Here is a 57,671-nt window from a genome sequence, read left to right as displayed (position 1 = left end):
TCGATGTCGAACAGCGACGGTTCGATCTTGTCGTCCACCGGGTCTGCGCCCAGCAGCATAAACAGTTCGCTGTCCGCAAGTCGTTCGTAAAACCTCAGGCGCAGCGCGTCGTCATCCGGCGCAGCTTCCATCGCTGCGTGAGCAGTATCCAGATCGGTCATGTCAGCACCTCTTGCACGCGGGCCCGCAAACCGGGCAGCACATCCTGTTCGAACCAGGGGTTCTTGTTCAGCCATCCCGTATTGCGCCACGAAGGGTGAGGCAAGGGAAAGACCGCAGGTGCATAGTCCGCCCATCTTTTGCAACGTTCAGTCACGTTCATCTTGCCGCCAAGGTGCCAATTCTGGGCATAGCCACCGATTAGCAGGGTTAGCTTGACCTGTCCGACATATTGCAGTGCCTTGTCCCGCCACGTCGCCGCGCAGATGCGGGGTGGTGGCAAGTCAGATCCGTTTTTGTCGTAGCCCGGAAAGCAGAACGCCATCGGCACAATCGCCACACGGCTGCGGTCATAGAATGTATCCTTGTCGATCCCCAGCCAGTCGCGCAGCCGATCCCCCGAGCGGTCCCAGAATGGCGTCATCGCTTCGTGTACCCGCATGCCGGGGGCCTGGCTGGCTATCAGGATGCGGGCGGTGTCGCGAAACCAGACCACCGGGCGCGGATCATGGGCCGTGTGCGTATCGGCAAATCGGTCCGCGCAAAGCCGGCAGGCGGCGATATCTTGCAAAAGGGCTGTCATCGCGTTGGGACATAGCGCCTCTGGCGGTTGGTTTCCCCCTATTTTTGCCGTAATGTTGGTAAATAACGTACGAAATGCAGCCCGTCAGGGCCTATTAACCTATTGTGGTAAACAATAGCACAGCCCATGAGGGGTTTGAGTAGCGGGACCCGATGCTGGAATTTGAGAACGTCAGCAAGTCTTTTTGGACAGGAACACAGCGTAAGGTAATCCTTGAAAAGGTTTCCTTTCAGGTGGAGCTTGGCAATTCGCTTGGCATTCTGGCCCCGAACGGCACAGGCAAGACAACGCTGATCAACATGATGGCAGGCCTGGAAAAGCCCGACGAAGGCAAGATTTATCGCGGTTGCCGCATTTCTTTTCCGCTTGGGTTCATGGGCGGTGTCGTGCCACGCCACACGGCGCGCGAAAACAGCCGCTATATCGCCCGTCTTTACGGCCTTGATCCAGACTATGTCGAAGCATTCTGCCGCTGGCTTTGCGGGATCGAAGAGTATTTCGACCGCCCCATCGGCACCTACAGCCAGGGTATGCGCAGCCGCTTTACCTTTTCGCTGATGTTGGCGCTTGATTTCGACATGTACCTTATCGACGAAGGGATGCCCCAGACCACGGATGTGGAATTCAACCGCAAGGCAGGCGAAATCCTGCGCGAGCGGCTGGAAAATACCACAGTCGTGATCGTTTCCCACCAGCCAGCCACATTAGAACGGTTTGCACGCTCTGCGGCTGTGCTAAGAGACGGGCACCTGCATATGTTTGACACCTTGGAAGAAGCGAAACAGCTGTATGACTATGAAACCCAAGGCTAAGAAATTCCGCATCCGACGCGGGGAATCGATGGGCAACAGCCCAACGAAGCCGCAAGGCACCGGCACGGACGGTCAAGCCAGTGCGCCTGATCCCGTCACACCGGCGCAAAGCGTGGATATCGACACGATTCGCCGTGAGGGCCTGACCGGTCGTCAACTGCGCATGGCCCGCCGCGTCGCACAAAAGAATGGCCTTGCCGTCACCTCTGATTTTGATGCCGTGCGCCAGTTGCGCGCCAAGGGGATCGATCCGTTCCAGCGCAATACCATTCTGGAACTTGTCGCCCCTGAGGGTGGCACAACGGCACCCGGCGCGGCCCAGCAGCAGCCCGACTCCCAGCAGCAACCAAACAAGCGGGTCCAACTGCCCCAGACGGTCCCGCAAGGACAGACCCTGCCATCGACAGAACGGGTCAGCCCTTCTGACCAGCGTGCGTCAGATATTATGCGCATCCAGCGCGACATCGCCAGGCGTCGCCGTCGCCGCTTGCTGTTGCTTGCGACGCGGCTGTCATTCTTTGTGATGTTGCCGACGTTCATTGTCGGTTGGTATTTCGCCGTGATTGCCACGCCGATGTATGCGACCAATTCCGAATTCGTCATTCAACAGGCAGAGTCTTCGGGTGGCGCGGCAGGTGGCTTGGGTGGCATGTTCCAAGGCACGTCAATGGCGACCCAACAGGATAGCATCACGGTGCAGTCCTATCTTGCCTCACGAGAGGCGATGTTGCGTCTGGACAGCGATCACGACTTCAAGGCCCATTTCAGTGACCCCAAGATCGACCAGATCCAGCGGCTTGCCCCCGATGCCACGAGCGAGAATGCGTTCGACCTGTACCAAAAGCACGTCAAGATCAGCTATGATCCGACCGAAGGCATCCTGCGGATGGAAGTCATCGCCGCCTCTCCCGAGAAGAGCCAGGAATTCGCCGATGCTCTGATCACCTATGCGGAAGAACAGGTCGACCAGATGACCCAACGCCCGCGTGATGCGGCGATGGCCGGTGCATTGCAAAGCTATCAAGAAGCCGAGGCGCGGCGATCCGAAGCGCTTGCTGAACTTCTGCGAATTCAGGAAGAGCTGGAAATTGTCGGTGGCGAGGCCCAGACACAGTTGATCCTGCAGCAGATTTCCCAGCGCGAACTGGAACGCCAACAGCTTGAACTGACACTGGCCGAACGTCTGTCGGTCAGCCGCCCAAATGAAGCGCAGGTAGACCAGTTGCGCAGTCGCATCGCGAACCTGAACGACCTTATCGCAGACCTGAATGCGCAGTTGACCAGCGCGTCGACAACCAACGGATCGCTGGCGTCGCGCAATACCCAGTTGCGTCTGGCCGAAGAAAACTATGCCTTTCAGTCGTTGCAGGTGCAGACCGCCCTGACCAATATGGAAGCGGCCCGGATCGAGGCGAACAAGCAGGTCCGCTATATCTCTGTCGGTGTGGCCCCGATCGCCCCGGACGAGGCGACCTATCCGCGCGCGTTTGAAAACACGGTTCTTGCCTTCCTCGTCTTCGCGGGCATTTACCTGATGATTTCACTCACGGCCTCTATCCTGCGTGAACAGGTTGTATCCTGATGATTGATGTCCAGATCGGCGGATTGACCGTCAGCAATGACCGCCCCCTTTTGGTGATCGCAGGCCCTTGCCAGTTGGAAGGTACGGATCATGCGCTGATGATCGCCAGCCAGATGGCCGAAGCCTGCAAGGCCGCCGGTGCGCAGTTCGTTTTCAAGGGCAGTTTCGACAAGGCGAACCGTACGTCCATGGCCGGCAAGCGCGGTCTTGGTATCGACGAGGGGTTGAAGGTCATGCAGACCGTCAAAGACCAGATCGGTTGCCCTGTCCTGACCGATATTCATACAGCGGATCAATGCGCCACTGTCGCAGAAGTCTGCGATATCATGCAAATCCCGGCGTTTCTGTGTCGCCAGACCGATCTGTTGCTGGCGGCCGGTGAAACCGGTGCCGTCATCAACGTCAAAAAAGGCCAATTTCTTGCGCCATGGGATATGCCAAATGTCGTCGCCAAGATCGAAAGCACGGGTAACACGCGGATCATGTTGACTGAACGCGGGGCCTCTTTCGGCTACAATACACTGGTCGCGGATATGCGATCTTTGCCGACGATGGCCAAGACAGGCTATCCGGTCGTCATGGACGCGACCCATTCCGTACAGCAACCCGGCGGACAGGGCGGATCATCCGGCGGACAGCGCGAATTTGCGCCCGTCTTGGCCCGCGCGGCTGTCTCTCTGGGGATTGCCGCCGTCTTTATCGAAACGCATGAAGACCCCGACAGTGCGCCAAGTGACGGGCCGAACATGATCCCGCTGGATCAGATGCCTGCGCTGGTCAAAAGCCTTATGGCCTTCGACGCGCTTGCAAAAGCGGACCCGTTACGCGTTTAGGGGCTTTGCCCTTAACGTCATCCCGCCTACAGTCGGCGAAATACAATCGTTGACCGGGTTTCATGCGTTTTCTCCTCCTCATTCCGTTACTTTTGACACTTGCCATGCCCGCCCTGGCGCAAGAGGCAAATGGCCCCATCGGCACAGAAAACACCGAGCAGATGGACGCCGATATCGCAACACGTATCCGCGAAATCGTCCGAGAGCTTGGCAACTACGAGGACGTGACCGTTTCCGTCAGCGAAGGCATTGTGACGATGCGCGGTACGGCCAATTCCGCCCTTGAGGCAGCGGAACTGACATCGCTTGCCAACCGGATCGAAGGTGTCGTCGCTGTCAAGAACGAGGTCACGGAAACCACTGACGTGGCGCGCAGGCTGGATCCCGCAATTGACAGGTTTCAGGCGCGGCTTGACCAGGTCGTCGTGATCCTCCCGCTGATGTTGATTGCCCTTGCGGCGTTCATTGTGGTTGTTTTGGTCGGCTTTGCGCTGGCGCGGTTGAAACGGCCCTGGGATCGGATCGCACCCAACGCCTTTGTCGCCGACATCTATCGCCAGCTTGTCCGACTGGCATTCGTTATCTTTGGGATCGTCATTGCGCTCGATATCATGAACGCAACTGCCCTGCTGTCGACCATTCTGGGAGCCGCCGGGATCATCGGTCTGGCCATTGGTTTTGCGGTCAGGGACACCGTGGAAAATTTCATCGCGTCGGTCATGCTGTCGTTTCGCCAACCGTTCCGCCCCAATGATACCGTTGAGATCAACGGGGATCAGGGCAAGGTCATCCGCCTGACAAGCCGCGCCACCATCCTGCTGTCATTCGACGGCAATCACATCCGTATTCCGAACGCGACCGTCTTCAAGAGCCGGATCATCAACTTCACGCAGAACGCTGAACGTCGATTCATGTTCAATATCCTGATTGCGCGCGGCACCGATTTGCAGAACGTCCGACAACTGATGGAAGAGACAGTGCAATCCCTGCCATTTGTGTTGGATACCCCTGCGGCCTCTGTCTGGATCGAAACACTTGAACCGGCAGGGACCACACTTGTCGTCACTGGCTGGATCAACCAGAACGAAACGTCGATCACCATGGCCAAAGGTGAGGCTATTCGTCAGGTCAAGCTGGCTGTACAAAATGCAGGTGTCGTCATTGCCGACAGCAGTCAGGTCGTGGTCCTTGAACGTGGTGACGACGACGCCGTGAGCGAACCGCAGGACGCAACTGAAACGACCGATGTCATTGGCGTCGACGCCGCTGAAGACATGGCTTTGGAGGACATCATCCAGGCAGAGCGCCAGCAGGATGCCAGCGAAGACCTGCTGCGTGATGACGCCCTGAAGGAATAGTCTTTTTCTGCGAAAACAGGGCTTGAACCGATCAAGGCCTTGTCGTATTCAGCCCCTCGCTGCTGGGATGTAGCCAAGTGGTAAGGCAACTGTTTTTGGTACAGTGTACCGTAGGTTCGAATCCTACCATCCCAGCCAGCCATTCCACCCGATCTAGACGGTGCAAGTTTACGTTGCTTTAGTGTCGCAAGTTCAAACGCTTGTGCATTAGTTCAGACTGCGCAGACACCTTCAAGCCGCCAGATAGGCCCAGTTTCAAGACAAAGTCTGCGCTCGCCTATTGCGCGGTAGCAGTTTGCAGGGCTGCTTTGTGAACTTTGGGAGGTGTGATTGCTTTCAAAGACCGCGCCGCGTGTTCAGATTGACGGTCCGAACGACCTGATCCTTTTGATTGGAAGCTCTATTGAAGAGATTGCAGAAGCGCCCGTTGGTCATTCCAATCGCTAGGCAAACGGTGTTGCTTGCACCAATCGGATGTGAAGCCAGTTGGCTGCTTGCCCTCCAGAACCTCCCGAACAATGTCCGGCGCTAGGAATGCGAGATCGATCATCTGCTGAACACGGCGCTTGGATGTCTTCTCCGCATCTGCAATCTGAGCAAACGTTTTGCCCGTCTTCATCTGTTCGAACCAACTGTGAGCTTTGGCAATGTTGCAGATCAGGACGTCGTCTTGTCCAGTTGGCATATCTGCGAAGATCAGCTTGGTCTCAACACCGCGCTTTCTGATCTGGAACACGCTGCTAATCTTGAGTTCGCATTCATTCAAGGTGTCGGCACCAGCATCCAGAATGTCTGCCAGTTGGTTCTGATCGATCTGAACCGTGAGCTGGCCCGGTTCAATCGTGATCCACTTCGCAATACGAAGGAGATCAGCTTGGGTTGCTGCGCCCAACCACTTCGACAGAGAAGCCTGCGCGTTACCGATGTAATCTGACAAGGCGCCGTCCATCAATCGCGGTGCTGCGGCGGGGGTTGCCAAGGTCATTCGGATCAGAGCAGCAACTTGGGCTTCCAGCTCCGGCGCGGGCAACCTCCAACCATCAAGGTTCTTCTCGCCGCTTTTCACGATCAAGCGATGCGAGACGTAATAGCGCAAGCGTTTGCCTGATCTCGTTTTGGTGTGAGACGGCGTCAGCCTGTCGCCCGTCTCATCAAACAGCTTTCCGCAGAGCAGTGAGAACTGGGCCTTGGAACTTGTGCGGCGATCCTTTGCTGCACCGTCCTGGAGCATCCCCTGTATGCGATCCCACCGTTCCGCATCAATCAGTGCGGGTTGGTGAGAATGTGATGGATGTGCCCGCGCGCTAATGCGCCTCCGCCTCTGACGGTTCCATCCGAGCCTGACCTGCACTTTGTTGTCAACTTCAAGCGATCGGCATGTTCTTTGACAGCCCGGACCGTTTGATGAGTCTCGTAGAGATCATAGAGTGTCCGAACTGTCGCCGCTTCGGCCTTATTGATACTCAGAGTCCTTCCATCTGCATCGTACCCGATGGGCACCAGCCCGCCCATCCATAGGCCCTTGCGTTTCGATGCCGCGATCTTGTCTCTGATCCGCTCCGCCGTGACCTCTCGCTCGAACTGCGCAAAGCTCAGCAGCATGTTGAGGGTCAGCCGCCCCATACTCGTCGCTGTGTTGAACGATTGGGTGACGGAGACGAAGGACGCCCCTGCCGCATCCAGCACATCAACGATCTTCGAGAAGTCCGCCAAGGACCGGGTCAGGCGGTCGATCTTGTAGACGATGATCTGATCTATGTGCCCGTCGCGCATGTCCTGCATCAAGCGTTGCAGCGCGGGCCTCTCCAGCGACCCGCCAGAGAGGCCACCATCATCGTAGGCAGTTGGCAGCAACACCCAACCCTCATGCTTTTGGCTGGCCACGTACGAGGCACAAGCTTCCCGCTGTGCATCCAGCGAGTTGAACTCCTGCTCAAGTCCGTCATCAGAGCTCTTGCGAGTATAGATTGCGCAGCGGGTCTTCTTCATGCGGCTGTGCTCCGGACTTTGGTGAGGCCAAAAAATCTTGGGCCAGACCACGTGGTGCCTGTGATTTGTTTGGCGATGGCGGAGAGCGAGGGCCATATCCGCACATCCATCTCATAACCACCGTTAACCACCGCAACTTGATAAGTCCGCCCGTTCCACTCTCGGACGTAGTGGGTCCCGACTTTGTTTGGGTTCATCGGTACGTCCTTGACCGATTTACCAGAGGCGATCTGCTGCAACGCCCTGCAGGTTTGAGCAGACATCCCTCCTGCCCGCTTGCACTGCGCCTGATAGGCCAGCGCCTTGCTCATGAACGGGATCGACAGGTAAGGCGGCGGTGCTTGTCCAAACGCCGCCACCCATTGCTCAAGCAGGTCTGCTCGGCTTACGGCGGTATCACTTGCCATCGGTGGCGTCTGCCGCAGCTGGCGCTTTGGGGGAACTCACAATCCGATACCGTATTGGACTACCGGAGCCGGTGTTCTCTTTGGCAACGTCAAAGCCAGCCTTACGCAGCCCAGACAAGGCCGCGCGTGTTGTGTGCGGTTGCCAGCCGAACTTCTCGCTGATCGATACAACATCGGCTCTTGATTTTCGCGACAACAGCTTGATGAGTTGTGTCTTCTTAGACAGAACCTTTGGGCGAGCGGATCGCGATTTTGCCACCTGCACTGCTTCGGTATCAGGCAATTGATAGGTCATATGTGTCTCCTGCTATTGTCACAGGAACTAGATCGGTCCTGCTACTGAGCAGAGCCCGGCGATCCAGGCGCACACCGCGAATGCAATCGATGCGTGTGGACACTACCTCTTCCCAGGCGCGTGAAGTCCAGTCGATTTGTCAGAATATTGCGAGGTTACGCAAATGCTGCAATACGTTACGAAGGGCTCAAACCGGACATTCGCCGCGCTGAACGTAAGCGTTGGCTTTGACCGTGACTACGTTCCGCCCTGTCCGTTCCAGTCAATTTTGCCGAGTAGCTGGCCTATTATCTCGAGAACCGTCTCGACTTGCAACTTTTCCTCTTGCAGCTGGGCGACGCGCGCAGGTTTGCGCTCTTGTTTAAGCATCTCTTCCACCTCGCAAAGTTCTTCTTTGAAGACCTGTTGCCGCCCGCGCCATAATTCAACCTGAGCGAGTTGCTCCTTTGTTGCTGGCCCTTCAATGTGAACTAGCCCAGTATTCATATCGATCTTGACTTGATCGGGATGGGGGAGTGGCGACGGCAAATTTGTAATTCCGAGCATTTCGCGTCGGTGCAATTCACGTTCCCATTCCACCTTGTATTCCATTGCCGTGTTCAACCAATCGTCTGCGAGTTGCTTATTCTGTCGCTCGGTGCTGGACAGCATTTCGGCAAAGAGCCGTTGCGCGCGATGTTGTCCCTTCGCGGCATTCACGGCCATCGAGCGCACAACCGCTTGCGCCATTGGGATCGACACATTCCGATCGCCGTCGCGCACCGTAATATTGCGATAGGCCTCTTCAAGAACGATGTCCTTTAGACGTTCCTCATTTAGCGCTGGCCGCTTGTTTTTTGCGCCGCGTGGGCGCCCTTTGAGATTGCCGGAACGACCTGGCTTGAACCGTGTCTCTGTAGGTGGTTTTGCGTAACCTACTTCATAGGTCGTATCGGCTTTTGCTGCCGGACCAACAAGCTTCGGTGCCTTCATTCAGCCGCCTCCAACGATTGCTTTTTTTGAAACGGCGACCAACCAAACAAGAGCTGCTCGGCCTCGTCTTTGGCATAAGCCTCCCACCGAGAGATGATACGATCACAATACGTCTCATCCAGCTCACACATGTGCGCGCGGCGACCAGTCTTGTCCGCCGCGATCAGCGTCGACCCTGATCCGCCAAAAATATCCAGCACAATGTCACCTCGTCCAGAGACGTCGCGGATGGCATCCGCGATCATCTGTACAGGTTTCACAGTGGGATGCAGTGCAAGCTCCTCCATGCGCCCCGCCCGCATGGTATTGACGCCGCGATACTCCCAGACATTCGTGCGGTATCTGCCGTGCTGACCCAGTTCAAAGTTATTTAGGTGTGAAGCGCTACCACTCTTGAACGCAAAGATCAGCTCGTGCCGCGACCGATAAAAGGTCCCCATGCCACCATTGTCCTTTGCCCAAACAAGTAGGTTCTTGAGTTCAGTATAGGTTCCCTGCCCTGCGTTCAGAATCTCGGACATGTGCCGCCAGTCCATGCAGATAAAGTGTATTGAACCATCTACGCTATGTTTGACGAGATGCGCGCTCCAGGAAGCTTGTGAACTCCAGGGCTGACATTTCACCGGATGCCATGGCAAACTCGCGATGCTGTATCTTGCCTGAGTTGCCGACGTGACCATCAATCGGCACGTTATAGGGCGGATCAGTAAAGACCATCACGGCTTCTTCACCGTGCATGAGGTCAGCGACAATCCGAACGTCCAGGGCGTCGCCACAGATCAGTCGGTGCTGACCCAATGCCCAGATATCCCCCGCGCGCACTCGGGCAAGGGTTTCGCAAGGCAAGATGTCGTCCGCGGGACTGCCGTCATCCTCCGGAACCACGGTGTCCATCAGGTATCGATCTCGGGGATTGAGAAGCCGGTCACGCCGATATCAAAGTCCAGATCACTACTCAACAACGCTCGAAGTTCTGCTGCGAGTAAGTCTTCATCCCACCCCGCATTCAACGCCAGCTTATTATCGGCCAGAACGTAGGCCCGTTTCTCCGCTTCGGTCATGTAGTCCAAACGAAGACATGGCACATTAAGCATTCCAAGCAATTTGGCACCTGCGACCCTTCCGTGCCCCGCAAGAATGGATCGATGTTCATCGATCAAAACGGGATTGGTAAAGCCAAACTGCGCGATGCTGTCTGCAATCTGTTTGATCTGCTTTCTTGAATGCGTCCGCGCATTTTTGGTCCAAGGTTTCAAATCCTGCACTGCGATTTGCTCAATATTTGACTGGGCCATTTCGGCTCCTCTTTCTGCGCGGCGGGATTCACCACCGACTATGTCGTTAGATATATCTAACTCATTGACAGTCGTCAATTGCAAGAGCACTGTCCCGTACGACATATCGTACGGAGGGAAGACATGAGCCTTGGAGATCGACTATTCAGCTTGCGTCAAAAGAGCGGAGAGTCTTTGCAGGACGTCGCCGACGAGGTCGGAGTCTCGAAACCGCATATCTGGGATCTCGAAAAAGGGCGCAGCAAGAACCCATCGTTTGAGTTGGTGCGCAAACTCGCAGAGCATTACGGCGTGACGATCGATGTGTTGACGGGCGACGTAAATGAACCAGACGCTGACGACCTGCAAATCGAACGGATTCATCGCGGATTGGACAAACTAGAGACCAGAGATCGCGAGATTGTCGAGGAGATGATCAAGAAGATGAAGCAATCATCACCTGAGAACAGTTGACCGACCGTGCAGCTGGATCGCATTGAGCTCGCAGACATTCACCACCCAGTTGTTCTTGCCAAGACAATTCACACGCTGTTGGGCAAGATAGAGCATGCAGTGCCGATCACGGAGATCGCCCGCGGATTGGACATTGAAGATGTCCGGGTCGACCACTTCGGTGGGTTTGAAGGTATGTTGCTGACAGATAAAGCCCGCAGCACGGGATGCATCCTCGCCAACTCATCAAAAGGCAATCGGCGCGTGCGCTTCACGGTTGCGCATGAGCTTGGCCACTTCTTGATGTAGCGGCACCAGCTGTCAGATGGCAACGGGTTCAAATGTACGGCCCAGGATATTCGTGAGAGCCGCGAAGGGCAGATGCATAGGCTGCAGGAGACACAGGCCAATCAATTTGCGATTGAACTCCTAGCACCAGAATACCTGATGAATTCATCGCTCCAAACCGATCCAAATCTGCGTGACGCGCAGCGCCTTCGCGATCATCTCGATCTCAGCCTGGAGGCATGCATCAGGCGAATGATATCGTTGCGCTATGAAAGCTTGGCGGCCGTTTGGTCGCATAAAGGAAAAATACGCTACTTCTTGAAGAACAATGGCTTCCCGTTTGTTACCTTGCACAAAAATGATCATCTTCCAAAGACTACAATTGCCTACCGGGCAACGGCCAACGGAAGCCAGGGCTTCACTGAGATGGATGAAACTGACCCATATGTTTGGACTGGCAGGTCAACCGGAGAACTCTTCGAGCAAACAAGAGTCGCATCCAATGGACACGCAGTTACTTTGCTTTGGGCGGAGCTACCGGAGGAAGATGATGGCGGTGGGCACCAAGAACTAGGCACGCCAAGCTTCCGCTAAGCGATTTTCAACCGCGTGAAATTCTAGGAACGCGTTGCTTTTTTTTTGAGCGATGGCTTCCCTGATACGTTACGTCTTTTTCCTGATCGAACGAGCGGATTTCCCTGTTACTTGATATCAGGGAAATCGCAGACAACACGCTGTGAAGTGGCCAAAAATTCGGGCGCGGCGACCCACTTCGTACCTTTCTGACAGAGAAACAAGCCGGTTTCCCTGTATTTTCCCTGTAACAGGCGTCTTTATCGTCAGACTGGCTAGCTCGAGACTGCGTCCACAGCCAGCAAATCCCAACAAGATAATTTTTCCTGCCGGCAGCACGTCGCCGGTGCGCATGTGCACCTGATGTTTTCCGTTTGCCAGAATCGCGATCAGGTCTAGCTTTTCCCTAAAGCGCGTTCGGTCGCGCCGGGAATGCCGCGTTCCGTCACGCGGGAGACTGCACAACACACAATGATTTCAAACAGGGAGTTTTTCTTATGGATGGCCAAACGCCGAAGCAACGCCTGACCGCTGCTAATTTCGACCAGGAACTTCTGGACCTTTATGATTACTATGCTCACGGCAAGATTTCGAAACGCGAATTCCTTGACCGTGCCGGGAAATGGGCTGTCGGTGGTTTGACTGCCGCTGCCATTCTGGGCACGCTTGCCCCGAATTACGCGCTGGCCCAGCAGGTGGCCGAAGATGATGACTCTATTCAAGGTGAGGATATCACCTATCAAAGTCCGAACGGTACTGGCGAAATCACAGCCTATCTGGTGCGTCCAGCGGATATCGACCCTGACAATCCGCCAGCCGCCGTTCTGGTCGTCCACGAAAACCGGGGCCTGAACCCGTATATCCGCGACGTCACCCGCCGCCTTGCCAAGGCCGGTTTCATCGCCATGGGGCCGGATGGCCTGTCGTCACTCGGCGGATATCCGGGCAACGATGACGAAGGTCGCGAAATGCAGCGCAGCCTTGATGGCGCAGCCCTGTTGAACGATTTCTTCGCCGGGTTCGAATACTTGCAGTCGCTGGAGGGTACGAACGGCAAGGTCGGCGCGACCGGTTTTTGTTACGGCGGTGGCGTCGTGAACAAGCTGGCGGTCGCCTATCCTGAAATGGCAGCCGGTGTGCCTTTCTATGGTGCGTCACCCGATAGCGGACAGGTCGCCCAGATCGAAGCTCCGTTGATGATCCAACTTGCCGCGCTGGACCAACGGATCAACGCCATGTGGCCAGATTTCCAGAAAGCGCTGGAACAAGGCGACAAGCGATACGAGGCGCACATCTATCCCGGCGTGAATCACGGTTTCCACAACGACACGACCCCGCGCTATGACGAGCAAGCTGCACGACTTGCCGAAGAACGCATGGTCGCGTGGTTCCGCACCTATCTGGCTGGTTAATGCGGGATGCAGGCGCGACAGAGTGGCTTGCACGCACGGTGATTTGATTGCCTGATAGTGGCAACGCCGCTGCGCTTTGCTACATTGACCGGTGTAAGGAACGCTCTCGGATGAACCCGTTGGCGTTCTTGAATGCAACGGACAGAGGAACAGGACATGGCGATTTCGAACCCGACGCGCCGGACATTGGTTTCCACAGGCGGGGCCGCATTACTTGTCGGCGGTCTTGGTCTGATCACACCTGCACGCGCGCAATCCCTTGCTCCGACGCCCACGATGCGCGGCGGATCCAACAATTATCGCCCCGGTGCGCCCGTCGTGGACAAGATCGGTGGCGGTGGTTTCTGGATGACCGGCACGGTGCGACGCGCGGGCGATGGTGCCCCCCTGCCGGGGCGGCGTATTCAGGTCTGGGCGCATACGACCGAAGGGCACGAGCGGGATGAACGGTCACATGGCGCGACCCTGACGGATGCCGACGGTGTTTTCCGCATCGAGATGCCGCAGATCGTGCCGGCTTTCGGTCAACCCCACGGCCACCTCGCCTATGATGCCGATTATGATGACGGCCCCTTTGAAACCGTGTTTCTGCGTCCCGTTATGGCCAGCGCATCTGACACGACCCTTGACGTTGCCTTTGTGTTGAACCCCGTCTGATGCAATTTCGCGGTGGCGTTGTGTGGGCAGCAGTGGTGATTGCCATTGCGCCCCCATTGATCGTCGCCGCACGCAGCCCGCTTCTGGAATGGCGTGACCCAGTCTATGTCCTTGCCGGATTTGCGGGGATTGTCGGGCTTTCGCTTTTGCTGGTGCAACCGTTGTTGATTGCCGGTTCGCTGACGCGTGGTCCGGCACGGCGTATCCACGCCTTGACCGGCGCGGGGCTGGTGTTTGCTGTCGTTGTCCATGTCGTCGGTCTGTGGATCACCAGTCCGCCAGATGTCGTGGATGTGTTACTGTTCCGTTCCCCGACCCCGTTTTCGATCTGGGGTGCCGTTGCGATGTGGGCTGTCTTTGCCGCTGCCCTGTTGGCAGTATTGCGCAAAAAGATTGGACTGCGCCTCTGGCGTCTTGGGCATAGCCTTGCAGTCGGTATCGTACTGGTCACAACCGTGGTGCACGCGTGGCGCATCGAAGGAACGATGGGCGAGGTGTCCAAAGCCGTGCTGTGCCTACTGGTTTTGGCAGCGGGTGCGTGGGCCTTCTGGCAGAGACGGGCATGGCGTGTGTTGCGCTGAACGCCACGGTCAGACCGGGCGGGCAAATGACTGCAAAATCTGATACGTTGGCATTGAAGACGACGCCACAAGGGACCCCAGAACGCATGGCTTTCGCAGAATTCATTACCTCCCCCAATTTGCCGTCATCATTTCCATGACAAACTGCCATTGGACATGTCGCTGCGGTGTAGTGCGGCTTTCGGTCGAGGTGGATAAAGGCACACGTGTTGTCTGCTATTGCGACAGTTGTCGTGGATTTGTCACACGCTTGGGTGCCGCGAAAATTCTCGATGAATGGGGCGGGAGCGATCTTTTTCAGGTGGCATCTGAAAACGCGCGCTTTGTCAAAGGTCAAGACAAGGTCGCTTGGACAAAAATGACAGACAAAGGGCCAGCCCGCTGGTTCACCACCTGTTGCAACACGCCACTGGGCAACACGTTGCAGACCCGCGCCATCCCATTTCTTACGCTGCAGGCGGCATTTCTGGATGCCAAAGACAGCCTTGGACCGGTCGAGATTCGCGTGTTCCGCAAGATGGCCAACGGGCGAGTGCCAGACACGAAAAGCGGTCAGGGCAGGCTTTTGCGCGAATTTGCAGTGCGTGCGCTGAAGTCGCGACTGTCCGGTGGCTGGCGAACGCACCCGATGTTCAATGATACGGGTCAACCGATCGCGAAAAGGGTGCCATTGGCGGATTGCGGGACTGCAAGTTAATTGGACGGCCGATTTGTCGGGCCTCTCTGCGCGCTGCTTGATAACTCATCCCCTCGATTTTGACAGGACAAGAAATGCGCAGATGCGCACAAGTCTCATTTTCGGCTTGACGGAACGCACATCCCAGACGATGCAGGCGCAGGACTGTCGCACAACAAGCAGAAAGCGTCGGATACATGACATCAAAGCCTGATCCTGTGTTTTCCGTCACTTCTACTGTTCCGATCAGACTTGCGGCCGCTATCAATGCCCACGGCCCGCTGGTTGCGTTCCGCGACGATGCGACCAGCATGACCTATGCCGCACTTGCCGTCTGCATCGACCGGATTTCAGCGCTGCTGCCTGTCACAAAACCGGTCGCCGTATATGGCACACCATCGGTTGTTTTCGGAGCCGCGACCACAGCGTGTGTCGTGCTTGGCCGCCCCTTCGTGCATCTGGATCCGGCGATGCCCGTATCCGTTCTGGAAAACATACTAAACGCGCTTGAGATCGACACGGTGCTGACCTGCCAGACGCCGAAGGCAGGGCAGCTTGACAACGGGCCGACGCTGATCGACGTCGTGCCACTTTGCACGAACGATAGTAGGGCGGTCCCCACGGTAGAAGCAGGCAACGTTGCTGCGGATGATGCGATCTATATCGTGGCGACCTCTGGCACGACGGGGAAGCCAAAATGTATTCCTGTCACGCACCAGTCCGCGCATTTGTCCTACGAATGGCGCGATACCTACACACCCTATGCGCCGGGTTACGTCGTCGGTGCATATATCTTTTCCATTTGGGAACACTTCCGCCCTTTGCGCGATGGCGCGACGGTCTGTTTTCCAAGCTTCAAGACGCTGATGACGCCGAAAGACCTTGCAGGTTTCCTGCGCGACGCTCGCATTGACGAAATGCTGTTCACACCGTCCGCGCTTGAAAAATCGCTACAAAGCCTAGGCGCGGCGGACCTGGCTGACGTTCCACTTTCGCGGATCATCCTGAACGGTGAAGTCGTCAGCGATGATCTGATCGCGGCCGTGCAAGAGAAGTTACCGCATGCAACGCTCTGGAACCTCTACAGTATTTGCGAAACGCATGACGTGTCGATGACAGAGATTTCACAAACCCAAAAGACGGGCACGGCCGTGTCGGTTGGCGTGCCGATGCCGTTTTTGAAAGCCGTCGTACTTGATGATTTCGACCAGCCCTGCCCACAGGGCACGCCGGGCCTGTTGTATTTCGAAGGGCCGCAGATGCTCGGCCCCGGTTACGTCAACCGCCCCGAAGACACTGCATTGCGGTTTCGCACACTGACGATCGAGGGCCGCAAAGCACGGCTGTATGACACCGGCGATCAGGCCTATATCGCCGCTGACGGGGCGATTCATATCACCGGACGCATCGCCCATATGCTCAAGCTGCGCGGCCATTCCATCCAGACCCGCGAAATGACCGCGACTATGCAGGACCACATGCAGTTCTTACAGGCAATTCCTTGGGTTCAGGGCAAGGCCGGCGAACGGCAGACGCTTGTGTTGTATTACAAGGCAAGCGACGCGCAGGTTGAAACCAACCGCGCCGCATGGGGGCTTGAGCCGGGAGAGCGCAAGATACCGGCCGCCCTGTCACAAGCCCTTTCCGCCGTCTTGCCGGGCTATTGCATCCCGTCTTATCTGGTCGGACTGAACGAAATCCCGATCAATGCGGTGTCCGGCAAATGCGACTACAGGGCGTTGCCCCCAATCAGGGAACGCGCGGCTGTGTCCGACGCTGGTTCAGATGCGCTGCCAACGTTGATCCACGCGGCAGCAGTGATTGATTGCGATCTGGCTGATCTAAGTGCTGCGCGGTCTTTCCACGACCAAGGCGGCGACTCTCTGATGGCCGTGAACTTCCTGCTTGCACTCGAAGCCGCGTATCAAACCCATGTCGATTTTGATCTTGCCCTGACTGTTCCGCTGGGGCGACTGCATGCGTTGTTGTCAGAAGCAAAGGCCCGCCCGAAAGCGGTCGGCGGGTTCGATCGCCCCGGCATTCTACTGACGGGTGCCACCGGTTTCCTTGGCAGCCGTGTCATGGCTGCTGCGATCACATCTCTGCCACAGGATCACGTGATCTATTGCGTCGTGCGCCCGAAACGACGCGACCCGCTCGAACGCCTGCAGGCGATTGCACGCGAAAACGGCGTGCCGACTGATCGGATCGTGCTGGTGCCAGCAGCCATTGAAGACGCGCAATTCGGCCTTTTGCTCGATGACTACACCGCGCTAGGCGCACACGTCACATCAGTTGTCCATTGTGCGGCGATGGTGAACCTTGCCGTGGACCGGGCACATATGGAGAACTGGTCGCAGGCCGGCATCGCCAATATACTGACCTTCTGTCGCGATGCCCATGCCGATCTGCGGTTTTCATCCTCGACTGCTGTGTTTCCCGAACAGGGTGGTCCCTTCCCCGAAACGGAAACGGAAGTATTTTCCGGCTGTTCAGGGTACGGCGCAGCAAAGATCGCGGCCGAGAAACAGATCATCGCATCAGGCGTGCCTGCTGCCATTGTGCGGCTGCCGTCGCTTTATGATCTGACCCGCCCCAACACCAAGGATATTTATGAAACAATCATGACTGCCTGCGCGAACCTCGGGGCCGTGCCCGAAGGTCTGACGTTTCGCATGATCAACGTCGCCGCCGCTGCCCGATTTCTGGTGGAAGTCGCTGTGTCTGACCGGGCGCGGATCTACAACATGACGCCGGACACGCTGGTCGACTTGGATTGCGGCATTCTGCCAGCCCTGCCCGTACGGCACTGGATCGACACCGCGCCGCTGTCAGAGGCAGAGCGAACGCTGATCCGCGCAGACACCCGCGTATTAAAGGCGGACGTCACGATGGTGCATGATGCTGCGTCCGCGATGTGGCAAAAGATTGCCGGGCAATCGCTGGAATCGATCACCAATCCGCAAGCAGTGTGCCGCGCCCGTCTGTTGCGTCAGGCGGCGGCTGCTGAATAGCAGCTACCAAAGCGATCCCGCGTTAACCTGAATGTCTTCCATCGTGATCGCACGCCCTGCATCGCTGGTTAGAAAGGCGATCAGGTCGGCGATTTCGTCTGGTTGGACAAGCGCGCCTTGCGGATTCGAAGCTTCGTATTTCGCCTGAATAACCGCGCGGGGCTCGCCGCTCTCTGCGGTTTCCATATCAACGAACCGCTTGAGCATTTCGGTTTCGACCCATGTCGGGCTGATACTGACACATGTGACACCATGCGGCGCACCTTCAAGGCTGACGCATCGACCAAGCCCCAGCAACCCCGCCTTGGACGCGCAATAGGCCGCGTTGTTCGGCATCCCGTTATGTGCAGCGACGGACGCCAGATTGACGATCCGCCCCCATTTTCGCGCGACCATTCCGGGCATCACGGCGCGGATCATCTTGAAGGTGCCGGTCAGGTTCGTATCAATGTGATCATCCCAGATCTTGTCAGGGTGGTCGATAACCGCGGCCTCTTCATAGACGCCAGCGGTGTTCACCAGAATATCCACCGATCCGTGATCGGCGATGACCCGGTCGACGAAGCCCGCCACGCTGTCGCTGTCGCGCACATCAAGCACTGCGATTTCAATGGCAGCACCAACATCCGCATGCAGCGTCTTAATGGCATCCGGGTCGCCGCCGCGCCGGGCACCAACGACAACGGTCATCCCGTCGCGATGCAGACGTTTCACGGTGGCAAGTCCCATGCCGGAAAGCCCACCAGTTACGATTGCGGTTTTCTGAGAAGTCATCACCATCGCCCTGTTCGAAATGTGTCGCACCGGTCTATGACGGATCAGCGCAGCAAGGTCCAACATGCAATCAGGCAGTGTATCGCGATTTAGGGCAGTGTGCCCCCCAAAGCATGGGTCAGCTCAGCCCCGGCCGATTTAACATGCGTCGCCAGATCTTCGGTCAGTTCCACCCGCACGCGGCTGGTCGGGCCAGAGACAGAAATGCCAGCAACCGCTTCGCCAAAAACATCGAAGATCGGCACGGCGATACACCGCATGCCAAGGTTCTTTTCCTCGGCATCGATGGAATAGCCACGGGCGCGGATGTGCGTCAGATCGGATTCAAGATCACTGCGATTGGCACATGTAAATTGCGTGAACTGGGTCAGTTCGGTGCCGTCCAGCAAGCGGTCGCGCTGATCCTGCGGCATATATGCCAAAAGCGCCTTGCCGATCCCTGACGCGTGCATCGGAGACATCGTACCCGGCGGAAAAAAGGCCCGTATCGTCGCATGGGTTTCGACCTGACTGACAAAAAGCACATAACCTTCTCGCCTGATCCCGAGGTTGGCGGTTTCACCTGTCTGTTCCATCAAGCGGCGCAGCACGGGACGTGCGCGTTCCACAAGCGATGTGCGGCGCAGGAACCGTGACCCGATCAGATAGGCGGTAGGTCCAACGTGCCAGATCTGGCCGTCCGTCTCATACCCGACGATCCCGCGCCCTTGAAGCGTAACAAGCACGCGGTAGATGCTCGCCGGTGCCTGACCCAAATCGCTGGCCAGTTGCGACAGGGTCGCACTTTCCAGTTCCGACAGGCGTTCAAGGACCACCATCGCGCGATCCAGAGACTTGATCGTGTTCTGTTCGGTATTGTCTGTCCAGCCGCGCGGACGCCCCCGCGCACGTGTGTTCTGGTCGGGAGAATCGCTCATTTTCTGCACTGCCGCAATAATTTGAAAATCTATTTCACAATATGAAAAATGCAAGCCTCTGACAAGTTTGCATTTTCTGGCGGGATGCCATTTTGAAAAACAATTTCAAAAAAATTGTGCTGCACCGCCAATCGGTCATAGACCTAGCGTCAATCGCAACCAAGGAGACGGCCATGAGTTTTCAGAACCCGGTATTCATCCCCGGCCCGACCAATATGCCAGAAGATATTCGCAAGGCCTGCGACATGCCGACGATTGACCACCGTTCGCCCCTGTTCGGGCAGATCCTGCACCCTGCCCGTGCCGGCGTGCAAAAGGTGTTGAAAAGCGATTATGCCGAAATCTTCATCTTTCCGTCCACCGGGACCGGCGGCTGGGAAACCGCGATTACCAACACGCTGTCGCACGGTGACAAGGTTCTGATCGCGCGCAACGGGATGTTCAGCCACAAGTGGATCGACATGTGTCAGCGCCACAAGCTGGAGGTCGAAATTGTCGAAGTACCATGGGGCCAAGGCATTCCGGCTGATCGTTATGGCGACATTCTCGCCGCTGATACAAATCACGAAATCCGGGCGGTTCTGGCGACACACAATGAAACCGCGACAGGTGTGAAATCGGATATTGCCGCCATTCGCGCTGTGATGGACGCCTGCGATCACCCTGCCCTGCTGCTGGTTGATGGCGTCAGTTCAATTGGGTCGATGGATTTCCGGTTCGACGAATGGAAAGTCGATGTGGCTGTTACCGGATCACAAAAAGGTTTCATGTTGCCTGCCGGTCTGGCCATCGTCGGATTCAGCCCGAAAGCCATGGGGGCGACGAAAACGGCCCGCCTCCCGCGCACGTTCTTTGATGTACACGACATGGCCAAAGGCTATGACAATAATGCTTATCCCTACACACCTGCCGTGGGACTGATGAACGGCCTCAAGCTGGCGTGCGACAAGCTGCTGGCAGAAGGACTCGACAATGTCTTTGCGCGCCACCACCGTATCGCATCGGGTGTCAGGGCGGCTGTGGATGCTTGGGGATTGGACCTATGCGCGGTGGATGCTTCCGTCTACTCTGATAGCGTCAGCGCAATCGTTACACCGGGCGGCTTCAACGCCTCCGATATCGTAACGCTGGCTGCTGAAAAATACGGTGTCGCCTTTGGCACCGGTCTGGGGGAGGTTGCAGGCAAGGTGTTCCGCATCGGCCATCTGGGCAGCCTGACGGACGTCATGGCATTGTCCGGTATCGCCACCGCCGAAATGTGCATGGTCGATCTGGGCCTTGATATCACGCTGGGGTCCGGCGTCGCTGCCGCACAGGAATACTATCGGGGGAACGCGGTGAAATCGCTGCGCGAGGCTGCATGATGAAGGATGTTGCAGACATGATCATACCGACACTTGACGATATGCTCGCCGCGCACGAGCGCATCAAGCCGCATATCCATCGCACGCCTGTGCTGACCTCGTCCTATTTCAATGACCTAAGCGGGGCAGAGCTGTTCTTTAAGTGCGAGAACTTTCAGAAGGCAGGTGCCTTCAAGGTGCGCGGTGCGTCCAATGCCGTTTTCGGGCTGAGCGAAGAAGACGCCGACAAGGGGGTTTGCACCCATTCGTCCGGCAATCACGCGCTATCCCTGTCCTATGCAGCCGGACGCCGGGGCATTCCTTGTAACGTGGTCATGCCCCGAACGGCACCGCAGGCCAAAAAGGACGCGGTGCGCGGCTATGGCGGAACCATTACTGAATGCGAACCCTCTACAACATCACGTGAAGCCGTTTTTGCCGAGGTGCAGGCCGCAACCGGCGGCAATTTCGTGCACCCCTACAATGACCCGCGCGTGATCGCGGGCCAAGGCACCTGCAGCAGGGAATTGATGGAACAGACAGACGGGCTCGACATGGTCATCGCCCCGATTGGTGGCGGCGGCATGATCTCTGGCACTTGCCTGACCCTGTCCAATATCGCACCCGAGGTGAAGATCATCGCAGCGGAACCCGAGCAAGCCGACGACGCCTATCGCAGTTTCAAGGCGGGCCACATCATCGCCGATGATGCACCCAACACGATTGCCGATGGGCTGAAGGTTCCGTTGAAAGACCTGACTTGGCATTTCGTCAGCAACCATGTCACCGACATTCTGACAGCAAGCGAGGACGAGATCATCGCGGCAATGAAACTGACGTGGCAGCGCATGAAGATCGTGATCGAAGCAAGCTGCGCTGTGCCACTGGCGACCATCTTGAAGAACAAGGACACCTTCGCAGGCAAGCGCGTCGGCGTCATCATCACCGGCGGCAATGTCGATATGGACACGCTGCCCTGGATCAAAGGTTAAGGGAGAAAGCTTATGAACAAGCAAACATCATTCGAGGGCCTCGAAGTCGGCTACGACGTGCCTGCCCTGCCCGGCATGGACGCGAAAGATATTCAAACGCCATCCCTTGTGCTGGACCTTGATGCGCTGGAGCGCAACATCAAGAAAATGGGCGACTTCGCGAAATCCCACGGCATGCGCCACCGGGTCCACGGCAAGATGCACAAGTCCGTCGATGTCGCTCTGCTGCAGGAAAAGCTGGGCGGGTCGTGCGGTGTCTGTTGCCAGAAGGTGTCAGAAGCCGAAGTTTTCGCGCGCGGCGGCATCAAGGACGTGCTCGTCTCGAACCAGGTCCGCCAGCCTGAAAAGATTGACCGACTGGCCCGTATCCCGAAACTGGGCGCGCGCGCGATCTGTTGTGTGGATGATATTGCAAACGTTGCAGACCTGTCAGAAGCGGCTGTCCGCCATGGCACACAGATCGAATGTCTGGTGGAAATAGACGTCGGTGCCGGGCGCTGCGGCGTGCAATATGGCCAACCTGTCGTCAAACTAGCCAAGGCGATTGATGCCGCAGACGGTCTGAAATTTGCAGGCATCCAAGCTTATCAAGGCGCGATGCAACACCTTGATTCGTATGAAGAACGCCAGGCCAAAACCCAGATCGCAATAGGTCAGGTGAAAGAAAGCGTTGACCTGTTGAAGGCGGCCGGACTTGAGTGTGACATCGTCGGCGGTGGGGGCACAGGGTCTTACTATTTTGAAAGCGCATCAGGTGTTTTCAACGAACTACAATGCGGATCATATGCCTTCATGGATGCAGACTATGGCCGCATCCTCGACAAGGATGGGAACCGCATTGATCAGGGTGAATGGGAAAACGCACTGTTCATCCTCACCTCTGTCATGAGCCATGCCAAGGCGGACAAGGCCATCGTTGATGCGGGACTGAAAGCACAATCCGTCGACAGCGGCTTGCCCACGATCTATGGCCGCGATGACGTGACCTATGTGAAGTGTTCTGACGAGCATGGCGTTGTGTCTGATCCGAAGGGCGCGTTGAAGGTCAACGACAAGCTGCATCTGGTTCCTGGCCACTGCGACCCGACCTGCAACGTCCATGACTGGTATGTCGGCGTACGCAACGGGAAGGTTGAAACGCTGTGGCCCGTATCTGCACGTGGCAAAGCTTACTGAGTGCGGACCCTCCGGGGAAAGTTTGATTGGACAAAGAAAAACAATGGGGCGGTCTTGATGACCGGCCCGTCTCATGAGGATGACAGATGATTATTGTGCCAGAGAAAGAAATCGCGGGCCTGATGACGCGCGAGGCTGCTTTCGATGCAGTTGAAGCGGTTTTTGCCGCCATGTCCAAGGGTTCGGCCTATAACTTTCCGGTCATCCGCGAGGCCATCGGACATGCTGATGCGCTATATGGATTCAAGTCGGGCTTTGACCGCGAAAGTCTGGCGCTTGGGCTGAAATCAGGTGGGTTCTGGCCGGGAAATGACGCCAAGGGGCTGACGAACCATCAATCCACGATCTTCTTGTTTGACGCCGACACCGGCCAGTGCCGCGCGCTTGTCGGTGGCAACCTGCTGACGGCCTTGCGCACGGCGGCCGCGTCATCAGTGTCGATCAAGCACTTGGCTCGCGCGGATGCGAAGGTTCTGGGGATGATCGGTGCTGGCCATCAATCAACATTCCAGATGCGTGCAGCGCTGGAGCAACGAGATTTCGAGAAGGTCATCGGCTGGAACTACCACCCCGACATGCTGTCGCGCCTCTCCGATCTGGCGGACGAGCTTGGCATTCCTTTCGAGGCTGTCGATCTGGAACGTATGGGCCAGGAAGCAGATGTCATCATCTCGATCACCTCTGCCTTTGCGCCATCATTGATGGATGCGCACATCAGCCACGGCACGCATATCGCCTGCATGGGAACGGACACAAAGGGCAAGCAAGAGGTTGAAACTGCGCTTTTGGGGCGGGCAAAAGTCTTTACTGATGAAATCGCGCAGTCTGTCAGTATCGGCGAGGCGCAGCATGCGATTGCGGCCGGGTTGCTAACGGCGGACCAGATTACGGAAATCGGTTCTGTCATCAACGGAGATTCGCCCGGACGCACAAGCGCAGACGATATCACCCTGTTTGACGGTACAGGCGTTGGCCTGCAGGATCTTGCGGTTGCATCAACCGTCGTCGATCTTGCCGTGGCGCAGGGTGTCGCGATCGAGATTGAATTCTAGAACTTGGCAATCACGTTTACAAAGGCCCCCTGATCGTCCTGTGTCAGGTCCGTCAGGTCGTCCGAGAAGCTGCCGAAGTTGTAGCCGACGCCAACCTTTACGTTGTTGTTGATGTGTTTGTAGACCGCGCCAAGGAAACTGGTTTCGGAGGTTTCGGCCTGCACGAGGTTCAGCTGTCGTACCTCTAGCAAGGCGTCCCAATCATGTACAAGATGATAGCGCGCATTCGCGACCGCCAGCCAGGCGTCATTCTGCGCGAAATCACTGTCGGAATCGATAGCTGTTTCCGCGCTGCGATAGCCAAGCTTGCCACCGATCGTCCATTGCGGGTTCAGGTCGTAAGACGCATCGACGCTGACGACTTGCGAACGCTGGCGCGGGCCGTCCTCTTCCGCGTCCCGCAGGCCTTGTGTATCGGACAGGAAACGGTAGCGCGCGAGGATGTTCAGCCGGTCATCTTCGATGGGGCGATAGGCATAGCCCAGCACGACATCAGCGTAGTCGCCTTCGATCAGATTGCTTTGTTCGGTTTTCGTGCGGGCAATGTCAGCCGAGAAAACAAGGCGTTGGACTTCGTCGAACTTGTAGGCGGCATTGGCCGAGACTAGCAGCGTATCCGCCGTAACGTCATTGCCCGCGTTCAACCCGTCTTCGGTGCGGTATTCGACGCGACCCGACGCATCAAGCTGCGCATCACTGTAGATCATGCCAAGTGACAGTGCACGGCGATCCAGATCATACTGGTCGCCATCGTCCACCCGCCCGATTTCAAGCGCACCCGTGAAGCTGAGTGTATCGGTCGGCGTGTATGTCAGCCCGTAGGCGCTGATCAGTGAGTCGTGGACACCAAAAAGGTCATAGGTATTTTCACCAAAGACATCGATCGTGCTGCTGATCCGTTGCGATCCGCCAGCAACAAAGCGCCCGCGATCGCGCCCCGACAGATTTATTCCGTCAAGTTCGCGATCAGGATCAACCTCGTAACTAACATAACGAGTATTCCCGTTGCCATCCGCGTAGGCCGCAGTGACACGCCCGCCGATGCCGAGCGAGCCGTCCGAGACTTCGCCGCCGACCTGCCAGCCATTGCCGAACGCATAAGACCCGCCCACGCCGAAGCGGTCATTTGCTGGCAGCGTGTCACGGTCAAGCGTTGTCTGCCCGAAGACGTAAGCGGCAATGGCGTCGTCCGGCGTGTAGGTCAGCCGCGCTGCAAGGTCTGTCCGGCTTCCCGGACGGGTACCGCCGGTGTTATCCTGCGTTTCCAACCCGATGGCATAATTCAGTTGCGCTGTCGCCTGATAGCTTGCCGCGACTGTGCCCGTTGTATCGGTTTCGCCTGCATCGTTTTCGTATGCGTCATACCCCACGCCCAGTGTCCACTGATCGCTCACCTTTACGTCTGCGGCGAGTCCCCAGAACAGCTCGTCGCCCGTTGCGGCTGTCACCTGAGTATCAAGCGAGGCGAACCCCTCGCTGCGCCGTTCGAAATAGGCCCCGATGGCCCCGTCGGCAGCCACGCCCAGATCGGACAGGTTCAACTTGCCTTCCAGCTTGAACGCTTCGCCACTGCTGCCCGTCGCCGTGATGGTATCGACGATCAGACCGCCATCTGCTGAAAACGTGCTGTCAAAACCCGTGCCTTCGCTTTCGGCGTAGTCGAGCCGCAGGAAACTGTCATCCGAGATCTGATACATCACGTCCAAACCGACCACCTGATGATCGGTATCGCCGGTTTCGTCCAGCATGCCACTGACGCCTACCCGGATGTTATCTGTCAGCCAGCCCTCGGCACGCGCGCCATAGGCAAAACCGTCAACATCGCTCGCGCTCGGCGTATGTTCATAGGCCGCCACCAGCACCACGTCATGCTTGCTCGCACTGCCGATATCAAAAAGGCCTTCACTTGCCGAGGCCTGCAGCGGTTGCGAGAGGGTCACAATACCTTGGATATAATTGATCTGGTAATCCTGCCCGGCTACCAGTTGCCGCGTTTGAGTAACTCGCCCCGTGTCAGGGTCACGCAACTGGATGCTGATCGTTTCAGAGGCCTGCGCGATGTCTTGTTTTTCTAGAAAGAAAACCGATCCGCCAGTGCCAAGAAACACATCCCGATGCGGGCTGCGTTCGGGTTGCGCTGCATAGAATGCAAACCGCCCCATCGCATCGCCCCGCGACGTCGCCGCGCGGGTTTCGACACCTGCCGAAAGCCCGTAGAGGCTGCGTTCATTCCGCACGAAGGCATTGTCGGACAGGTCGCCCTTGAAGTTGCCCCATTGCACGAAATTCCGGTCCTTTTCGATCCGAAGAAAGATGCGGCCCTCTGTTGGTGTCAGATCTTCGCTTGTGCTGTCATCGCCGTAGGTTGGGTAAAGATCATCCGGGTCCACCCGCAAGAGCAGCTGTCTTGGATCGCGCTTATCGAGGTCACGGAAGATGTCCTCCAGATCGCCTTCACCCGTGTCGAGCGACCCGATGATCCGCACGCCCTCTGCTGTTTTGCCATTTACAAAGCCCGCGAACCGCCCGGTTGTATAAGTCTCGCGCCCGTCAAAGCTATCGCCTTCGCGAATCCCATAGGTCAGGTCTGCTGTCGCCACATAGAACCATTCGGCGCGTGGGATCGTGATGTCCCGCGTCAGGTCGACGTTCTGACCGCCACCCTGCACCCTTACGTCCACGCCGTAATCTCCTGCAGACAGGATGCGCTGGATGATAAATCCGCCGTCGCGGTCGGTCGAGATGCGTTCACCCAATGCCGTGACTGTCGCCCCCGGTGCCACATCGCTGCCGCGGACCGTTACGGCACCGCCGGTCACATCAATATTGCGCACTACGGCGCTATCGGCACCGTCTTCGACGCCGTCGATACGTCTGCGCGCGTCATCAACTGTCAGCCGCAAAGGCGCTGTCTCATCGAAACGACCATCAGTGCCGTAAACCCGGTGCACGACGATCAGATCGTTCCCTTCAGGCAGCGGGATCGACAGCTGTCCATTCGGCGACATGTCGTAGACGCCGATTGTGCGCGGCCCGCCTGTTGCGGCGCGGTCGATAATGCGCATTTCTGCCCGGCTGACGAAGGCCGGATAGTTCGTTGCGGATTGCAGGGTCAGTTGCTCGCCCGCGCGGCGCGGAGCGTCACCGACGATTTCTACGTCAAGCCGCGGATCCGCACCAAGGCCGTCGAAGGTGACCTGCACATCGGCGTTGGCAAGCTGCACATCCGTACGCCGCACCACATCCTGCACGGCCCGATCACCAAGGATGGCATCTCCATTGACCGAGATGACGAAACCCTCGGGGGAAAAGGTCGGGGTCGGTGCCTCGGTATTGGCACCGACCGGAATTGTCGTAACATCCTGTGCAAGGGCGACAGGTGCCCAAAAGCTGATCGCGGTTGCACCCAGTAGGCGGGAGAGGGTTCCTGTTTTCATTATCACCTTCTCCCCTTACTGCAGTTGCCGGATGGTGCGTTCGATCAGCAGACGATACTGCCCTTCTTGTGCCCACCGTTCGCGTATCAGGTCTTCGACGGCATCAAGACGCGCGCGCGCGACATCGCGACCTTCGCCGTTCATGTAGTAGTTGAGCCGCAGAACCGACGGCACATTGCGCAATTGCCCCACAAGCTGGTCGACGCCAGCCGTCAGCCCCGCTGTTGGTGCGATAGTGCCGGACTGGAACGCGGCTGCCATCAGGTCGATATCGACGACATTCGCGATAGACGCACCAAAGTTCAGCTTGGCCACCGTGCCCGCCGTCAGCCGTACGACACGCGGGTTTTCTGTGGTGACGCGATAACCGGTCGGAAGCGACCGTTCATCCAATTTCAGCGTAAAGTTCGATCCGATAGCCGCAGGCAATGCCGCGCAAGGCACGCTGAACCGGCCGTATTCATCTGTCGTGATGATCGTCCCGTCCACTGTTGCCAGACGCACATTTGCCAAACCAGGTTCATAATCCGGTGCAGTGACGATCGGAGCTGCGCCCTTACCGCCATCATAGGTCTGATCGGTGATCAGGCTGCGGTCGGGTTCCTGAACACCGTCCTGATAGCCATTCATGTTGCGGTCATCAAAGACCTTGCCGATCACATCGCCGCAATCGAATACAGGTTCAGGTCGGCGCGTGATCGTTGCCGTCGCAATATTCGAAACGATGTTTCCGTCAGCGTCGAGCACATAGGCCCGGTTCGTGATCTCACCCAATTCACCGACGACGCGGGCTTGCAGCGTGATCGTCACCAATTCAAGCGGCGCAAGTGTCACATTGGACCAACGTAGGCTGCGACCCGTCAAGGTCGGTACAGGTGTATCCGCACCATTGAACAGCGCCGTTCCCGGTGTGTAGACGATGCCCGCAGGAAGATCGTCGACGATGGTCAGGTTCGACTCCGCTGTTGTCAGCAGGTTTTCGAAGGTCAGCGTATAGGTCACAGTGCTACCGATCAGCGCATCATCCGGCGTGACGGACTTGGTTGCGAAGATGTCGGGTTCTGCGCTGGCTTCGACCTCTGCATTCGCGGTGACCGGAACGATGATCCGGTCGGACAGCACAGCGATTGTATTGGCCTGCGCCGGGAACCCGTCTGCCACATCATAAACGACAGTGATCTGGATCGTACCGGTGGTTTCTGGAGCCAGTTCAACATCTGCCGTAACGAGATTGGTGTCGGTCGTTCCGTTAAAGCCTGCGTTCGCCCCACCTGCCCCGGCAAAACCGTCAACGACCGGCACCGTCGTCGAGATCAGCGTGGCAGGGGCGACGAAGGCCGCCAAATCATCCGTAATAACAAGATCGCGCTGCGTGACGTTACCGGTGTTGCTGACTGTCATGTCAAAAGTCACTTCGAAACGATTACCGGACAGCCGGACCGGTATGCTTGCTTCTTTCGTGGCCTCCATGGACGAAACCGGATCGATGACAAGGACGGTCGGATCGTCCGTTGTGTTGCCGTCCGTGTCGTCGCCATTGTCGGACACATCTGTCAACGGCAAACCACCAGGTGTCACAACATCCGCCGTTGCGATATTCTGAACCCCACCACTGTCGATATCCGCCTGCGTCAGCGTGTAAAGCACGGTGTAGACATTCGCAGCACCGGTCGCAATTTCCGTTTCGCTGTCGCCGCTGGCAAGCGATACACTGTCCGGCGTCAGCGCGTCGCCGTCAAAATTGGTGAGCGTATCCGTCAGGACCAGATCGGTCAGGGTCACATTGCCATTGTTGCTGACTGTGATCGTAAAGGACACAACGTCGCCCACAAACAGCGGCGCGTCTGGGTCATCACGTGTGTCAACGGTTTTGACCACCTCGAAATCCGGATCGGGTGCGATGACCAGAACGGTATCATCATCGGTCGTATTGCCGTCACCGTCATCGCCATTGTCCGAAATATCACTGACCGGACGGCCTGTCGGCGGATTGGCTGTCGCTGTCGCGCTGTTGGTCAGTCCACCGGCGTCGACATCATCCTGTGTAAGCGTATAGGCGACGTTGTAGATCCATGTTTCACCGGGTGCGAAGGTGGCAGGAGCCGTCGCAGGATCGACAAGCCCCGCAGCACCAACATCGGCTGACAGGTCCGTGCCGTCGTTGCGACGCAACGTGTCAGCAATCACCACATCGCGCAGGGTGACATCGCCACTGTTCGTGACCGCGATGGCAAAAACGACTTCGTCACCGGCATCGGATCCCCCAGTCAGCACGGTTTTCACCACATCAAGCGCTGGCCCGGGTACGATGATGAATTCTGTCGGGTCGCTTTCACTGTCGCCATCACCATCATTTCCGTCGTCAGACACATCGGAGACAGGCGTGTCGAAGGGATCGGTCGCGGTGATTGTCACAAAGTTGTCAAAGCCACCACCGTCGATATCAACCTGCGTGATCTGGCGTCGCCCCGTGTAAGTCCAGACTTCGGTAACATCGAGAAGACCGTCATCGTCCGTATCGCCAGCCAAGTAGCTGAACGGATCATCCAGCGAAATCTCTGTCTCTTCCGGATCGCGCCGCGTCATGACGTCGGTGATCGCATCGGGCGGAACAGTCAGGCTGACATCGCCCGTGTTGCGCACCGTAAGCGTGTAATCGACGAAGGCGCCAAGAACGATAGAGCTACTGGATACGGTTTTTGTCGCCTCAATCCCCGGCATGGCAGGTTCGGACGGTGTCGTGATCTCGTCAGAGGCATCGACCTCTGTGCCGCGCGGATCTGTCGCTGCGGCAAAAGCTGTATTCGTGATCTCGCCGCGATCCTTGTCGTCCTGTGTGATGGCGACAGTCAGGGTACAGAAATCATCTGACGCCAACGGGGTCAATCTTGGGATCACGCATGTATAGTCTGGATCGGCATCCGGATCGGTGATCGTGACGTCGAACAAGGTCACGTTCCCTTCGTTCACCGCTTCGAAAACATATGTGATGCTGCTGCCGACAGGGCCGAACGGATCAGGCGTCGCCGTTTTGTTCAGCGCCAGCGCTGGCGTTGCATCGGGTCCGTCAACCGTCAGTTCGGTCTCACTTTCGACGGCATCGCCGCGCGGATCGACACCGCTGACCGAGGCCGTGTTCAGCACAAATCCGTCGTCGATGTCGTCCTGCGTGACCTGATAGGTGTCAGAGCACATTTCGACGGCACCCGGTGCCATATCGCCAATATCGCACGACAGGCCGGGCAAGAGCGGGTCGGTCGCGACGACATCGGTCAGCGTCTGGTTACCGTCATTGGCAATCGTGAGCGTATAGGTCAGCACCTGATCCACCGCCGTGAGCGGCAGGGTCGCCACAGACTTGGAAATATCAAGCGACGGATCAGCAGCTGCGAGGGTTGTTTCCGTCACCGGTTCTGACACGACGGGGCGTAGGTCAGCGCCGTAGATCGTTTCGGCGAATGCCTCGTTTACAACTTCGCCCGCATCCAGGTCGTTCTGCGTGATTTCGTATGTCGCCTCGCAGGTGACAGTCTCTCCCGCGCGTAAGTCAGGGTCATCATCCGAGGATTCAAAGCAAAGGATCGGGTCGTCAATGAGCGTATCCTGCAAGTTCACGTCTGCAACAAAGGCAACCGCGCCCGTGTTGGTCACGCTAAACGTATAGGTGAGGACGTCACCGACTTCATCGAATGTCAGGTCGGGCGCATCGCTGTCATCAGGATTGGTAACGGCTGTAAGTTCCTTGACAGTTTCAAGCGCCGGTTCACCGTCGGCAGGGACGGTTTCGGATACAAGCGGTGACTCGGTCTCTCCTGACGTGGCCGATGCGATGTTCGTCACCGATGTCAGGAATACATCGTCTGTCGTGACTGTATAGATGCCTTCACAGACCAGCGCATCATCCGGTGCCAGCCCACCTGCTGGCAAGGCCGGACAGGTCACATCGTCGATCAGGTTGTCGCTGACGGTGACCGCATCGGTCAACGTCACATTGCCTGTGTTCGTGACAGTGAATTCGTAAGTGACGATCGCGTCAGTGACAAACCGTTCAGAAGCAATATCAGTAAAGACATCGCCCTCGACTTCGATGGATACGGCTTCCTTGACTGTTTCAAGGGCAGGCAGTTGCAGGGCGGGAACGGTCTCTTCCGCTTCGGGGCTTGACACATTGCCATCGGTCGCCCTTGCGGTGTTCAGCACCTCGCCTGCGTCGAGATCATCTTGCGTCACTGCATAGGTGCCTTCGCATGTGATGCTGTCATCAGGCGCAATCGGTCCCGCGTCGCAAGTGATGATGCCGCCTGCATCCGTGATCAGCGGATCATCAATCGTGATCGGATCGGTGATTGTCACATTCCCGCTGTTCGTCACGGTAAAGGTATAGGTCAGCGCGTCGCCCACCGCATCGAACGTCGGCCCGCCCGCTGTCAGTTCCTTGCGCAAAGCCAGTGACGGGTCAGAAGGAATAGCAAGGATTGTCGGGTCGTTGGTCGTGTTGCCATCACCATCGTCGCCATCATCGGTCACATCACGCACAGGGCTGCCGACCGGCGGTTCGCCCGAGACGACAGCCCGGTTCGAAAGGCCGCCTGCGTCGACATCATCCTGCGTCAGCACATAGGAGGCGCGATAGATCGCCGTCTCATCGACTTGCAGCGTGCCAGCACCTGACCCGTCGGTGGACCGGAAGAATGTCGGCCCCGAAGACAGTGTGAGCGACGTGCCGTCGGCGCGTTCAAGCGTATCCGACGCGACCAGCACATCCGTCAGCGTCACGTTGCCCGTGTTGGTGATGGCGATTTCGAAACGGACGACCCCATCCACCGCAGTTGTGGTCGACGTGATGGTTTTCACGCCATTGATGCCGGGCATGGGCGGGATCGTCAGTTGCGTTGGCGACGACCCTGTCCCGGTACCGTTATCGGACACATCGGTGACCGTCGCGTCAAACGGGTCTGTCCCGAACGCGCGGGCCGAGTTGCTAAGCCCGCCCGCATCAATGTCGTCTTGCGTCAGCGTGTGCGTAACAAGGAAGGTCCATATCTCGCCCACGTCCAGCACGTCCGCGACGCCCACATCACCGCTGTCATAGATCGCAACAGGGGCCGGTGAGACGATGGACGCGTCGTTGCGTGTCAGCGTGTCGACAATCCGGACATCATCAAGTGAGACATTGCCCGTGTTCTCTACCGTGACTGTAAACACGACGTCCTCGCCGGGCTCCAGGACAGCGGGTGGCGTGACTGTCTTGATCGCCTCGATTGACGGATCGGGCGCATCCACGGTGACGGCTTCTTCTGCCGTTTCGGGTGGCAGCGGTGTCATCCCCGTCGGCAGATCGACGGACACGGTCGCAACGTTCGTCAGATCGTTGCCCGCGTCGATATCGGCCTGCGTGACAGTATAGGTCGATGTGCGGGTCACCGTTTCACCCGGTGCGATCGTGCCGATTGCCGCTCCGCCGATGATGGAGAGGTTCGTCGTACCCGCCGAACTTTCGTGCGCATCACTCAGCGTGACATTGAACAGGCGCACGTTGCCGGTATTTTCAACTCTGTAAGTATAGGTGATGACGTCACCTTCCATCACGTCGGTGTCGTCGCTGGCCAGTTTGGTCACAGTGAAGTCGCCGTCGCGCACGCCGTTTGTCGTGACGCTGTCCGTTGCCGTCAGCGTGTCACCCGGATCAAGCGGATTTTCAACGGCGACGCTTGCAACATTGGTAACGAACCCTGCATCGACATCGTCTTGGGTCACCGTGTAAGTGCCGCTGCAAGTGATGAAACCGGATGGGGGCAAACCGCCCGATGGCAATGCCTCGCAGGTCACGTCGTCGATCTTGTCATCGTCGATTTCAGGCACATCGGTGATCGTGATGTTCCCGGTATTCGCGACGGTAAATTCATAAGCGATCTGGTCGCCGTCTTCGTCAAACGACGCAGTCAGCGCCGATTTGAGCAACGCAACCGATGGTTCACGATCAGGGCCACCGCGCGAAATGGCATCGCTGTCTTCCACGATCTCGGCACCCGGTGCAGCAGATGTGGATCGAGCGGTTGCTTCGTTGTCGATCACGCCGCGATCAACGTCTTCCTGTGTTACCTCATAGACGAACTGACAGCTATCGTCGGACTCGCCCGGGGCCAGCGGCCCGATCAGACATTCTTCGCCCGGAAACAGAATGTCGGTCACCGTTGTCGCGGACAGGGTAACGTTGCCGTCGTTGGTGACCGTAACCGTATAGGTCAGCATCTCGCCAACTGCGGCAAAGGAATCGCCGGGTTCGCCAACGTTCACTTCTTTCAGCACATCGACAGAAGGATCATCTTCCGCAAGGGTCTGGGCGACATCATCGCTGCCCGAAACCGGTGTGCCATGTGGGGTGGTGCCTGACGCGGTCGCTGTGTTCACCAGTTCCTGCGCATCGATATCGGCCTGCGTGACGATGTATTCGCCCGTGCAGACGGCGACCTCTTCGGGCGCAAGACGCAGGATCGCCGGGTCTGTGATCCCGCCGGCTTCACAAGACAGGATGTCAATCAGCGGATCGGTCACCAGAATGCCCGAAACTGTCACGTTGCCATCGTTCGTGACGGTAATTTCATAGGTGATCACGTCATCAACTTCGGCCTCGGTGATGCTGGACGTGATAGACTTTTCGACAGTCAACGCGGGCTCAGATTCACCAAACACCGTAACCATCACCGGCGCAGAAATCACCGAAAGCACACCCGGGTAATCCGTCTGTCCAAACGCATTATTCGTGACAAAACCTGTGCTGACGCCTGCCTGCACTGCATCAAGGTCTTCTTGCGTGATGCTATAGGTGCCGGTTTCGGAACAGGTGATCGTTTCGCCCGGCGCAATGTCGGGATCGTCATCGCTCGTGCGGAAGCAGACAACCGGGTCCGCAAGTTTGTCGTCGATGATGTCGATCGGCCGCGCCAATGCGGGTGGCGGCGATGGTGGTATTCCGACTGGATCACCACGGCTCGTGTTCGTGACGGTATAGGTATAGGTGATGGTCTGATCGACAGCGTTAAATGTCGAAAGGTCCGCAACTTTCGTGATGCTGATGGCCGGATCGGCGGCAGCAGGGATCGTTGCCGAAGCGGGATCACTTTCGATCACGTCGCCGTCTTGGGTTGTGCCAGACCCGATGGCAAGGTTCGTCACGCTGCCCAAGAGCACATCGTCAACAGTCACGGTATAGCTACCGGTGCATTCCAGCGATTCTCCGGGAAGCAGATCACCAAGTTCGCAGGTGACAACGGGGATCAGGTTATCCGCGACCTCGATTGGTCCAAAAATCGTTTCATTGCCGGTGTTCTGAACCAGATAGGTGAAATCCGCCGTCGCGCCCGTCTGGAAGATCGGCAGCGATCCAAGGTCCAGCGTTTTCGTTACGGTCAATTCCGGCGTCTGTATCGCGTTCGCTGTGGCCGTTGCCGTTTCTGGGGTCGCAATCGTACCGCCATTGAACACGGTCGATGCATCCGCCGCATTCGTAAAGCTGCCGTCGTCGATGTTTCCTTGTGCAGGACTCCACGTTGTTTCGCACGAAATTGTATCGCCCGGTGCGACGGGATCTGATTCACAGACAAAATTCGCACCAATCTGCGGATCGTCGATCACAATATCGTCTGTCGTCGTGACGTTACCAGTATTTGTCACCAGAAATTCAAAGGTAATGACGTCGCTTGTCGCGCCATAGATCGTTGGCGTGCCGGGCTTGATCCGCTTTTCAATTGCGAGGGCGGGAAGTTGCGTCGCATTGACCGTGGCAGTGCCGGGCACAGCGGTCGTGATTTCTGCCAGTCCGTCTTCGAAATCGGGATCGGCGTCATTGGGAACAATCGGCTGATTGATGCTTGCGGTCGCGGTGTTCGTAACAAAGCCCCGGTCAAGGTCCTCCTGCGTGACGGCATAGGTCGCCGTGCAGGTCAGGGTCGCAAGCGGTGCCAGCCCGCCAGATGGTAGCGGCGGACAGGTCGCGGGCGTCGTGTCATCATCGACCGTGATGTCCGAGGTCAGCGTGATATTGCCTTCGTTACGCACCGCATAGCTGTAGGTCAGCACATCGCCGACAGCTGAAAATGGTGGCGATGTCGTGGACTTCACAATTGAAAGGGCCGGAATCTGGTCTGGGCCGATGAGCGACAGTGTATCGCTTGCCTGAACGGTAGTACCCTGATCTGTTGTGCCCGTGACCGTAACCTCGTTCAGGATCGTACCGGCATCCACGTCTGCCTGCTGGATTGTGTAGGCGGTCTCGAAGTTCGGGCCACCGTCGCAGGCGATTGCATTGGCACCGGGCAAAAGATCGACGACAGGACAGGACAGCCCGATCATCGGATCGTCGATAACAAGGTCGCGCACGGTGACATTGCTATCGTTGAAAATCTGAAAGCTGAAACTCTCGGTGCTGAGTGCATCCTCGAACGCGCTGTCGCCATCCGTTTCGGTTTTTTCAACGCGCAGGGCGATGATTTCATCCGGACCGTCGGACGTCGCTGTCGCTGTATCGGGGATCGGCCCGCCGAACGGCGGTGACGCCGTAATGTCGGCGGTGTTCGTGACCTCACCGCGATCAATGTCGGCCTGACGGACATTGTAGGTAAACGAACATGTCTCGGTCTCGCCCGGTTCCAGGTCGGCGGGTGCGCAGCTGAAAGTCGTCGGGGCGATCTGAGGTGACGTGTCGCTGATCGCGATTGAATCAAGCGTGACGTTGCCCGTATTTGTGACCGATAGCGTATAGGTCAGAACATCGCCCACGGCAGCGAAATCTCCGCTGACCGATTTCGCAAAGGTGTACGAAGGGTCCGCCGCCGGACCAGTAGCGGTTTCCGCATCAGTGACACTGGGCGCGCCCGTCGCTGTCGCAGTCGCGCTGTTTGTAAAACTTCCCGCGTCGATATCTGACTGCGTGATCTCATATGTCACAGAACAGGTCGTGGCATCCGTTTCGCCGGGCGCGAGCGATGGAACAAGGCAACTGTAACCCAGCTGCGTGTCGTTCACAGTCAAATCGGTCAAGGTAATGTTGCCGGTATTCTCGAACGCGAATGAATAGGAAATCTCATCACCGACAGCCGCAAAGGTATCCGTCGATGCGACCTTGTCGAAAGTAAACAACGGGTTGGCAGCACCGGGTGCAAGCGTCAGTGTCGCATTGTCGGTCGCTGTTGCTGTCGCTCCCGTTGGTGAGGTGCCAAGGGCTGTCGCGATGTTCAGAACCGATCCGCTGTCCAGATCGTCTTGTGTGACGATATAGGTTCCCGAGCAGGTTTGCGGGCTGCCCTGAGCGACGTTCGTCAACGTACAGTCCAGCGTGGGGATCATCGGGTCCGTCACCACGACTTCTGCCAGCGTCTGGATCGTGTCGTTCGTCACGCGGAATGTGAATGTGATCTCCTCATCCACCGCCGCGTATGTGGCAGGTGTCGGCGCGATCTTTTCAAGCGTAAAGGCAGGCGTGATATCCGCAAAGATCGTCGCGGTCGCATCGGGTGATTCAACCGGCGATCCACCGGCAACAAACGAAACCGTTGCGGTGTTCGTCACAAATCCAGCGTCGATATCAGCCTGCGTCACACCCGTGCGGAAGCCGGTGCATTCATAGCTGGATGGGGTACCGACCCCTTGCACGAACAGGTTTTCAGGCTGCTGCGCCGCACAATTATCGCTGGTCAAAAGTGGATCGTTCAGTGTGATCGGCTGCGTTGTACTGTTGATCACCGTCGTGCCGGTGTTTGTGATCGTAAAACGGTAATAAAGCGTTTCGGTCAACGCATCGAAGGACACCATCGGGTCTTCGACAAATGCTGAATCGGTCGCAATTTTTGCAAGTCCGATCGCCGGGGCACCCCCTTGCGGCACGCTTTCACTGTCCGTGGGTGACGTAACCGTCCCGGCCGTGACCGACGCGATATTGGTCACAAAACCCGCAGCCTGATCAGTATCCGTGATCGTGTAGATGGCGGTGCAGGTCAGCGTCTCGGTCGGGTCAAGCGGTCCGGGCGGGCAGCTGATCGGATCGACGAACTTGTTGTCGTTAACCTCGAACGGGCCATCGATAGTCGTGTTGCCGTCGTTCGTCACAAGATAGGAATAGGTGATCTCTTCGCCTTCGAAGAATTCCGCTGGCGTAATCGGACTGGCGGACTTGTCGATTGACAGGGATGGCGATTGGTCGACGGGGACGACAAGGGTATCCGTCGCATCATCCACAGTGCTGCCGGCAGCGGTGGTGGATGTTGCAGTGGCTACGTTGGTGACTTCACCAGCGTTGATGTCGTCTTGGGTGACGATATAGGTTCCGGACGTGCACGTGATCTGACCGGTAGCCGGAATTGTCGTACTGGGGCACGTCACACTGACCTTGTCATCGCTCAGGTCAACATTTGCGAGCGCGACATTACCCTCGTTGCGCAGGATGTATTCATAGACCAGTTCATCGTCTGCTGCGGTTATCGGGTTTGGACCGGACAGCAGCGATTTCTCGATCGAAAGCAGCGGCTGAACATCGGCGTCAACGGTCGCGTCCGCACTGCCTTCCGCAGTCACGCCATTGACCGAGATTTCCACGTCGACGGTATTGAGAACGGATTCCGCATCCAGATCTGGCTGGTCGACGATGTAGCTTGCGCTACAGGTGACGCTGCCACCGGGGGCAACGACGACGTTCGGGCAGGTTTCATCCGTTGTCAGGTCGTCATCGATCTGGACCGGTGTGCGCCACGTGACATTGCCCGTATTGGTGACGACAATGTTGTAATTGATGACATCGCCCACAGCGGCGTACGACGTCTGCTGCGCAATCTTTTCAACAGTCAGATCAGGGGCAGATGCCGGACCGGTGACGGTGGCAGAAGCCGTTGCATTCTGCACCACCCCATCCGGATCGCGCGCCGTTGCCGCTGCGTTGTTGACTAATGGCGTGCCTGCGGCGGCGGCGTCGATATCATCTTGCGTGATGCGATAGGTGCCCGTGCAGGACTCACTGTTATCTGTATTCTCGCTCGACAACGGGGCGATCGTGGCAAAACTACAGGACAGACCGGACAACATCGGATCCGTAATCGCGACATTGCTCAGCGTGACATCGCCCGAGTTGAAAGCGGTAAGCGTATAGGTGATGACCTCGCCGACTGTACTGAAGGTTTCAGGCGATGCCTCTTTCGTCAGCGTCAATCCGGGGTCCGTGCCAGGACCACTCAGCGTAACCTCTGCCTCCAGGCGACCCAGCTGACCGAATTCAGACGTGCCGGTCGCGATTGCGACATTGGTCAGTTCCTGCGCGTCGAAATCCTCCTGTGTTACCGTATAGGTGCCGAAACACTCTGCCTCGCGCGCGGAGCCGGTCCCGGCTTCGGTGCGTCGAAGGAATGTGGGTGAACAGGTAACAGGGCCGATCTTGTCATCATCAACTGTCACATTGCTGATGTTGGTCGACCCGATATTGCGCACGATATAGCGATAGTCGATCTCCTCACCAACGCTCAGAAACTGCGTCGGATCGCCACCACTTGCACCCAGACGCGTCTTTTCCAGCTCGTAGCCGGGCGCGATGGTGCGCAAGGATTCCTGCCCAAGCGAATTGCCACGGCGGAAATCCCAGTAATTGTCGTTTGGGGTATCATCACGCACTTGCGTGGTCGTCCGTCCGCTCGTCAAGATGTTGTTCAACAGGGCCGGATTGGTGGATGAAAACCATCCAGTATTGAACGTATTGTTGCCAAAGCCGTTCGCCGTACCGAAACTTGTGGTGCCGCTGTCATTCGTAATTTCTGTCTGGCGATCAGACCAGCTACCGACGTTGAAGCCGTTCATGACCAGCTGGATGCGACGATAGTCAAAGCCACCGACCTGCGTATCACCGTCATAAGCCGAAAAGCGGACGTCCATTCTGGCGATCTGCCCACCGAAGTAAGCCGCGCAATCACGAAAGCCACAGTCCAGCGCGATAGGGTCGTTGATCGTAAAGGGATTGCCCCGAAAACGGGATGGCTGGCCGCGGTTCTGGAATCCGACGAATGCACCGTCGGGATTGGAAAACTGATAGTAGATATTGCCGTTAGCACCCGTCAGAATGATAACCACACCGCCAGCTTCAGGGTACTCCGACGGGAGCTGGATACCTGATCCGGGAACAGTTGTGGTAAACGGCGTTGCGTGCGCCGGACCGAGCATTCCGAATAAAGCAACAACTGCAACCGCGATAATCGAACGAAGTCCGCACGACCTTTTAAAACGTCTTCGCATTGTTCCCCCTTGCCTGACGTCTTTCGCGTCAGATCAAGCCGCGTCGCGCAAGCCCGTGAAATGATTTCACAATCCCTGCATATGGTCTTGCTGCTGATACGAGATGCGCCGTACAGCGGTCGTCTGATACCGCCATGTGTAGCAAATTGGATTGAAATCACAACATGTGGTTGTGGTTTCCACTGCTTGCGTGACGGGGAAAAATTGCAAATGTGTCACCGCGGACGCGCAGACAGTGGATCAGGCGTAGTGGCGCAAGATTGCTGTTTCGCTTTTGCTCAGTACGCGGCGGGCATATCCGCCATAGGCATCAACGTTCCTGCGAACGTCCGGGATGCGATCAAAAAGCCGATCTTTTTCATCAGCCTGCATCGTCGCGAGCGCAGCACTTGCCGGATGAAAGCTCTCGGTCGCAACGCCATTGGCAAAAACGATCTCGTGCTGTGGCAAGAGCATGTGAATATAGGTCACAGCCTTGACGGCGTGGTCGCGGATAACGGTATGATCGTTCACCAGATCGCGCGCTGGTACCAGCACCTCGTCCGCACTGAACAAGGCGCGCGCACGTGGCCCCCTAAGCACCATCCGGTGATCGGGAGAGACAAGCAGCCCCGCATCGGGCACATCTTTTTCAAGCGCACCGGCGCGCAACCGCACCGGAACAAGTGCTGGCATCGCCATCAGCCTTGCGCCGGTGACATGACGCTGGCCAAGCCACAGGATTTCAGAAACACCATTGTCCTTTGTCTGGATCTTGTCCCCTTCGCGCAACGACGCAACGTCGCGGGGGCCCTGATCGGTCAGGATCATCGTGCCCGGCGTAAAGCAGATGACACCGCCCGGACGTTGTTGTGCCTCGGACCGCAGGCGTGCGCCGATATTGTCGCGCACGACCCATAGTTCGCGCGCCCGCGGTGGAATTTCCCCTTGGAACATCAAAAGCGGCTTGCGCCCTGCCCCGCAACTCACAACGGCGACCGTCCACGTGTCGAAACCGTCCGTCACAACGAAATTCTTATCAAAAAGCGGATCCTGCAAAACGACGCGGTCCAGCCGCGACGTGTCCGTCTGCATTGACAGCAGCAAACGGCGCACCGTCAGCGCGGCGCGTTTGCGTAGGTCTGCCTCACCCTCGGACATGCCCAGCGGCAATACACCGCTTGGCCCATCGACGCGCACAGCTTCACCGGTCCATGACCATGAACGGCCAGGACCCAGATCGGCAACCGGCGGGGATTGCTGCCCGTCCAGTTCCGTTTGCGTCCAGGAGATGACGAACGTGCCTCGAAAGCCCGTTTTCATGCCTGATACTCTGCCTCATTCGTTCCGCGTCATTGACGCGCGGATTTGTGCCAGCACCGTATCAAGCTGGATTCGCATCAATCAAGATGCGCCCGCTTCAACCGTTAACTTTTTGTTTAGAAGTTGAAGTTCAGTTTCAGTGATCCAAGCACTTGCCCTTCGGGCTGGCCTTCGAATTCTTCGGACAGATATGTCATCCCGTAGAAGAACGAGATATCCTCTGACACCTGATAATGCACACCAGCCCTAGCCCGTGTGCGCGTTTCAGACGCAACATAACCGCTGTCGGCAGGCAAATATGCGCTATCGCCCACGGCGGCAATATCGGCACCAACCATGATGGACGGCCCAAATCCCGCGCTTGTCGTCCCCCGATAGAGTTGCCCAGTTACAACATCCCGCAGCATCAGATCTTCTTGCCCGACGGCCCCGATGATGACGTCGCCCCCCACTCGCACGATATCCTCAACGCCGACCTGTGCTTCTGCGAACGGGCGCAAGGTCACATCATCGCCAAGTAGTATCAGGTGCGACAGCGCAGCTGTTCCGCTTATGAAAACCTCATCGTCAAGCTGGTTGCGACGCGAGGGGAGCGGGAGGCTGAACGCCTCGTGGAAAGTTTCCTGAAAACGGTCGAGTCCTGTTTGTGGCCCAATCGCAGTGACATCCGCACCAAGGCTTGCCAGCGAACCACCAAATCCGAAATGCGTATGCGCGCCCAGGGAAAGCGCGCCGACATAGGGGCGCATGCCTTCATTGTTGCCACCGGTTTGCGGCGCAATGATTTCGCCTCTGAACCGGTATTCGATAATATCGCCGAACGGGCGCGGTTGACCATCATAAGGGGCAGGACTCCGCAGGTGACTAAGGACGTAACTGCCGGTGCGCCAACGATCGCGCTGATCGCCGAAATAGTCGTTGGTAAACAGACGCCCTGTACCGATTGCTTCGCGCTGTTCGGCTGCGGCTTCAGATGCAAGGACAGACAGAAATATGATGGCCGCGGTCAGCAAACTTCGCATGGTCAATCCTTCGACTGCGCCCCCAGCCAGACATTGATAGAAGAGAATCAGGTTTCCTGAATAGACCCGGAAATTAGTTCGATTTCCGTGATGTCAGACTGGCAACACCTGAAACCCGACCAACAAGTCGGCGAGTTTTAAGCATCAGCCAGAATGGTTTATTATGTCTTAACAGCTTCTATGTTTGCGCACATTTTGAAGCGCCGCATCCTAGATATCGATCCTGCCGGTCGGACCCTTATCAAGCCGCACGATATGGTCCGCGATATCTTGCGGGAACGCCTTGCGCACAAGTGGATCATGCCCCGGAATGATCAGGTCGGGGTGGCTGGCAAGTCTGTCGAGTGTGGCAAAACCATCCAGCATGTTCTGCAGGTCCACCACGATGGGAAAGGGTTTGCGCAAGCGCTGGTTCTCGTAGAAATGCGCCGCGTCCGAAGCCAGGACCAGCCAGCCTGCATCCGTGCGCACGCGCACCGCCTGCAATCCGCGCGAATGGCCTCCGATGCAGTGCACCGTGACACCATCCGCGACTTCGGCGTCACCGTCATGAAAGACGACCTTGCCCGCATAAAGCCGCTTGACCGCTTCACAGACATGATCTGCCGTGAATGGCATGCGCAACGTGTCATGGCACATGCACGGACCCGTGGCATAGGCCATTTCGGCGGCTTGCATATGCAGCGTCGCATTCGGAAACAGGTGCAGACCGCCAGCGTGGTCATAATGCAGATGGGTAACAATCAGGGTCGTGATATCATCGGGCGCAATCCCAAGCGGACGCAGCGCCTCCGCCGGTTCCATACGTATGGGCCGTGCGCGCGTTTCGGCTTCTGCTGCGTCATAACCGGTATCGACAAGAATGGTCTCGCTACCCTTGCGCAGGACCCACATGAAATAATCCATGGCGTGGGGCTGGTCGTGGTTATCATCGAAAATGAAACTGTCTGCGCGGGTCCGTCCATTCCGGTCCGCATACTTGACGGCATGTACCTCCCACACGCTCATCTTGCGACTCCGCGATAGGTCAGCACGTCCTTTGACTCGATCATTTTGGCGGTCGCCCCGTCGAACGATCGAAAGTGGCTGCTATCAAGATGGAATTGAAAGGCATCAGCATCATTGTAAAGTTCGTATAGAAAAACCTCATCAGGGCGATCAGGGTCGGTCAGTACGTCAAAGCAGTGGCAATCCGGTTCGCTGGCCAAAGACGTCGCAGCATTGGCGCGCATGATTGGCATGAATTCGTCCAGATGTTCTGGTTTGATCCTGAACGTGACACAAACTGCAAACACTTGATCCGCCTCCCCCGATCCTGTCTGTCGTGAGTATGGCGGTTCAGCGACAGTGATGAAAGACGTGATGCCCGCCTGAGAATCACGTCTTGTCAAATTGCGTATGCATTAATAAATACGTTAGTGAGGTCGCGTGACGAAAGATAGTCTATCCGGACATGAATAGGCGCTGCACAAGGATACATCATGGCAAAAAATTTCGAGATCGCTGTTTTCGAAGGTGATGGTATCGGGCCTGAAATCATGGAACCGACAGTCGCGCTATTGTGTGATCTTGCGCAAGCGTCTGGCGCTTATGATTTCACGTTTCTGAAGCTGCCAGCTGGTGCGGCCCATTATGCCAAGACCGGTGAAAGCCTTCCCGCGGCGTCGCTCGCATCCGCGCAAAGCGCAGACGCGATCCTGCTGTCTGCCATGGGGTTGCCCCATGTGCGCTATCCCGACGGGACAGAAATCTCGCCACAGATTGATTTGCGGAAGGCTTTCAATCTTTTTGCGGGGGTGCGTCCGGTGCGTGTCAGCGAAGGCGGGCTGACCCCGCTGAAGATGGCAGCGGGCAGGTCCATCGACTTCGTCCTGATCCGCGAAAGCACAGAAGGTTTGTTTTATACGCAAGGCAAGGGCGAAGTGACCCACGACGAAGCACGCGAAACCCTGCGGATCACGCGGGACGTATCCGAGTTGTTGTTTGCCTTCGCCTTCAACCTCGCCGCAGAGCGCAAACATCAAGGGCGTGGGTCGGGCCGCGTGACCTGTGTTGATAAGGCGAACGTGTTTCGCGCATTCGCCTTCTTTCGCGAAATCTTCGATGCAGAGGCCGCAAAGCACCCAGACCTGAAGGCCGATCACGCCTATGTTGACGCAACCGCCCTCTGGATGGTGCAAAAACCGTGGGATTTCGACGTGCTGGTAACGGAAAACATGTTCGGCGATATCCTTTCAGATCTCGGGGCAGGTCTGATGGGCGGTCTGGGCCTTGCCCCCTCGGCGGATATCGGACTGAAGAACGCTGTGTTCCAGCCGTGCCACGGATCTGCGCCCGATATCGCCGGTCAGGGCAAGGCGAACCCGTTCGCGATGATCCTGTCGGCAGCGATGATGCTGGACTGGCTTGGTACGAAACACGGCGTGTCTGCGATGAATACCGATGCCCAGCGCCTGCGCACGGCGGTTGATGCGCAGGTAGCAAGGCGCGCCGATGTCACGCCTGACCTTGGCGGCACGGCAACGACAGCGCAAGCGGCGGCCGCCATCGGCGACGCGCTTTTGACGCAGACATGATCCGCGTCGGTTGTCTTGGTGCCGGCTATTTCAGCCAGTTCCACATCGACGCATGGCAGCGTATCGACGGTGCCACGCTTGTCGGGGTCGCCGATACCGATCTGACCAAGGCACAGGCCACCCCTGCTCCCGCATTCGGTGCACTGGATGACATGCTGTCACATGCTACCCCAGAACTTCTGGACATCATCATCCCGCCTGCCGGTCACGCACGGGCAATCCGCACGGCGATCAAGGCAGGGATCAAAACCATCATCTGCCAGAAACCCTTTTGCACATCACTCGCAGAAGCAGAAGACATAGTCGCACTGGCCGACGAAAAGGACATTACACTGATCGTCCACGAAAATTTTCGGTTTCAGCCCTGGTATCGCACCATCAAGGCCGCGATCGACAACGGCGACATCGGAACGCCGCTGCAGGCGACGTTCCGGCTACGCCCCGGTGATGGCCAAGGGCCCGACGCCTATTTGGCGCGCCAGCCTTACTTTCAGAAAATGGACCGCTTTCTAATCCATGAAACCGGTGTGCACTGGGTCGATACGTTCCGCTATCTCTTTGGCGACCCAACCGCTGTCTATGCTGATTTGCGGCGGGTCAATCCGGTGATCGCGGGCGAGGATGCAGCCGTGCTTCTGTTCGATCACCCTAACGGCGTACGCACGATTTTCGATGCAAACCGCTGTCTGGACCACGCCGCCGAAAACACCCGCTGCACCATGGGCGAAGGGCTGTTCGAAGGTGACAAAGGGACATTGTCCCTCTTTGGGGACGGGTCGGTTCATCTGCGCGCCTTCGGTTCGCAGGATTCGCAGGTTCTGCTGGCACCCGACAAGTCCGGCACATTTGGGGGGGATTGCACCTATCACCTGCAATCCCACGTCATCGCTGCACTACAGGGACTCGCACCTTTCGAGAATACGGCGGCGGCGTATCTTATTGTGATCAAAACGGAACAGGCGATATATTCGTCGGCAGAACACCAGAAAAAAGTGGTAGTGTCTTCCCAATGACCCCCGCAGGAAGCAAATCAAAACCTAATTCCACCATCGCCGTGGACAAGCTGCGTGCGCTGATCTTTTCAGGGGAACTCGGTGCGGGAACGGACCATCTGGAAAGCGAACTTGCAACGAAACTTGGCATGTCGCGCACACCGGTCCGCGAAGCGGTCCTGATCCTTGAATCGCAAGGCCTGCTCGAGGTGCGTCCCCGCAAAGGCGTGCGGATCACGCCCGTGTCACCCGGCGATATGGCTGAAATTTATGACGTTCTGACAGAACTCGAAAGTCTCGCGGCCGCCGACGCCGCGCGGCGCGGGTATACAAAGGCGGACCTTGGCCGTCTGGCCCGCAGTATCGATGCGATGGAACTGGCGCTGGCTCGTGACGACCGCACAGAATGGGCAAAAAGCGATGAACGCTTTCACAGCGAACTTGTCCGTCTTGGTGGAAACTCCCGTGTGCAGATCATCGCCGCGATGATGTCGGATCAAGTGCGGCGCGCGCGCATGGTCACGCTTTACATGCGTCCCGCCCCCGATCAGTCCAATGCCGACCATCGTGGCGTCTTTGAAGCGATATCGCGCGGCGAAGCAGAGGCGGCGCGCAACATCCACCGCGCACACCGGATGAATGCCAAACGCATCCTAATCGCGCTCTTGGCAAAGCACCATTTGAATGCGCTTTAACCAGCCAGCTGGTCACTTAGAAAGCGCTGAAAACAAAGGCTTTCGTCCAGAACCACCACATCATCAATGGCAGCACCAATCAGCTGCGCACGCTCGGGCTGACGGATCGCTTCAGCCGGGTTTGTGATCGCCATGCGCAGCGCCTCTGTTCGGTCGATACCGCAGTTTGCGATCAGGCGCTGAAGGCTTGCGCCCATGGTCGTATGTGCCCCCGCTAACGCGCCGTCTTCATTCACCAGCCGCCCCTTCGCCAGCGTGATCGTCTGATCATAAAGCCTGAAACGATCCGGCCCGCCCACCGTGGGCATTGCATCGGACACCAGCATCATGCGGTCAGCGACCGGGCGCGCCCGACAGGCGAGCGCGATCATCTCGTCCGCAACGTGATGTCCGTCACAAATGATGCCAAGAAAACATTCCGAATTGATCAGTGCCCCAACGGCTCCCGCATCGCGCGCCTGCATCTGCGACATGGCGTTGAACAGATGCGTGCCGCATCGCGCGCCGGCCGCAATTGCCTGCGCGACAAGTGCTGCAGAAGCATTCGTATGTCCGATCGATACGATCACGCCCAGCGCCACCATGTCCGCGATCTGCGCAGTGGTCGCCGCCTCAGGCGCGATAGTGATCATCACGGGCAAGCCAGCAGCGCACAGCTTTTCCAACAAATCAAACGTATGGGCATCAATAGGCCTGACATGCTCTGCCGCGTGCGTCCCCCGCTTGTCCTTCGCGATATGCGGGCCTTCAATGTGCAGGCCCAGAAGGCCCCTCTCACCCTTCGCCGCGATCACGGCAGCAACCGCGCGCTCCAGCGTTTCGGGGGTATCAGTGATGACGGTTGGCATAATCGCGACGGTTCCGAAACGCCTGTGCGCCGCAGCTATCGCCTTCAGACCATCGCACGCGGGTGCTGTGTTCAGAAGCACTCCGCCACCACCATTGACCTGCACATCAATAAATCCGGGACACAGCAAACCGGCCAAACTGATAGCGTCCGGTGGTGCCATGCCACTTTCCATGATTTCGGTCACGACACCGCCTACAATGCGGATGGCGCACCCTTCGCGCAAATCGCGACCATCGAACAGGCGTTCAGGAATGATCCAATTGTTGCTCATGCCAAGGACCGCGTCGCCGCATAAGCCGCCCCGCGCGCGCCACTTGTCTCTCCTCCGGCGGCGAGAACGATAGGCGGGATCGCAAATTCACCGATCTGGGCAGCTTGCGCCGCCAGCGACAGGCTTTCGGTGACTCCAGCGATCCGGCTCAACCCGCCGCCCAAAACGATGACATCGGGATCAACGGTCAGCACGAGGTTGCAGATCAGATCGCCGGCAAAAGCATTCCATGCTTGCCAAGCTGGCGCGAAAACCCCCTCGCGGTCGCTGGCGATAACCACAGGATCTGCAGCATGACCAGTCAGTGCAAGCGCCAATCGCGCCATCCCCGGACCAGCGACGAACTGCTCGATACATCCCGTGCGCCCGCAGTTGCACGGTTCCAACGACAAACCATATTGCTGGACCAGATGCGCCGGGGCAGAGGTATGGCCGATTTCGCCCCCCGTGCCGGTCGGGCCGTCCACCAGATCACCGTTGATGACAAGACCACTGCTCACCCCCGTCCCCATGACAATGGCCGCAACGCTCCGGTGGCCATGTCCTGCGCCAAAGATGGCTTCGGATAAGGCAAGCGTGCGGCAATCATTCAGGACATGAACGGGGCTTCCAATCGACCGTGCGATATCGGCCGGAAACGCCTTGCCCGTGATCGGCAAGTTCGCGGCCAAGGCCAGACCTGTCGCCCGGTTGATCAGACCTGCAGACCCAATGCCGACTGGGCAGTCCGCGCCGGCAATGCCCCGCGCCCAACCGATCTCTGCGGCAAGCATCGCGATCAGATCGTCATAGGCGGTCGGCGTCGCGACGCGCCGCTTTGCAACAACCTGCCAGTTATTGTCGAAAACCTGCGTTTCGATCTTGCTCCCGCCAAGGTCGATGCCGATTGCGAAAGTCATGTCAGAATCCGGAAACGGTCGCGGATAGCACGATCTTGCGCCGCGGTCAGGTATTGCGGATGATGGGTGGCCAACACATCGCGCGCCTTGTCCCTCGCCCTGTCCCATGCAGTGCGTGCACCGTCTTCGGCCCAGGTGCGGGGCTGTGCGCGATCGGCAAGGCGCGGATAGTGATAATCGCGTTCCATCGCCGCGAATGTATGGGCTTCGCCAAGGAAATGGCCAGCACCCAGAACCGCTGTGCAGATGGCCTCGAAACCCAGGTTGTCGTCATTCACCTCGACGCCGCGCAAGGTGCGATAGGTCATGGCGTGCATTTCGTCATCCAGAATGAAGGCCTCGAAACTGACGCCTAGCAGGGCGGCGGTCATGCCGGAACTTTCATAGATCAGATTGCCGCCCGCAAGAGCTGCCGCAAGGCTGGTCATGCCTTTTTCGATGCCATATTGCGCATCAATCGCCTTTGCATCGGTCATGGAACAGGCCACACCGGACGGCAGGCCGATCCAGTTGGACAACTGCGCAGAGGCCGCGTTCAGCAAGGCCGTTTCACCGCCTCCGCCCGCAAAGGCACCGCTACGCAGATCGATGACCAGCGGCCAATTGGAAAAGACCATCGGATATCCGGGCGAGATCACGTTGACCATGACAAGGCTCGCAAGTGTTTCAGCCAGCGACTGCGCCAGAAACCCGGCAAGGGTCGCCGGCGCTGTCGCACCCGCCTGTGCTGCCGTGATGCAGGACATGGGGATGTTGTGCGCAATGCATTCATAAACCACATCAACGGCATCCGCGCCAAAGCGCATCGGCGAAATGACAGGGCTGATATGCGCCTTGACGAACGGACGCTTGGCAAAAGCGCCCGCGCCCCCGGCAGCGATATCGAACAGATCGACAATCGGGGCGACGTGGTCCGCCACGGTGAATGCGGTGGCAACCGGCTTGGTCGTGTTACACATCAGGGCGTAGGCAGTGTTCACATCCAGATCGAAACTGTCCGCCACGTCCGTCGCGATACAACAGCGCGTGAACCAGGCCACATTATCCAGCGTATCCTGTAGACGCGTGAAGTCATGCAGATCCCGCAGTGTGGCCGGGCGGTAAAGCCCGCTGTCCAGATCAAGTGTCTGTACTGCCGCGCCACCGGTTCCGAAATAGACCCGATCGCCGCCAACCTCGATCGAACGGTCAGGATCGCGCCCGTGCAGGGTGAAACGCTTGGCGCTTTTGGCGATGGCGTCCTCGACCATGGCGCGAGGCATCTGCAAACGGCCATCCGGACGTGTCTGTGCGCCCGCAGCCACCAGATCGGCCGCAAGCCGGTCTGGCACCTCGCCCATACCCAGATCGGACAGCAGACGTAGCGCCGTGTCATAGATCGACTGCAAATCCGGCTCTGTCAGCGGGCGATACATGCCCCCAACCTGCCCCGGCGGTGCCGGGTTGATTGCTGGGGGCAGCGCGTGCTTGACCAGCCGTGCCTTGCGTCCTGAACGCGGCGGTCGCTGGGTATCTTCAGTCGTCGCGGTTTTTTTCATGGTCAAAGTGGAAACCGCGCCGCCGGTCTTTGCAATCAAAACAAACAGCTATTCGAAAATAGCGAACGGACCGTGTGGGAAATGCAAAGTCCACGCAGGACGGTTGACGATGCCGCAAAAAAACCGCTCCACTCATCGGATGGCAAGGAGACTAGCGACATGAAATCCCAGACGCGCGTTGTCGTCATCGGTGGCGGTATCGCCGGTTGCTCGACGCTTTATCACCTGACGCAGGAAGGCTGGAGCGATGTCGTCCTTTTGGAACGCAATGAACTGACCTCCGGAACAACGTGGCATTCCGCAGCACAGGTGACGAATTTCGGGATGAACCAGACGATGGTTGGCCTCAAGAGCCATTCCATCGCGCTTTACAAGGACCTTCGTGACGATCCGGAATACCCGGTCAAATACAACCATGGTGACGGCGGCATCCGGCTTGCCAACACGCAGGCGCAGATGGACGGCTATCGTCACTTTGCATCCATGGCACGGGGCATGGGCGTCGAATTCGAGGTGATCGACGCTGCCGAATGTGCCCGCCGCCACCCGCTGATTTCGACCGATAACCTCATCGGCGGCTTGTGGGATGGTAACGACGGGGACATCGACCCGGCCCAGCTTTGCGCAGCTTTGGCACGGCGCGCCCGTCAGGCCGGTGCCGAGGTCTATCGCAACACGCCCGTCACTGGTCTGACCCAGAAAAAGGATCACAGCTGGACAGTTCACACCGCCCACGGCGATATCGACTGCGAAATCGTCGTCAACGCCTGCGGATACCGCTTCAACGAGGTGGGCGCGATGATGGGCGTCCAACACCCCGTCACGTCGATGGAACACCAGTATTTCGTGACCGAAGATATCCCTGCCATTGCAGAGGCCGGTCATCGCATGCCCCTGCTGCGCTGTCCGATCAGCGATTATTATTGCCGGCAAGATAAGAACGGCCTGCTGGTCGGGTTCTATGAACAGGACTGCAAAACCTGGGGCATGGACGGGATCGATCCGCATTTCGTCAATGCCCTCTGCCCCGATGATCTGGACCGCATCACCGACGTGCTGGAAGGTGCCTTCGCGCGCATGCCCGCCCTGGCAGAGGTTGGAATCCACACCGTCGTAAACGGGCCCATCACGTACACCATCGACGGGGCCCCGCTGGTCGGACCGATCCCGGGAAAACGCAACGCCTTTTGCATTATCGGGTTGCGGGCGGGGCTTGGCGAAGGCGGCGGGCATGGCTGGTTGCTGGCCCAACAGATCGTCCACGGCGAGGCGTGCTATGACACCTGGTGCATCGACCCGCGCCGCTTTACCGGGCATGCCACGACCGAACTGACAGCATTGAAAGCGATCGAGGATTACCAGAACGAATTCCGCTTTCATTTTCCGAACGAACACCGCCCGGCAGGGCGTATGGCAAAAACCACGCCGCTTACCCCCATCCTTGCTGCTGAAGGCGCGCAATTCACCATCGTCAACGGATGGGAACGGGCAGAGTATTTTGGCGAAGTCCACCCCACCCCGTCATTCCGTTTCGATGAAACCTTCGATCTCGTGGGGGCCGAGGTTGCAGCCGTGCAATCCGGCTGCGGTCTGGCAGAGGTCAACGGCTTCAATCGTATCGAACTGACCGGCAAGGATGTGCACAGCTTTCTTGACCGCATGGTCTGCGGCAATCTTCCCAAAAGGCCGGGCCGACTTGGGCTGACCTATCTGCTGAACGATCACGGCATGCTCAAGGCCGAAGCGACCATCGCGAACATCCCCGCATCCGATCGCGGACCGGACCGCGTCTGGTACGGGTCGGCGGCAGCATCGGAATACCACGACCGCGACTGGCTTGCGCATCACGTGCACGACGACGAAGACGTGCAAATACGCACGCTCACCGATGATCAGACGATCCTTGTTCTGGCCGGACCAAAAGCGCGCGACATTCTGCAAAAGGTCAGCCGCGCCGATTGGTCCGACGCGGCGTTTCCGTGGTTGTCGGTGCGTGAATGCTTCATCGGGATTGCCCCCGCGACCGTGATGCGCGTCAGCTTCAGCGGTGAGCTGGCATACGAACTGCACATACCGAATGCGTCGCTCTACGCCGCCTATCTGGCAATCCGCAACGCTGGCGATGTGACCCTGTTCGGCGCGCACGCCGTTGAATCGATGCGGATGGAAATGGGGTATCTGCATTGGAAAGCGGATATCCTCACGGAATTCAGCCCTTTTGAAACCGGACTCGACCGGTTCGTAAAAAAGGACAAGCCCGCGTTCATTGGCAAAGCCGCCTTGGCCGCGCATGCGCCCCGAAAACGGCTTGTGTCGATGGTGATTGACAGCACCACCGCACCTGCACGGGGCGGCGCATCTGTGATGCATGGGGACCGTGTCATTGGGACAGTCACATCGGGGCACTGGGGCTATCGCGTTGGCAAGAATATCGCCTACGCTTTCGTGGATCTCGATCACACGGACCAAGGCACAAAGCTGGAAATCGATGTGCTGGGAACGCGCGTCCCAGCAGAGGTGGTCCAACCAGCACTTTATACGGAAGCAAGCCGCTAGGTCAGTGCAACCCTGCGCAGACGCAACGCGTTGGACACCACAAACACAGAGCTAAGCGCCATCGCACCGGCAGCCAGCATCGGCGAGAGCAGCATACCGTTCACCGGATAAAGCACGCCGGCGGCGACAGGTATCAATGCCGCATTGTAGGCAAACGCCCAAAACAGATTCTGGCGGATGTTGCGCATCGTCTTGCGGCTGATGACAAAAGCCTTTTGCACCGTCTCCAGATCATGGCCTGACAGAACGACATCAGCAGCTTCGATGGCAACGTCCGTGCCGCTGCCCACCGCGATACCCACATCGGCGGTCGCCAACGCCGGAGCATCATTGATACCGTCACCAACAAAGGCGACAGGCCCGTATTGGGCACGCAGGCCTTCGATTGCGGCAACCTTGCCGTCTGGCAGGACGTCCGCAACCACGTGATCGATGCCAAGCGACGACGCGATAGCCTCTGCCGTGGCGTGGTGATCGCCGGTGATCATCGCGACCTTGATCCCCTGCGCGTGCAGTCCCGCAACCGTCGCGGCAGAACTTGGCTTGACCGGATCAGACACCCCGATCACTGCCGCGATCTTGCCGTTAATTGCGGCGTAGACAGGGGTAATACCCTTTGCCGCGATCTCTGCACCTTTGGCTTCCAATTGGCCAAGCGCGATAGCGGACGCCGCCATGAAACGCCCAGCCCCGACAATGACGTCATCATCGCCAACCTGTGCAGTCGCGCCCATACCGGTGACCGAATTAAAGGCCGACACTTCGGGGATGGACAGATCGCGTGCCTCTGCCGCCGCCACGATTGCTGCGGCAATGGGATGTTCGGACCGGCTTTCCACAGACGCCACGGCGGCCAGAACCGCTGCTTCATCGAATTCCGGCGCGACCGCAAAGGTCGTCATTTGCGGGCGGCCACGTGTCAGCGTGCCGGTCTTGTCAAAGGCGACGACAGCGACAGTCTGCAATGATTGCAAGGCGTCACCCTTGCGAAACAGCACGCCTGCCTCGGCCGCGCGGCCGATCCCGACCATAATCGACGTCGGCGTCGCAAGACCCATCGCGCAGGGGCAGGCAATAATCAGAACCGAAATGCCCGCAACAAGGGCAAATGGCACAGCAGGTGCAGGACCGAATACAAGCCAAACCGCTGCCGTCAGCGCCGCAAGCGCCATGACCACGGGTACGAACACGCGCGTGACGCGGTCAACCAGCGCCTGCACCGGCAGCTTGGTCCCTTGCGCGTCCGCAACCATACGCACGATCTGCGCCAGTACTGTCTGCCCGCCGACTGCCGTGGCACGATAGCGGATCGCTCCGGTGCCGTTCACCGTGCCGCCGACCACCGCATCGCCGATCGTTTTTTGCACGGGCACCGGTTCGCCGGTCAGCATCGATTCATCGATAAAGGACGCGCCTTCAATCACCTCTCCGTCAACAGCTACCCGTTCGCCCGGGCGCAATTGCAACGTGTCACCAATGACGACGGACTCCAGCGGCACGGCATTCACCGCCCCGTCCCTTTCGACCAAGGCGGTTTGCGGCTGCAGCCCGATCAAACGCTTGATCGCAGCGCCTGTCCGCCCTTTGGCCCGCGCTTCCAGCCAGCGGCCCAGCAGGATCAGGGTCGTGATGACACCAGCAGACTCGAAATAGACAGCCCGCGTGTTTTCGGGGAACAGCGCTGGCGTGAACAAGGCCAGCGTCGAATAGGCCCACGCGGCAAAGGTGCCCAGCGCCACCAGCGAATTCATCTCGGGCGCGCCGCGCAACAGCGCGGGTACCCCGATGCGGAAAAACCGCGCGCCCGGCCCGATCAGGACAGCAGTAATCAGGATGAACTGGATCGCCCAACTGTTTGTGTGACCAATCGAATTGTCGATCAGGCCCATAAAGCCGGGAATGACATGTCCACCCATTTCCAGAATGAACACAGGCAGCGTCAGAACCGCCGCAAGCAGCGTCGCCTTGGACAATTCTACCTGCTCTTGCGCCTGTTCGCTGTCTTGGCCAAGCGCGTTCAGATCAACCTCAACCTTTGCCGGATATCCGGCAGAGCCAGAGGCAGAAGCGATGTCATCGGGGGTTACCGCATCTGGCGCGTACGTGACAATTGCTGTGTGCGTGGCAAGATTTACGGCCGCACTTTCCACGCCGGCCAGCGCCGCCATCGCACGTTCCGAACGACCCGCGCAGGATGCGCAGGACAGGCCGGATATCGAAAGGCGGACAGTTTCGGACATGTCTGGGGGCCTTTTGCCATCTTCACTCTATCTAGGACCGCATCCCTTCCATTTTCAAGCGGACTTCAGATATCCCACCCGAATTCACGACACTGGGTCAGGATCATTTCCTCAACCCATTCGCGCGACGTGTTGATGCAGTTCAGTTGCAAATACCAATAGGCGAATGCGGCAAAGTCCGGCTGGTCCGTCATGACCGTGTCAAATGCCGCGGCAACGGGCACGCCGCGGCGCACACTTTTGAAAGGGTGATGAAACTCGCAATCGGCAAAGACAATGGCAGGTCGCTGATAGAACAGCCCCCGCAATACAACCGAAGAATTCTGCGTCACAATGTAATCGCAGGCATGCAGCGCAGTATCAAGATCGCCGTCAAATACGGTGACACGCGGATCGCTGGCAAACTGCGCAATCGCGGCCAATTCGTCCACGCTGTAGCTTTCTTTGGGGTGTAACTTCAGCCAGATCTGACGGTCTTTTTCATGTGCCATCGTCGCGCGGATCATATCGACAGGCGATACGGCCTGTTGCGACCTGCGCGCCAATAGCTGCCCCTGCAGGGCGACAAGAACAACGCCGGATGCCTCTGTCGTTTTTGGTTTGACGATCAGTTTTTGCCATATGCGAAAGAAGCTTTGCGCCTTTTGCGCGGGGATGTCCGCAGGGCAGAACGGGCGATCCACCAGCCGGTACTTTGCACGGATCGGCGACTTTTCCATCCGGTAGAACGGCCCGATGGCCGTGCGGCGCACATCCAGTGACAGATCGTGGATCGGCACCTTGTGATCAAACAGGGCGAAACACGGCGCGAACAGCGATTCCTTGCGGATATCGTTGCTGTCATCGATCAAGTTTACCTGCAGTCCGATACTTTCAAAGGCAGTCATGGCGCGACTGTAAAACCGGTGCCCCGTGCCATCAGTCAACTGACGGATCGTGCGCGGACGCAGGTAAAAATCAACCGTCCGTGTCACGACTCTCCCTGTCCAAAATCGGGGGTTGCCGCCGTGACTTTGAAGATCGCGTAGACCTGTGACCCGACAGACAGGTTCATTGCGCGGGCGGATCGCGTGCTGATCTGCGCCAAAAGCCTTTCGTCACCCGCTTTCAGCGAAACGGCGAGTGCGGGTCCATCCCCTTCTGTGATGCCCAGAATTTCGACCGGCAGGGCATTCAGCGCGCTTAGCCCGGCGGGGGCCTGCGTCGAAAGTATGATGTCCTGCGCCGGAACGCGCAGACGCAAACGCGCACCAACCTGCCCGATCTTGCCTTGCAGCAAAACTGTCCCACCTGCGCATGCAACCTCTGTCAGCGCATCATCGGAATCATGGCGCTGGACAACAGCCGTCAGAACAGCGCCCGCATCAGCCCGCCCCAAAAGGGCCAACGACGCGGGATCGGCCATCACCTCTTCCAAGGGTCCGACGCGTGCGACACGGCCATTGCGGATCACGGCCAGCGATGTGCCAAGCCGCGCGACTTCCGCGATGGCATGGCTGACGTATATGATCGGGATCTCTGCCGTGTCGCGCAACGCTTCGAGGTACGGCAGGATTTCCGCCTTGCGCGGGCCATCAAGTGCGGCAAGCGGTTCATCCAGCAGCAAAAGCTGCGGATCGCACATCAACGCGCGGCCCAACGCAACCCGCTGGCGCTCCCCGCCCGACAACCGGTTCGGCTGTCGCTCCAGCAATCCTTGCAGACCCAAAAGACAGATGATGCGCGCTTCATCGTGTTGGCCTCCATAACGCAGGTTTTGGTGCACGCTCAGGTGCGGAAACAACCGCGCGTCCTGAAACACATACCCGACGCGGCGCTTGTGCGGCGGCAGCCAGATGCCCTTGTCCGTATCGAAAAACACCGCGCCATTCACGCTGACCCGCCCGCGATCAGGACGCAAAAGCCCCGCGATCGCATTTATAATACTGGTTTTTCCACTGCCAGACCGACCGAACAGGGCCGTGACGCCCACAGGTGTGCTGAAAGATGCATCCAAAGCGAAATCGCCAAGCCGGTGTTGAATATCAACCTCGATCATCAGCGATTAACCCGCTGGACTGCGCGGCGCGCCAGCCATTCCGATACCAGCAATGCCCCCATCGACAACACGATGGCGACAACGACAAGGCTGACCACCCCCCGTTCCTGCCCCGGCACCTGCAACAGTCCGTAGATGGCCGACGGAATTGTTTGGGTCTGCCCCGGAATTGCCGCCACAAATGTGATCGTGGCCCCGAATTCACCCAGTGCCTTGGCAAACCCAAGCACCGCGCCTGCAAGGATGCCCGGCCACACCAGCGGCAGGGTGACGGTGCGAAACACACGCCAGCGGCTTGCGCCAAGCGTCGCAGCCGCGTCTTCCAAACCGCTATCCACGGCCTCGAACCCAAGGCGCATGGCCCGCACCATTAACGGAAAGGCCATGACCCCAGCGGCCAGTGCCGCACCGGTCCAGCGAAAGGCAAGTGTCAGGCCAAGCGTCGTGGACAGCCAGCCCCCAACCGCGCCTTGCGTCCCGAAAATGACAAGCAAAAGGTAACCCGTCACGACGGGTGGCAACACCAAAGGCAGATGAATGAGGACGTTGAAAAGCTGCTTGCCGACAAACACCTTGCGTGCCAGCACATGCGCCGCCCAGATCGCCAGCGGCAGCGTGAAAATCACGGCAACCAGTGCCACGCGTAAGGACAGCCAGATCGCTGCCCATTCTGCCGGTCCAAGTCCACCCGTCATTCCGGCGCGACCTTTTGAAACCCGGCAGCTGCGAAAATCTCCTGCGCCTGCGGGCTGTGCAACCGGTCCAGAAACGCCAGCCCCTCGGCCGTGACCGCCGCCGCCGGATAGCGGATCGGCT

46 protein-coding genes and 1 tRNA gene (2 of these 47 only partly in view) are annotated in these 57,671 nt (G+C 58.0%); 21 read left to right on the top strand and 26 right to left on the bottom strand.

Features of this window, described 5'->3' with window-relative positions; genetic code table 11:
• Positions 1-161, bottom strand: partial view of an SseB family protein gene (locus BMY44_RS01080; RefSeq protein WP_089989212.1) — the 5' portion only. Its footprint begins 619 nt before the window's first position; 161 of the gene's 780 nt are visible here — the first part of the coding sequence; it begins with the start codon at positions 159-161; its stop codon lies beyond the left edge, outside the window.
• Complete coding sequence (locus BMY44_RS01075; protein WP_089989210.1) at positions 158-742, bottom strand: uracil-DNA glycosylase family protein; 585 nt, start codon at positions 740-742, stop codon at positions 158-160. Before BMY44_RS01075 ends, BMY44_RS01080 begins: the two co-directional genes overlap by 4 nt.
• Before the next feature lie 152 nt (positions 743-894).
• Here BMY44_RS01075 and BMY44_RS01070 point away from each other — a divergent pair, with 152 nt between their 5' ends.
• From BMY44_RS01070 to BMY44_RS01050, 5 genes are all read left to right on the top strand, one after another.
• Positions 895-1,554, top strand: a complete 660-nt coding sequence (locus tag BMY44_RS01070) for an ABC transporter ATP-binding protein (protein WP_089989207.1) — start codon at positions 895-897, stop codon at positions 1,552-1,554.
• A complete protein-coding gene (locus BMY44_RS01065; RefSeq protein WP_089989205.1) occupies positions 1,532-3,136 on the top strand; it encodes a KpsE/RkpR family capsule polysaccharide export protein in 1,605 nt (534 codons plus the stop codon). The genes BMY44_RS01070 and BMY44_RS01065 overlap by 23 nt, the downstream gene beginning before the upstream one ends.
• The gene (gene kdsA, locus BMY44_RS01060; protein ID WP_089989202.1) at positions 3,136-3,969 is read left to right on the top strand and encodes a 3-deoxy-8-phosphooctulonate synthase; all 834 of its coding nucleotides are present in this window, start codon (positions 3,136-3,138) and stop codon (positions 3,967-3,969) included. Before BMY44_RS01065 ends, kdsA begins: the two co-directional genes overlap by 1 nt.
• Before the next feature lie 62 nt (positions 3,970-4,031).
• Positions 4,032-5,327, top strand: a complete 1,296-nt coding sequence (locus BMY44_RS01055; protein ID WP_089989199.1) for a mechanosensitive ion channel domain-containing protein — start codon at positions 4,032-4,034, stop codon at positions 5,325-5,327.
• A 63-nt stretch (positions 5,328-5,390) separates the two neighbouring features.
• Positions 5,391-5,465, top strand: a tRNA-Gln gene (locus BMY44_RS01050).
• Between the two features lie 262 nt (positions 5,466-5,727).
• Here BMY44_RS01050 and BMY44_RS18335 read toward each other — a convergent pair.
• The 8 genes from BMY44_RS18335 to BMY44_RS18315 all read right to left on the bottom strand — a co-directional run bounded on the left by BMY44_RS18335 (position 5,728) and on the right by BMY44_RS18315 (position 10,285).
• A complete protein-coding gene (locus BMY44_RS18335; RefSeq protein WP_242650452.1) occupies positions 5,728-6,558 on the bottom strand; it encodes a hypothetical protein in 831 nt (276 codons plus the stop codon).
• A 32-nt stretch (positions 6,559-6,590) separates the two neighbouring features.
• Complete coding sequence (locus BMY44_RS18330) at positions 6,591-7,316, bottom strand: recombinase family protein (RefSeq protein ID WP_242650451.1); 726 nt, start codon at positions 7,314-7,316, stop codon at positions 6,591-6,593.
• Positions 7,313-7,723: a DUF2924 domain-containing protein gene (locus tag BMY44_RS01040; RefSeq protein WP_089989197.1), complete on the bottom strand. Its 411-nt coding sequence runs from the start codon at positions 7,721-7,723 to the stop codon at positions 7,313-7,315. The genes BMY44_RS18330 and BMY44_RS01040 overlap by 4 nt, the downstream gene beginning before the upstream one ends.
• Complete coding sequence (locus tag BMY44_RS01035) at positions 7,713-8,018, bottom strand: DUF3489 domain-containing protein (RefSeq protein WP_089989194.1); 306 nt, start codon at positions 8,016-8,018, stop codon at positions 7,713-7,715. The genes BMY44_RS01040 and BMY44_RS01035 overlap by 11 nt, the downstream gene beginning before the upstream one ends.
• A gap of 237 nt (positions 8,019-8,255) precedes the next feature.
• Positions 8,256-8,990 (bottom strand): DUF5681 domain-containing protein, encoded by a 735-nt coding sequence (locus tag BMY44_RS01030; RefSeq protein ID WP_089989191.1) that lies wholly within the window; start codon positions 8,988-8,990, stop codon positions 8,256-8,258.
• Entirely contained in the window at positions 8,987-9,670 is a 684-nt protein-coding gene (locus BMY44_RS18325; protein WP_341349633.1) for a DNA-methyltransferase, read from the bottom strand. The genes BMY44_RS01030 and BMY44_RS18325 overlap by 4 nt, the downstream gene beginning before the upstream one ends.
• Entirely contained in the window at positions 9,555-9,884 is a 330-nt protein-coding gene (locus BMY44_RS18320; RefSeq protein WP_242650449.1) for a hypothetical protein, read from the bottom strand. The genes BMY44_RS18325 and BMY44_RS18320 overlap by 116 nt, the downstream gene beginning before the upstream one ends.
• Positions 9,884-10,285, bottom strand: coding sequence for a ParB/Srx family N-terminal domain-containing protein (locus tag BMY44_RS18315; protein WP_242650448.1), 402 nt, complete (start codon positions 10,283-10,285; stop codon positions 9,884-9,886). Before BMY44_RS18315 ends, BMY44_RS18320 begins: the two co-directional genes overlap by 1 nt.
• Before the next feature lie 123 nt (positions 10,286-10,408).
• On the opposite strand from BMY44_RS18315, the gene BMY44_RS01020 reads away from it, so the two are divergent.
• From BMY44_RS01020 to BMY44_RS00985, 8 genes are all read left to right on the top strand, one after another.
• The gene (locus BMY44_RS01020) at positions 10,409-10,738 is read left to right on the top strand and encodes a helix-turn-helix domain-containing protein (protein ID WP_089989189.1); all 330 of its coding nucleotides are present in this window, start codon (positions 10,409-10,411) and stop codon (positions 10,736-10,738) included.
• A 6-nt stretch (positions 10,739-10,744) separates the two neighbouring features.
• Positions 10,745-11,026 (top strand): ImmA/IrrE family metallo-endopeptidase, encoded by a 282-nt coding sequence (locus tag BMY44_RS01015; RefSeq protein ID WP_089989186.1) that lies wholly within the window; start codon positions 10,745-10,747, stop codon positions 11,024-11,026.
• A 72-nt stretch (positions 11,027-11,098) separates the two neighbouring features.
• Entirely contained in the window at positions 11,099-11,599 is a 501-nt protein-coding gene (locus BMY44_RS01010; protein WP_089989184.1) for an ImmA/IrrE family metallo-endopeptidase, read from the top strand.
• Positions 11,600-12,075: 476 nt separating this feature from the next.
• Complete coding sequence (yghX, locus tag BMY44_RS01005; RefSeq protein ID WP_089989181.1) at positions 12,076-12,990, top strand: YghX family hydrolase; 915 nt, start codon at positions 12,076-12,078, stop codon at positions 12,988-12,990.
• Between the two features lie 132 nt (positions 12,991-13,122).
• Entirely contained in the window at positions 13,123-13,647 is a 525-nt protein-coding gene (locus BMY44_RS01000) for a peptidase associated/transthyretin-like domain-containing protein (RefSeq protein WP_242650447.1), read from the top strand.
• Positions 13,647-14,228 (top strand): ferric reductase, encoded by a 582-nt coding sequence (locus tag BMY44_RS00995; protein ID WP_089989178.1) that lies wholly within the window; start codon positions 13,647-13,649, stop codon positions 14,226-14,228. The genes BMY44_RS01000 and BMY44_RS00995 overlap by 1 nt, the downstream gene beginning before the upstream one ends.
• Before the next feature lie 136 nt (positions 14,229-14,364).
• Positions 14,365-14,925 (top strand): DUF6151 family protein, encoded by a 561-nt coding sequence (locus BMY44_RS00990; RefSeq protein ID WP_278246557.1) that lies wholly within the window; start codon positions 14,365-14,367, stop codon positions 14,923-14,925.
• Positions 14,926-15,101: 176 nt separating this feature from the next.
• Positions 15,102-17,918: an AMP-binding protein gene (locus tag BMY44_RS00985; protein ID WP_089989174.1), complete on the top strand. Its 2,817-nt coding sequence runs from the start codon at positions 15,102-15,104 to the stop codon at positions 17,916-17,918.
• A 3-nt stretch (positions 17,919-17,921) separates the two neighbouring features.
• Here BMY44_RS00985 and BMY44_RS00980 read toward each other — a convergent pair whose 3' ends face one another.
• Together BMY44_RS00980 and bhcR are read right to left on the bottom strand one after the other, a co-directional pair.
• Positions 17,922-18,692, bottom strand: coding sequence for an SDR family NAD(P)-dependent oxidoreductase (locus BMY44_RS00980; protein WP_089994329.1), 771 nt, complete (start codon positions 18,690-18,692; stop codon positions 17,922-17,924).
• A gap of 89 nt (positions 18,693-18,781) precedes the next feature.
• Positions 18,782-19,609: an HTH-type transcriptional regulator BhcR gene (gene bhcR / locus BMY44_RS00975; RefSeq protein WP_089989171.1), complete on the bottom strand. Its 828-nt coding sequence runs from the start codon at positions 19,607-19,609 to the stop codon at positions 18,782-18,784.
• Between the two features lie 173 nt (positions 19,610-19,782).
• Between bhcR and bhcA the strand changes: the two genes are divergently transcribed.
• The 4 genes from bhcA to bhcD all read left to right on the top strand — a co-directional run bounded on the left by bhcA (position 19,783) and on the right by bhcD (position 24,172).
• Entirely contained in the window at positions 19,783-20,973 is a 1,191-nt protein-coding gene (gene bhcA / locus BMY44_RS00970; RefSeq protein WP_089994326.1) for an L-aspartate--glyoxylate aminotransferase BhcA, read from the top strand.
• Complete coding sequence (bhcB, locus tag BMY44_RS00965) at positions 20,973-21,944, top strand: beta-hydroxyaspartate dehydratase BhcB (RefSeq protein ID WP_089994322.1); 972 nt, start codon at positions 20,973-20,975, stop codon at positions 21,942-21,944. Before bhcA ends, bhcB begins: the two co-directional genes overlap by 1 nt.
• A gap of 12 nt (positions 21,945-21,956) precedes the next feature.
• Positions 21,957-23,120: a 3-hydroxy-D-aspartate aldolase BhcC gene (gene bhcC, locus BMY44_RS00960; protein WP_089989169.1), complete on the top strand. Its 1,164-nt coding sequence runs from the start codon at positions 21,957-21,959 to the stop codon at positions 23,118-23,120.
• An 86-nt stretch (positions 23,121-23,206) separates the two neighbouring features.
• Positions 23,207-24,172, top strand: coding sequence for an iminosuccinate reductase BhcD (gene bhcD, locus BMY44_RS00955; protein WP_089989167.1), 966 nt, complete (start codon positions 23,207-23,209; stop codon positions 24,170-24,172).
• On the opposite strand, the gene BMY44_RS00950 is transcribed toward bhcD, so the two are convergent.
• From BMY44_RS00950 to BMY44_RS00925, 6 genes are all read right to left on the bottom strand, one after another.
• A complete protein-coding gene (locus BMY44_RS00950) occupies positions 24,169-27,609 on the bottom strand; it encodes an RHS repeat domain-containing protein (RefSeq protein WP_089989165.1) in 3,441 nt (1,146 codons plus the stop codon). The genes bhcD and BMY44_RS00950 overlap by 4 nt on opposite strands.
• A gap of 15 nt (positions 27,610-27,624) precedes the next feature.
• Positions 27,625-39,876: a DUF7507 domain-containing protein gene (locus BMY44_RS00945; protein WP_089989162.1), complete on the bottom strand. Its 12,252-nt coding sequence runs from the start codon at positions 39,874-39,876 to the stop codon at positions 27,625-27,627.
• Positions 39,877-40,116: 240 nt separating this feature from the next.
• Positions 40,117-41,178, bottom strand: a complete 1,062-nt coding sequence (locus BMY44_RS00940; RefSeq protein WP_089989159.1) for a Hint domain-containing protein — start codon at positions 41,176-41,178, stop codon at positions 40,117-40,119.
• Positions 41,179-41,294: 116 nt separating this feature from the next.
• On the bottom strand, positions 41,295-42,200 hold the full coding sequence (locus BMY44_RS00935; protein ID WP_089989156.1) for a lipid A-modifier LpxR family protein: 906 nt from the start codon (positions 42,198-42,200) through the stop codon (positions 41,295-41,297).
• A gap of 210 nt (positions 42,201-42,410) precedes the next feature.
• Entirely contained in the window at positions 42,411-43,208 is a 798-nt protein-coding gene (locus BMY44_RS00930) for an N-acyl homoserine lactonase family protein (RefSeq protein ID WP_089989153.1), read from the bottom strand.
• Complete coding sequence (locus BMY44_RS00925; protein WP_089989149.1) at positions 43,205-43,495, bottom strand: putative quinol monooxygenase; 291 nt, start codon at positions 43,493-43,495, stop codon at positions 43,205-43,207. Before BMY44_RS00925 ends, BMY44_RS00930 begins: the two co-directional genes overlap by 4 nt.
• A 186-nt stretch (positions 43,496-43,681) precedes the next feature.
• On the opposite strand from BMY44_RS00925, the gene BMY44_RS00920 reads away from it, so the two are divergent.
• Genes BMY44_RS00920 through BMY44_RS00910 form a run of 3 tightly spaced genes read left to right on the top strand, consistent with a single transcriptional unit; the run spans position 43,682 to position 46,463 of the window.
• On the top strand, positions 43,682-44,776 hold the full coding sequence (locus BMY44_RS00920) for an isocitrate/isopropylmalate dehydrogenase family protein (protein ID WP_089989146.1): 1,095 nt from the start codon (positions 43,682-43,684) through the stop codon (positions 44,774-44,776).
• The gene (locus BMY44_RS00915) at positions 44,773-45,789 is read left to right on the top strand and encodes a Gfo/Idh/MocA family protein (protein WP_089989143.1); all 1,017 of its coding nucleotides are present in this window, start codon (positions 44,773-44,775) and stop codon (positions 45,787-45,789) included. Before BMY44_RS00920 ends, BMY44_RS00915 begins: the two co-directional genes overlap by 4 nt.
• Positions 45,786-46,463, top strand: coding sequence for a GntR family transcriptional regulator (locus BMY44_RS00910; protein ID WP_089989141.1), 678 nt, complete (start codon positions 45,786-45,788; stop codon positions 46,461-46,463). Before BMY44_RS00915 ends, BMY44_RS00910 begins: the two co-directional genes overlap by 4 nt.
• Here BMY44_RS00910 and BMY44_RS00905 read toward each other — a convergent pair.
• Genes BMY44_RS00905 through BMY44_RS00895 form a run of 3 tightly spaced genes read right to left on the bottom strand, consistent with a single transcriptional unit; the run spans position 46,460 to position 50,021 of the window.
• The gene (locus BMY44_RS00905; protein ID WP_089989138.1) at positions 46,460-47,584 is read right to left on the bottom strand and encodes an N-acetylglucosamine-6-phosphate deacetylase; all 1,125 of its coding nucleotides are present in this window, start codon (positions 47,582-47,584) and stop codon (positions 46,460-46,462) included. The two genes, BMY44_RS00910 and BMY44_RS00905, sit on opposite strands and share 4 nt — an antisense overlap.
• On the bottom strand, positions 47,581-48,483 hold the full coding sequence (locus tag BMY44_RS00900) for an ROK family protein (protein ID WP_089989135.1): 903 nt from the start codon (positions 48,481-48,483) through the stop codon (positions 47,581-47,583). Before BMY44_RS00900 ends, BMY44_RS00905 begins: the two co-directional genes overlap by 4 nt.
• Entirely contained in the window at positions 48,480-50,021 is a 1,542-nt protein-coding gene (locus BMY44_RS00895; protein WP_089989132.1) for a trimethylamine methyltransferase family protein, read from the bottom strand. The genes BMY44_RS00900 and BMY44_RS00895 overlap by 4 nt, the downstream gene beginning before the upstream one ends.
• Positions 50,022-50,180: 159 nt before the next feature.
• Here BMY44_RS00895 and BMY44_RS00890 point away from each other — a divergent pair, with 159 nt between their 5' ends.
• Positions 50,181-52,577 (top strand): GcvT family protein, encoded by a 2,397-nt coding sequence (locus BMY44_RS00890; protein WP_089989130.1) that lies wholly within the window; start codon positions 50,181-50,183, stop codon positions 52,575-52,577.
• Here BMY44_RS00890 and BMY44_RS00885 read toward each other — a convergent pair.
• The 5 genes from BMY44_RS00885 to modA all read right to left on the bottom strand — a co-directional run.
• Positions 52,574-54,817: a heavy metal translocating P-type ATPase gene (locus BMY44_RS00885; protein ID WP_089989127.1), complete on the bottom strand. Its 2,244-nt coding sequence runs from the start codon at positions 54,815-54,817 to the stop codon at positions 52,574-52,576. The genes BMY44_RS00890 and BMY44_RS00885 overlap by 4 nt on opposite strands.
• A 65-nt stretch (positions 54,818-54,882) precedes the next feature.
• A complete protein-coding gene (locus tag BMY44_RS00880; RefSeq protein WP_089989125.1) occupies positions 54,883-55,791 on the bottom strand; it encodes a hypothetical protein in 909 nt (302 codons plus the stop codon).
• Positions 55,788-56,855, bottom strand: a complete 1,068-nt coding sequence (modC, locus tag BMY44_RS00875; protein WP_089989122.1) for a molybdenum ABC transporter ATP-binding protein — start codon at positions 56,853-56,855, stop codon at positions 55,788-55,790. The genes BMY44_RS00880 and modC overlap by 4 nt, the downstream gene beginning before the upstream one ends.
• On the bottom strand, positions 56,855-57,550 hold the full coding sequence (modB, locus tag BMY44_RS00870) for a molybdate ABC transporter permease subunit (protein ID WP_089989120.1): 696 nt from the start codon (positions 57,548-57,550) through the stop codon (positions 56,855-56,857). Before modB ends, modC begins: the two co-directional genes overlap by 1 nt.
• On the bottom strand, positions 57,547-57,671 hold the 3' end of the coding sequence (modA, locus tag BMY44_RS00865; protein ID WP_089989119.1) for a molybdate ABC transporter substrate-binding protein. Its footprint extends 595 nt past the window's final position; the window shows 125 of its 720 coding nt (coding positions 596-720); its start codon lies off the right edge, out of view; the stop codon is at positions 57,547-57,549. The genes modB and modA overlap by 4 nt, the downstream gene beginning before the upstream one ends.

The organism is Cognatiyoonia koreensis (genome assembly GCF_900109295.1).
In the GTDB taxonomy this organism is placed as follows: Bacteria; Pseudomonadota; Alphaproteobacteria; order Rhodobacterales; family Rhodobacteraceae; genus Cognatiyoonia; species Cognatiyoonia koreensis.
Note: the sequence above shows the minus strand (reverse complement) of the source record. Positions and strands in the feature narration are given on the sequence as shown.

Excerpts from the sequence above, each read along its gene's own strand:
- BMY44_RS01075 (WP_089989210.1), bottom strand. The coding sequence starts at position 742 with ATGACAGCCCTTTTGCAAGATATCGCCGCCTGCCGGCTTTGCGCGGAC.
- BMY44_RS01070 (WP_089989207.1), top strand. The coding sequence starts at position 895 with ATGCTGGAATTTGAGAACGTCAGCAAGTCTTTTTGGACAGGAACACAG.
- BMY44_RS01065 (WP_089989205.1), top strand. The coding sequence starts at position 1,532 with ATGACTATGAAACCCAAGGCTAAGAAATTCCGCATCCGACGCGGGGAA.
- kdsA (WP_089989202.1), top strand. The coding sequence starts at position 3,136 with ATGATTGATGTCCAGATCGGCGGATTGACCGTCAGCAATGACCGCCCC.
- BMY44_RS01055 (WP_089989199.1), top strand. The coding sequence starts at position 4,032 with ATGCGTTTTCTCCTCCTCATTCCGTTACTTTTGACACTTGCCATGCCC.
- BMY44_RS18335 (WP_242650452.1), bottom strand. The coding sequence starts at position 6,558 with ATGCTCCAGGACGGTGCAGCAAAGGATCGCCGCACAAGTTCCAAGGCC.
- BMY44_RS18330 (WP_242650451.1), bottom strand. The coding sequence starts at position 7,316 with ATGAAGAAGACCCGCTGCGCAATCTATACTCGCAAGAGCTCTGATGAC.
- BMY44_RS01040 (WP_089989197.1), bottom strand. The coding sequence starts at position 7,723 with ATGGCAAGTGATACCGCCGTAAGCCGAGCAGACCTGCTTGAGCAATGG.
- BMY44_RS01035 (WP_089989194.1), bottom strand. The coding sequence starts at position 8,018 with ATGACCTATCAATTGCCTGATACCGAAGCAGTGCAGGTGGCAAAATCG.
- BMY44_RS01030 (WP_089989191.1), bottom strand. The coding sequence starts at position 8,990 with ATGAAGGCACCGAAGCTTGTTGGTCCGGCAGCAAAAGCCGATACGACC.
- BMY44_RS18325 (WP_341349633.1), bottom strand. The coding sequence starts at position 9,670 with ATGGTCACGTCGGCAACTCAGGCAAGATACAGCATCGCGAGTTTGCCA.
- BMY44_RS18320 (WP_242650449.1), bottom strand. The coding sequence starts at position 9,884 with ATGGACACCGTGGTTCCGGAGGATGACGGCAGTCCCGCGGACGACATC.
- BMY44_RS18315 (WP_242650448.1), bottom strand. The coding sequence starts at position 10,285 with ATGGCCCAGTCAAATATTGAGCAAATCGCAGTGCAGGATTTGAAACCT.
- BMY44_RS01020 (WP_089989189.1), top strand. The coding sequence starts at position 10,409 with ATGAGCCTTGGAGATCGACTATTCAGCTTGCGTCAAAAGAGCGGAGAG.
- BMY44_RS01010 (WP_089989184.1), top strand. The coding sequence starts at position 11,099 with ATGCATAGGCTGCAGGAGACACAGGCCAATCAATTTGCGATTGAACTC.
- yghX (WP_089989181.1), top strand. The coding sequence starts at position 12,076 with ATGGATGGCCAAACGCCGAAGCAACGCCTGACCGCTGCTAATTTCGAC.
- BMY44_RS01000 (WP_242650447.1), top strand. The coding sequence starts at position 13,123 with ATGCAACGGACAGAGGAACAGGACATGGCGATTTCGAACCCGACGCGC.
- BMY44_RS00995 (WP_089989178.1), top strand. The coding sequence starts at position 13,647 with ATGCAATTTCGCGGTGGCGTTGTGTGGGCAGCAGTGGTGATTGCCATT.
- BMY44_RS00990 (WP_278246557.1), top strand. The coding sequence starts at position 14,365 with ATGACAAACTGCCATTGGACATGTCGCTGCGGTGTAGTGCGGCTTTCG.
- BMY44_RS00985 (WP_089989174.1), top strand. The coding sequence starts at position 15,102 with ATGACATCAAAGCCTGATCCTGTGTTTTCCGTCACTTCTACTGTTCCG.
- BMY44_RS00980 (WP_089994329.1), bottom strand. The coding sequence starts at position 18,692 with ATGACTTCTCAGAAAACCGCAATCGTAACTGGTGGGCTTTCCGGCATG.
- bhcR (WP_089989171.1), bottom strand. The coding sequence starts at position 19,609 with ATGAGCGATTCTCCCGACCAGAACACACGTGCGCGGGGGCGTCCGCGC.
- bhcA (WP_089994326.1), top strand. The coding sequence starts at position 19,783 with ATGAGTTTTCAGAACCCGGTATTCATCCCCGGCCCGACCAATATGCCA.
- bhcB (WP_089994322.1), top strand. The coding sequence starts at position 20,973 with ATGAAGGATGTTGCAGACATGATCATACCGACACTTGACGATATGCTC.
- bhcC (WP_089989169.1), top strand. The coding sequence starts at position 21,957 with ATGAACAAGCAAACATCATTCGAGGGCCTCGAAGTCGGCTACGACGTG.
- bhcD (WP_089989167.1), top strand. The coding sequence starts at position 23,207 with ATGATTATTGTGCCAGAGAAAGAAATCGCGGGCCTGATGACGCGCGAG.
- BMY44_RS00950 (WP_089989165.1), bottom strand. The coding sequence starts at position 27,609 with ATGAAAACAGGAACCCTCTCCCGCCTACTGGGTGCAACCGCGATCAGC.
- BMY44_RS00945 (WP_089989162.1), bottom strand. The coding sequence starts at position 39,876 with ATGCGAAGACGTTTTAAAAGGTCGTGCGGACTTCGTTCGATTATCGCG.
- BMY44_RS00940 (WP_089989159.1), bottom strand. The coding sequence starts at position 41,178 with ATGAAAACGGGCTTTCGAGGCACGTTCGTCATCTCCTGGACGCAAACG.
- BMY44_RS00935 (WP_089989156.1), bottom strand. The coding sequence starts at position 42,200 with ATGCGAAGTTTGCTGACCGCGGCCATCATATTTCTGTCTGTCCTTGCA.
- BMY44_RS00930 (WP_089989153.1), bottom strand. The coding sequence starts at position 43,208 with ATGAGCGTGTGGGAGGTACATGCCGTCAAGTATGCGGACCGGAATGGA.
- BMY44_RS00920 (WP_089989146.1), top strand. The coding sequence starts at position 43,682 with ATGGCAAAAAATTTCGAGATCGCTGTTTTCGAAGGTGATGGTATCGGG.
- BMY44_RS00915 (WP_089989143.1), top strand. The coding sequence starts at position 44,773 with ATGATCCGCGTCGGTTGTCTTGGTGCCGGCTATTTCAGCCAGTTCCAC.
- BMY44_RS00910 (WP_089989141.1), top strand. The coding sequence starts at position 45,786 with ATGACCCCCGCAGGAAGCAAATCAAAACCTAATTCCACCATCGCCGTG.
- BMY44_RS00905 (WP_089989138.1), bottom strand. The coding sequence starts at position 47,584 with ATGAGCAACAATTGGATCATTCCTGAACGCCTGTTCGATGGTCGCGAT.
- BMY44_RS00900 (WP_089989135.1), bottom strand. The coding sequence starts at position 48,483 with ATGACTTTCGCAATCGGCATCGACCTTGGCGGGAGCAAGATCGAAACG.
- BMY44_RS00895 (WP_089989132.1), bottom strand. The coding sequence starts at position 50,021 with ATGAAAAAAACCGCGACGACTGAAGATACCCAGCGACCGCCGCGTTCA.
- BMY44_RS00890 (WP_089989130.1), top strand. The coding sequence starts at position 50,181 with ATGAAATCCCAGACGCGCGTTGTCGTCATCGGTGGCGGTATCGCCGGT.
- BMY44_RS00885 (WP_089989127.1), bottom strand. The coding sequence starts at position 54,817 with ATGTCCGAAACTGTCCGCCTTTCGATATCCGGCCTGTCCTGCGCATCC.
- modC (WP_089989122.1), bottom strand. The coding sequence starts at position 56,855 with ATGATCGAGGTTGATATTCAACACCGGCTTGGCGATTTCGCTTTGGAT.
- modB (WP_089989120.1), bottom strand. The coding sequence starts at position 57,550 with ATGACGGGTGGACTTGGACCGGCAGAATGGGCAGCGATCTGGCTGTCC.